56 protein-coding genes, 2 tRNA genes and 1 pseudogene (1 of these 59 only partly in view) are annotated in these 56,736 nt (G+C 61.4%); 20 read left to right on the top strand and 39 right to left on the bottom strand.

The genetic code is table 11. From position 1 onward, the window contains the following. The 5 genes from KQ307_RS10450 to KQ307_RS10430 all read left to right on the top strand — a co-directional run. A protein-coding gene (locus KQ307_RS10450) for a glucose-1-phosphate adenylyltransferase (protein ID WP_259702258.1) crosses the window boundary here: on the top strand, positions 1–914 show its 3' portion. It extends 382 nt beyond the left edge of the window; only the last 914 of its 1,296 coding nucleotides appear in the window; its start codon lies off the left edge, out of view; it ends in the stop codon at positions 912–914. Between the two features lie 87 nt (positions 915–1,001). Next, positions 1,002–2,420, top strand: coding sequence for an NADP-dependent phosphogluconate dehydrogenase (gndA, locus tag KQ307_RS10445; protein WP_259702257.1), 1,419 nt, complete (start codon positions 1,002–1,004; stop codon positions 2,418–2,420). Continuing rightward, the gene (pgl, locus tag KQ307_RS10440) at positions 2,417–3,163 is read left to right on the top strand and encodes a 6-phosphogluconolactonase (protein WP_259727931.1); all 747 of its coding nucleotides are present in this window, start codon (positions 2,417–2,419) and stop codon (positions 3,161–3,163) included. The genes gndA and pgl overlap by 4 nt, the downstream gene beginning before the upstream one ends. Then, positions 3,163–3,726 carry a CIA30 family protein gene (locus KQ307_RS10435; RefSeq protein ID WP_259727930.1) on the top strand — a complete coding sequence of 188 codons (564 nt, stop codon included), beginning with the start codon at positions 3,163–3,165 and terminating at the stop codon, positions 3,724–3,726. Before pgl ends, KQ307_RS10435 begins: the two co-directional genes overlap by 1 nt. Next, positions 3,723–4,142: a hypothetical protein gene (locus tag KQ307_RS10430; protein WP_259727929.1), complete on the top strand. Its 420-nt coding sequence runs from the start codon at positions 3,723–3,725 to the stop codon at positions 4,140–4,142. The genes KQ307_RS10435 and KQ307_RS10430 overlap by 4 nt, the downstream gene beginning before the upstream one ends. Here KQ307_RS10430 and ilvD read toward each other — a convergent pair. From ilvD to KQ307_RS10390, 8 genes are all read right to left on the bottom strand, one after another. Then, positions 4,126–5,796, bottom strand: a complete 1,671-nt coding sequence (gene ilvD / locus KQ307_RS10425) for a dihydroxy-acid dehydratase (RefSeq protein WP_259727987.1) — start codon at positions 5,794–5,796, stop codon at positions 4,126–4,128. The genes KQ307_RS10430 and ilvD overlap by 17 nt on opposite strands. Before the next feature lie 54 nt (positions 5,797–5,850). Beyond that, positions 5,851–6,156 carry a hypothetical protein gene (locus KQ307_RS10420; RefSeq protein WP_259702252.1) on the bottom strand — a complete coding sequence of 102 codons (306 nt, stop codon included), beginning with the start codon at positions 6,154–6,156 and terminating at the stop codon, positions 5,851–5,853. Positions 6,157–6,207: 51 nt separating this feature from the next. Continuing rightward, a complete protein-coding gene (locus KQ307_RS10415; protein WP_259727928.1) occupies positions 6,208–7,713 on the bottom strand; it encodes a GMC oxidoreductase in 1,506 nt (501 codons plus the stop codon). After that, positions 7,710–8,282 carry a heme-copper oxidase subunit III gene (locus KQ307_RS10410; protein ID WP_259727986.1) on the bottom strand — a complete coding sequence of 191 codons (573 nt, stop codon included), beginning with the start codon at positions 8,280–8,282 and terminating at the stop codon, positions 7,710–7,712. Before KQ307_RS10410 ends, KQ307_RS10415 begins: the two co-directional genes overlap by 4 nt. A gap of 63 nt (positions 8,283–8,345) precedes the next feature. Further along, on the bottom strand, positions 8,346–10,034 hold the full coding sequence (gene ctaD, locus KQ307_RS10405; protein WP_259702249.1) for a cytochrome c oxidase subunit I: 1,689 nt from the start codon (positions 10,032–10,034) through the stop codon (positions 8,346–8,348). Positions 10,035–10,055: 21 nt separating this feature from the next. Then, the gene (locus KQ307_RS10400) at positions 10,056–10,982 is read right to left on the bottom strand and encodes a cytochrome c oxidase subunit II (protein WP_259727927.1); all 927 of its coding nucleotides are present in this window, start codon (positions 10,980–10,982) and stop codon (positions 10,056–10,058) included. Continuing rightward, positions 10,979–11,590 (bottom strand): DUF2231 domain-containing protein, encoded by a 612-nt coding sequence (locus tag KQ307_RS10395; protein ID WP_259702247.1) that lies wholly within the window; start codon positions 11,588–11,590, stop codon positions 10,979–10,981. The genes KQ307_RS10400 and KQ307_RS10395 overlap by 4 nt, the downstream gene beginning before the upstream one ends. Beyond that, positions 11,590–12,087 (bottom strand): DUF2231 domain-containing protein, encoded by a 498-nt coding sequence (locus KQ307_RS10390; RefSeq protein WP_259702246.1) that lies wholly within the window; start codon positions 12,085–12,087, stop codon positions 11,590–11,592. Before KQ307_RS10390 ends, KQ307_RS10395 begins: the two co-directional genes overlap by 1 nt. Positions 12,088–12,241: 154 nt before the next feature. On the opposite strand from KQ307_RS10390, the gene KQ307_RS10385 reads away from it, so the two are divergent. Next, positions 12,242–12,760, top strand: coding sequence for an HdeD family acid-resistance protein (locus tag KQ307_RS10385; protein WP_399241997.1), 519 nt, complete (start codon positions 12,242–12,244; stop codon positions 12,758–12,760). An 8-nt stretch (positions 12,761–12,768) separates the two neighbouring features. Here KQ307_RS10385 and KQ307_RS10380 read toward each other — a convergent pair whose 3' ends face one another. Genes KQ307_RS10380 through KQ307_RS10365 form a run of 4 tightly spaced genes read right to left on the bottom strand, consistent with a single transcriptional unit; the run spans position 12,769 to position 18,914 of the window. Beyond that, positions 12,769–12,912 (bottom strand): hypothetical protein, encoded by a 144-nt coding sequence (locus KQ307_RS10380; protein ID WP_259702244.1) that lies wholly within the window; start codon positions 12,910–12,912, stop codon positions 12,769–12,771. Positions 12,913–12,956: 44 nt separating this feature from the next. Further along, positions 12,957–14,753, bottom strand: coding sequence for a gamma-glutamyltransferase (gene ggt / locus KQ307_RS10375; RefSeq protein ID WP_259727926.1), 1,797 nt, complete (start codon positions 14,751–14,753; stop codon positions 12,957–12,959). After that, positions 14,740–18,414: a hydantoinase B/oxoprolinase family protein gene (locus tag KQ307_RS10370; protein ID WP_259727925.1), complete on the bottom strand. Its 3,675-nt coding sequence runs from the start codon at positions 18,412–18,414 to the stop codon at positions 14,740–14,742. The genes ggt and KQ307_RS10370 overlap by 14 nt, the downstream gene beginning before the upstream one ends. Positions 18,415–18,422: 8 nt before the next feature. Beyond that, entirely contained in the window at positions 18,423–18,914 is a 492-nt protein-coding gene (locus KQ307_RS10365; protein WP_259727924.1) for a YajQ family cyclic di-GMP-binding protein, read from the bottom strand. A gap of 60 nt (positions 18,915–18,974) precedes the next feature. Between KQ307_RS10365 and KQ307_RS10360 the strand changes: the two genes are divergently transcribed. Then, complete coding sequence (locus tag KQ307_RS10360; protein ID WP_259727923.1) at positions 18,975–19,451, top strand: MAPEG family protein; 477 nt, start codon at positions 18,975–18,977, stop codon at positions 19,449–19,451. 25 nt (positions 19,452–19,476) lie between these two features. On the opposite strand, the gene KQ307_RS10355 is transcribed toward KQ307_RS10360, so the two are convergent. Continuing rightward, complete coding sequence (locus tag KQ307_RS10355; RefSeq protein ID WP_259702239.1) at positions 19,477–20,391, bottom strand: SPFH domain-containing protein; 915 nt, start codon at positions 20,389–20,391, stop codon at positions 19,477–19,479. 86 nt (positions 20,392–20,477) lie between these two features. Here KQ307_RS10355 and KQ307_RS10350 point away from each other — a divergent pair, with 86 nt between their 5' ends. After that, positions 20,478–20,921, top strand: a complete 444-nt coding sequence (locus KQ307_RS10350) for an NfeD family protein (RefSeq protein ID WP_259727922.1) — start codon at positions 20,478–20,480, stop codon at positions 20,919–20,921. Between the two features lie 23 nt (positions 20,922–20,944). Here KQ307_RS10350 and KQ307_RS10345 read toward each other — a convergent pair whose 3' ends face one another. From KQ307_RS10345 to ebsA, 3 genes are read right to left on the bottom strand one after another with little or no spacing between them, the layout of a single operon-like run. Then, a complete protein-coding gene (locus KQ307_RS10345; RefSeq protein WP_259727921.1) occupies positions 20,945–21,457 on the bottom strand; it encodes a DNA recombination-mediator protein A in 513 nt (170 codons plus the stop codon). Between the two features lie 27 nt (positions 21,458–21,484). Next, complete coding sequence (locus tag KQ307_RS10340) at positions 21,485–22,603, bottom strand: phosphotransacetylase family protein (protein ID WP_259727920.1); 1,119 nt, start codon at positions 22,601–22,603, stop codon at positions 21,485–21,487. A gap of 26 nt (positions 22,604–22,629) precedes the next feature. Continuing rightward, positions 22,630–23,076, bottom strand: a complete 447-nt coding sequence (gene ebsA / locus KQ307_RS10335; protein WP_259727919.1) for a type IV pilus biogenesis protein EbsA — start codon at positions 23,074–23,076, stop codon at positions 22,630–22,632. A gap of 101 nt (positions 23,077–23,177) precedes the next feature. Here ebsA and KQ307_RS10330 point away from each other — a divergent pair, with 101 nt between their 5' ends. Next, complete coding sequence (locus KQ307_RS10330) at positions 23,178–23,897, top strand: short-chain dehydrogenase (protein WP_259727918.1); 720 nt, start codon at positions 23,178–23,180, stop codon at positions 23,895–23,897. On the opposite strand, the gene map is transcribed toward KQ307_RS10330, so the two are convergent. Beyond that, positions 23,894–24,754 (bottom strand): type I methionyl aminopeptidase, encoded by an 861-nt coding sequence (gene map, locus KQ307_RS10325; protein ID WP_259727917.1) that lies wholly within the window; start codon positions 24,752–24,754, stop codon positions 23,894–23,896. The genes KQ307_RS10330 and map overlap by 4 nt on opposite strands. 55 nt (positions 24,755–24,809) lie before the next feature. Between map and KQ307_RS10320 the strand changes: the two genes are divergently transcribed. The 7 genes from KQ307_RS10320 (at position 24,810) to gltX (ending at position 28,285) form a co-directional block, all read left to right on the top strand. Beyond that, complete coding sequence (locus KQ307_RS10320; protein WP_259727916.1) at positions 24,810–25,142, top strand: peptidase; 333 nt, start codon at positions 24,810–24,812, stop codon at positions 25,140–25,142. A 41-nt stretch (positions 25,143–25,183) separates the two neighbouring features. After that, positions 25,184–25,639 (top strand): 50S ribosomal protein L19, encoded by a 456-nt coding sequence (rplS, locus tag KQ307_RS10315; protein ID WP_259702231.1) that lies wholly within the window; start codon positions 25,184–25,186, stop codon positions 25,637–25,639. 63 nt (positions 25,640–25,702) lie between these two features. After that, positions 25,703–25,775 (top strand) — tRNA-Trp (locus KQ307_RS10310). 36 nt (positions 25,776–25,811) lie between these two features. Further along, the gene (locus KQ307_RS10305; protein WP_259702230.1) at positions 25,812–26,000 is read left to right on the top strand and encodes a hypothetical protein; all 189 of its coding nucleotides are present in this window, start codon (positions 25,812–25,814) and stop codon (positions 25,998–26,000) included. 22 nt (positions 26,001–26,022) lie between these two features. Further along, positions 26,023–26,553 carry an NADPH-dependent FMN reductase gene (locus KQ307_RS10300; RefSeq protein ID WP_259727915.1) on the top strand — a complete coding sequence of 177 codons (531 nt, stop codon included), beginning with the start codon at positions 26,023–26,025 and terminating at the stop codon, positions 26,551–26,553. Positions 26,554–26,731: 178 nt separating this feature from the next. Then, positions 26,732–26,805 (top strand) — tRNA-Asp (locus tag KQ307_RS10295). A 40-nt stretch (positions 26,806–26,845) separates the two neighbouring features. Next, positions 26,846–28,285 (top strand): glutamate--tRNA ligase, encoded by a 1,440-nt coding sequence (gene gltX / locus KQ307_RS10290; protein ID WP_259727914.1) that lies wholly within the window; start codon positions 26,846–26,848, stop codon positions 28,283–28,285. Here the strand turns inward: gltX and KQ307_RS10285 are convergent. Together KQ307_RS10285 and KQ307_RS10280 are read right to left on the bottom strand one after the other, a co-directional pair. Continuing rightward, positions 28,256–29,527 (bottom strand): sodium:proton antiporter, encoded by a 1,272-nt coding sequence (locus KQ307_RS10285; protein WP_259702227.1) that lies wholly within the window; start codon positions 29,525–29,527, stop codon positions 28,256–28,258. The two genes, gltX and KQ307_RS10285, sit on opposite strands and share 30 nt — an antisense overlap. Beyond that, positions 29,524–29,763: a hypothetical protein gene (locus KQ307_RS10280; protein WP_259702226.1), complete on the bottom strand. Its 240-nt coding sequence runs from the start codon at positions 29,761–29,763 to the stop codon at positions 29,524–29,526. The genes KQ307_RS10285 and KQ307_RS10280 overlap by 4 nt, the downstream gene beginning before the upstream one ends. Positions 29,764–29,816: 53 nt before the next feature. Here KQ307_RS10280 and polA point away from each other — a divergent pair, with 53 nt between their 5' ends. Next, on the top strand, positions 29,817–32,882 hold the full coding sequence (gene polA, locus KQ307_RS10275) for a DNA polymerase I (RefSeq protein ID WP_259727913.1): 3,066 nt from the start codon (positions 29,817–29,819) through the stop codon (positions 32,880–32,882). Between the two features lie 3 nt (positions 32,883–32,885). Here the strand turns inward: polA and KQ307_RS10270 are convergent, their stop codons facing one another. Beyond that, entirely contained in the window at positions 32,886–33,254 is a 369-nt protein-coding gene (locus tag KQ307_RS10270; protein WP_259727912.1) for a nucleotidyltransferase domain-containing protein, read from the bottom strand. Between the two features lie 136 nt (positions 33,255–33,390). Continuing rightward, positions 33,391–33,609 carry a HEPN domain-containing protein gene (locus tag KQ307_RS10265; RefSeq protein ID WP_259727911.1) on the bottom strand — a complete coding sequence of 73 codons (219 nt, stop codon included), beginning with the start codon at positions 33,607–33,609 and terminating at the stop codon, positions 33,391–33,393. Between the two features lie 101 nt (positions 33,610–33,710). On the opposite strand from KQ307_RS10265, the gene KQ307_RS10260 reads away from it, so the two are divergent. Further along, positions 33,711–34,934, top strand: a complete 1,224-nt coding sequence (locus tag KQ307_RS10260; protein WP_259727910.1) for an aromatic ring-hydroxylating dioxygenase subunit alpha — start codon at positions 33,711–33,713, stop codon at positions 34,932–34,934. An 86-nt stretch (positions 34,935–35,020) separates the two neighbouring features. Continuing rightward, the gene (locus KQ307_RS10255) at positions 35,021–35,482 is read left to right on the top strand and encodes a hypothetical protein (RefSeq protein WP_259727909.1); all 462 of its coding nucleotides are present in this window, start codon (positions 35,021–35,023) and stop codon (positions 35,480–35,482) included. A gap of 15 nt (positions 35,483–35,497) precedes the next feature. On the opposite strand, the gene KQ307_RS10250 is transcribed toward KQ307_RS10255, so the two are convergent. Together KQ307_RS10250 and KQ307_RS10245 are read right to left on the bottom strand one after the other, a co-directional pair. After that, positions 35,498–36,919 (bottom strand): undecaprenyl-phosphate glucose phosphotransferase, encoded by a 1,422-nt coding sequence (locus tag KQ307_RS10250; protein ID WP_259727908.1) that lies wholly within the window; start codon positions 36,917–36,919, stop codon positions 35,498–35,500. Positions 36,920–36,946: 27 nt separating this feature from the next. Beyond that, positions 36,947–38,203, bottom strand: a complete 1,257-nt coding sequence (locus KQ307_RS10245; RefSeq protein ID WP_259727907.1) for a WcaI family glycosyltransferase — start codon at positions 38,201–38,203, stop codon at positions 36,947–36,949. A gap of 524 nt (positions 38,204–38,727) precedes the next feature. Between KQ307_RS10245 and KQ307_RS10240 the strand changes: the two genes are divergently transcribed. Beyond that, complete coding sequence (locus KQ307_RS10240; RefSeq protein ID WP_259727906.1) at positions 38,728–38,889, top strand: hypothetical protein; 162 nt, start codon at positions 38,728–38,730, stop codon at positions 38,887–38,889. Positions 38,890–39,186: 297 nt separating this feature from the next. Here KQ307_RS10240 and KQ307_RS10235 read toward each other — a convergent pair whose 3' ends face one another. From KQ307_RS10235 to KQ307_RS10160, 16 genes and pseudogenes are all read right to left on the bottom strand, one after another. Beyond that, complete coding sequence (locus KQ307_RS10235) at positions 39,187–40,071, bottom strand: FkbM family methyltransferase (RefSeq protein ID WP_259727905.1); 885 nt, start codon at positions 40,069–40,071, stop codon at positions 39,187–39,189. 813 nt (positions 40,072–40,884) lie between these two features. After that, a complete protein-coding gene (locus tag KQ307_RS10230; protein WP_259727904.1) occupies positions 40,885–41,733 on the bottom strand; it encodes a sulfotransferase domain-containing protein in 849 nt (282 codons plus the stop codon). A gap of 305 nt (positions 41,734–42,038) precedes the next feature. Next, positions 42,039–42,905, bottom strand: a complete 867-nt coding sequence (locus KQ307_RS10225) for a glycosyltransferase family 2 protein (RefSeq protein ID WP_259727903.1) — start codon at positions 42,903–42,905, stop codon at positions 42,039–42,041. Continuing rightward, a complete protein-coding gene (locus KQ307_RS10220) occupies positions 42,906–43,520 on the bottom strand; it encodes an FkbM family methyltransferase (protein ID WP_259727902.1) in 615 nt (204 codons plus the stop codon). A gap of 110 nt (positions 43,521–43,630) precedes the next feature. Further along, the gene (locus KQ307_RS10215; protein WP_259727901.1) at positions 43,631–45,196 is read right to left on the bottom strand and encodes a GMC oxidoreductase; all 1,566 of its coding nucleotides are present in this window, start codon (positions 45,194–45,196) and stop codon (positions 43,631–43,633) included. Beyond that, complete coding sequence (locus KQ307_RS10210; protein ID WP_259727900.1) at positions 45,193–45,354, bottom strand: hypothetical protein; 162 nt, start codon at positions 45,352–45,354, stop codon at positions 45,193–45,195. Before KQ307_RS10210 ends, KQ307_RS10215 begins: the two co-directional genes overlap by 4 nt. A 339-nt stretch (positions 45,355–45,693) precedes the next feature. Then, a pseudogene (locus KQ307_RS14905) lies at positions 45,694–46,182 on the bottom strand (aldo/keto reductase); the annotation flags it as partial. Beyond that, positions 46,183–46,746, bottom strand: coding sequence for a putative colanic acid biosynthesis acetyltransferase (locus KQ307_RS14815; RefSeq protein ID WP_311133755.1), 564 nt, complete (start codon positions 46,744–46,746; stop codon positions 46,183–46,185). It abuts the pseudogene before it with no gap. Beyond that, positions 46,743–47,870: a glycosyltransferase gene (locus tag KQ307_RS10195; protein WP_259727985.1), complete on the bottom strand. Its 1,128-nt coding sequence runs from the start codon at positions 47,868–47,870 to the stop codon at positions 46,743–46,745. The genes KQ307_RS14815 and KQ307_RS10195 overlap by 4 nt, the downstream gene beginning before the upstream one ends. Positions 47,871–47,917: 47 nt before the next feature. Further along, positions 47,918–48,646: a bifunctional 2-polyprenyl-6-hydroxyphenol methylase/3-demethylubiquinol 3-O-methyltransferase UbiG gene (locus tag KQ307_RS10190; RefSeq protein WP_259727898.1), complete on the bottom strand. Its 729-nt coding sequence runs from the start codon at positions 48,644–48,646 to the stop codon at positions 47,918–47,920. After that, positions 48,643–50,439 (bottom strand): asparagine synthetase B, encoded by a 1,797-nt coding sequence (locus tag KQ307_RS10185; RefSeq protein WP_259727897.1) that lies wholly within the window; start codon positions 50,437–50,439, stop codon positions 48,643–48,645. The genes KQ307_RS10190 and KQ307_RS10185 overlap by 4 nt, the downstream gene beginning before the upstream one ends. Then, the gene (locus KQ307_RS10180; protein WP_259727896.1) at positions 50,439–51,611 is read right to left on the bottom strand and encodes a glycosyltransferase family 1 protein; all 1,173 of its coding nucleotides are present in this window, start codon (positions 51,609–51,611) and stop codon (positions 50,439–50,441) included. The genes KQ307_RS10185 and KQ307_RS10180 overlap by 1 nt, the downstream gene beginning before the upstream one ends. Before the next feature lie 2 nt (positions 51,612–51,613). Further along, positions 51,614–52,837 carry a glycosyltransferase family 4 protein gene (locus tag KQ307_RS10175; RefSeq protein WP_259727895.1) on the bottom strand — a complete coding sequence of 408 codons (1,224 nt, stop codon included), beginning with the start codon at positions 52,835–52,837 and terminating at the stop codon, positions 51,614–51,616. Further along, on the bottom strand, positions 52,806–53,852 hold the full coding sequence (locus KQ307_RS10170) for a glycosyltransferase (protein ID WP_259727894.1): 1,047 nt from the start codon (positions 53,850–53,852) through the stop codon (positions 52,806–52,808). Before KQ307_RS10170 ends, KQ307_RS10175 begins: the two co-directional genes overlap by 32 nt. A 5-nt stretch (positions 53,853–53,857) precedes the next feature. Then, a complete protein-coding gene (locus KQ307_RS10165) occupies positions 53,858–55,375 on the bottom strand; it encodes a hypothetical protein (RefSeq protein ID WP_259727893.1) in 1,518 nt (505 codons plus the stop codon). Beyond that, complete coding sequence (locus tag KQ307_RS10160; protein WP_259727892.1) at positions 55,372–56,508, bottom strand: glycosyltransferase family 4 protein; 1,137 nt, start codon at positions 56,506–56,508, stop codon at positions 55,372–55,374. Before KQ307_RS10160 ends, KQ307_RS10165 begins: the two co-directional genes overlap by 4 nt. Between the last annotated feature and the right edge of the window lie 228 nt (positions 56,509–56,736).

Below are 56,736 nucleotides of genomic sequence, written 5' to 3'. Positions count from 1 at the left end.
TCTACCGGATGGACTACAGCCGTTTCGTGAAGCACCACATCGAAACCGGTGCAGACCTCAGCGTCGGTGCGCTGCCAGTGGATGAAGCGCAGGCCGAAGGCTTCGGTCTGATGCGCGCCGACGACGATGGACGGATCCGGGAATTCAGCGAAAAACCGAAGGGCGCGGCGCTGGCGGCCATGAAGATGAATACGGCCAAACTCGGTCTGGCGGAAGCGGAGGCGGCCCGTCGTCCCTATCTCGCCTCGATGGGGATCTATGTGTTCAGCCGCCACACCCTCTTCGACCTGCTGAGCAGCAACCCAGGCGCCACCGATTTCGGCAAGGAGATCATCCCTCTGGCCCTGGGCCGCGGCGACAACCTGCAGAGTTTCCTCTTCGATGACTACTGGGAGGACATCGGCACGATCGGGGCCTTCTACGAAGCCAACCTGGCCCTCACCGATCAACCTAGGCCTGCCTTCTCCTTCTATGACGAGAAGTTCCCGATCTACACACGGCCTCGTTACCTGCCCCCCAGCAAACTGCTCGACACCCAGGTCACCCAGTCGATCATCGGGGAAGGATCCCTTCTGCAGGCCTGCAGCATCCACCATTGCGTGCTCGGTGTGCGCTCCAGGATCGAGGGGGAAGTGGTGCTGCAGGACACCCTGGTGATGGGCGCCGATTATTACGAATCCGCCGAGGAGCGCGCCGTTCTGCGGGAGCGGGGCGGCATCCCGCTGGGGGTGGGCCATGGCACCACCGTGCGGCGCGCCATCCTTGACAAGAACGTGCGGATCGGCCGCAACGTCACGATCGTGAACAAGGATCACATCGAAGAAGCCGACCGCCCCGAGCTGGGCTTCTACATCCGCAACGGCATCGTGGTGGTGGAGAAGAACGCCACGGTGGCCGATGGCACGGTGATCTGAGCGGTTGCTGACACAGCCACGCCCGCGACGGCGTCGGGCCTGGCCCACGGGCACACTGGCACCGAAAGGTTTGCAAGCCCTCCTGACATGAGCAAAGCGCACTTCGGCCTGATCGGCCTGGGCGTGATGGGCGAGAACCTTGTCCTCAACGCCGAGCGCAACGGCTTCTCCAGCGTCGTCTACAACCGCACCTGGGCCAAGACGGAAGAGTTCCTCAACGGTCGCGGCGCCGGCCTCCAGATCATCGGCGCCCATACCCTTGAGGAGTTCGTCGCCAGCCTGGAGCGCCCCCGCCGCATCCTGATGATGATCAAGGCGGGCCAGCCGATCGACGACACCATCGCCGCGATCTCACCCTTCCTGGAGGAGGACGATCTGCTGATCGACGGTGGCAACTCCCTCTACACCGACACCGAGCGGCGGGTGAAGGAGCTGGAGAGCAAGAGCTTCGGCTACATCGGCATGGGCGTCTCCGGCGGCGCCAAAGGGGCCCTGGAGGGGCCGAGCATGATGCCGGGCGGCACCAAGGCGGCCTACGACGCGATTGAGAGCCTGGTGACCAAGATGGCCGCCCAGGTGGAGGACGGCCCCTGCGTCACCTACATCGGCCCCGGTGGCGCCGGCCATTTCGTGAAAACGGTGCACAACGGCATCGAATACGGGATCGAGCAGATCCTGGTGGAGGCCTACGACCTGATGAAGCGGGGCGCTGGCCTCGAAGGCATCGCCATGGCCGATGTGTTCGACGGCTGGAACCAGCTCGAAGAGCTTTCCTCCTATCTGGTCGAGATCACCGAGGTGTGCCTGCGCACCCGCGATCCCGAGGATGGCGGCGACCTGGTCGAGAAAATCCTCGATGTGGCCGGCCAGAAAGGCACCGGCCTCTGGACCGTGATCAGTGCTCTGGAGATGGGGGTGCCCGTGCCCACCATCTACGCCTCGCTCAATGGCCGGGTGATGAGCTCGATGAAAACGGAACGGGTGGCCGCCGAAGCGGTGCTGCCGGGCCCGGCGCCCCACCCCGTCGACCTGGGCGCGGCGGCCGATGGCCTGCCGCCACTGCGCGATGCGGTGATTCTTGCCTGCATTGCCAGCTACGCCCAGGGCATGGCCCTGCTGGTGGAAGCCTCCAAGCTGCACGACTACAAGCTGCAGCTCTCCTCGATCGCCCAGATCTGGAAGGGGGGATGCATCATCCGCGCCCGCCTGCTGCAGCGCATCCAGGACGCCTACGACGCCAACCCGGGTCTGGCGAACCTGATGGTGGACCCCTGGTTCGCCGAGCAGATCAACCGACGTCTTCCCGGCCTGCGCCAGGTGGTGGCGGATGCCGCCTTGGCCGGCATTCCCGTGCCGTGCCTGAGCAGCACCCTCGATTACATCGACAGCTACCGCACCGCCCGCCTGCCCCAGAACCTCCTGCAGGCCATGCGTGACTGCTTCGGCGCCCACACCTACGGGCGCGTGGACCGCGACGGTGCCTTCCACACCGAGTGGCTCGGATGAGCGGGTCTGCCCCCGTCACCTACCGGCTCGAAAAAGCTGCTGATCGCCAGGCCCTGGCTCGCCTGGCGGCTGAAACGATCGCCACCACGATCGACCTGGCCCTGGCGGAGCGGAATCGTGCCCAGATCGCCCTGGCCGGCGGCACCACCCCGGAAGTCGCCTACCGGCTGCTGGGTGAGCAGCACCTGCCCTGGGAGCGGGTCGATGTTCTGCTCGGTGATGAGCGCTTCGTTCCGGCTGATGATCCCTCGAGCAATGCTCTGATGCTGCGGCGATCCCTGCTGGCGGCAGGTCCTGGCTCGATGGCCTGTTTCCATCCGGTCCCCACGGATCAAGCCAGTCCAGGCGAGTCCGCTCTCGCCTACGCCGAGCTGTTGGGCCGGCTTTGCCCCGGCGACCCACCGGTGTTTGATCTGGTTCTGCTCGGCCTGGGCGACGATGGACACACCGCCTCTCTCTTTCCCGGCACCGCCGCCACCGGCGTCACCGATCGCAGCGTCACCGTGAGCGAAGGCAAAGGGCTGCCGCGCGTCACCCTCACGGCGCCGGTGCTCAGTGCGGCGCGGCGGGTGATCTTTCTGGTGAGCGGGGAGGGGAAACAGCAGGCCCTGCAACGGCTGGTCGATCCCAACGAGCCCGCCAGCCGCACCCCGGCCCGATTGGTGCGCCCACGCACACCCGTGCTGATCCTGGCCGATCCAGCTGCTGCGGCAGGCTGGGTGATCGAATCGCAATCGCCTTGATGAGGTCGCCGATGCTGCTGGTGAGCGGAGATGGCTTCAGTGGCTGGCTGGCGCTCAACGACACGATCATGGGTGGGAGCAGCAGCGGTGCCTGCCGTGTCGGTCCGGAGGGTCTGGTCCTGGAGGCCGAAGTGGTCGAGCAGGGTGGTGGATTTGTCAGCTGCAGGTCTCCGCTGTTCTCTCCCCCCCTCGACCTGGGCGCCTACCGGTCCCTGCAGCTTGAAGTGCGCGGCGATGGCCGGCGCTACAAGCTCGCCGTGGCCTGCGCCGACGGGTTGGCCGGACTGACCGAACTGATTCCAGGCGGCCTGCGCTGGGTGGCGGAGTTCGACACCTCCGTCCTCTCCCCGGATCAGCCAGCCCAGCTGGTTGAGATCGGCTTCGATCAGTTGCGGGCCTCGGTGCGGGCCCGCCCCCTCAATCTGCCACTGCGCTTCGATGCCTGCCGGGTCACCCGGTTGCAGATCCTGCATTCGAAGTTTGGGGACGATGGTCAGCTCAATGCCGGCTTCCGGGCCGGGCCCTTGCAGTTCTCCCTGCTGGCAGTGCGGGCCCTGCCGTGACGGTGCCGGAAGAGCTGAGCCGGCGAATCGCCGCCGCCGCCGATCTCTGCCTCAAGCCCCACCGCCATGCGGTGGTAGGTGAGATGGTCGGGGAGGCGCTGCCTGCCAAGCTGGGCAGCGAGCCCGGCCCACCGCTCGAGGATCCCGTGGACCAGTGCCTGCGAATCCAACCGCGCCGCGCCGATGGTGAACGACTGCCGGAGCTGGACATCGAGCTGGAGCTTTACCGCAGCGGCGACGAGCTTCACCTGATGCTCAGCTGGCCGGAGCAACCGGCATTGCCGATGCTCTGGCATGGCCAGCATCCCGTCTGGATGGACGCGGAGACCGGGCTGCGCACCGAACGCCCGAGCCAAGGGGCACCCCTGGAGGCCCTGGCCCGGCGCCTGCGGGCCTTGCTCAGCCCTGATCGGTGACCGCCCCCAGGCTGCTGCTGCTCACCAGGCGGGCGTACTTGCCCAGCACGCCGGTGCGGTAGCGGGGCTGGGGTTTCACCCAGGCAGCCCGGCGGCGCTGCAGTTCAGCCGGATCCACATTGAGCTGAATCAGCAGTTGGTGGGCATCCACGGTGATGCTGTCGCCCTCTTCCACCAGGGCGATGGTGCCGCCCACGGCGGCCTCAGGGGCCACATGGCCCACCACCAGGCCGTAGGAGCCGCCGCTGAAGCGCCCATCGGTGATCAGCGCCACTGATTCCCCCAGCCCCTGGCCCACGATCGCGGCGGTGGGGGAGAGCATCTCGCGCATTCCGGGGCCACCCACGGGGCCCTCGTAACGCACCACCACCACATCACCGGCGCCCACCGATCCAGCCAGGATCGCCTCCAGGGCACTTTCCTCACTCTCGAACACGCGGGCTGGGCCGGTGATCACGGGGGTCTTCACGCCGCTGATCTTGGCCACCGCCCCCTCTTCCGCCAGATTGCCCTTGAGGATGGCCAGGTGCCCCTTGGCATAGAGCGGATTGGACAGGGGCCGGATCACGTCCTGATCGGCCGGGGGCTCGCTTGGCACATCGGCGAGCACCTCGCGCAGGGTGCGCCCCTCGATCGTGCCGCAATCGCCGTGCAGCAGGCCGGCATCGAGCAGCAGCTTCATCACCTGGGGAATGCCGCCGGCATTGTGCAGATCCACGGTCACGTAGCGGCCGCTGGGCTTGAGATCGCAGATCACCGGCACCCGCTGGCGGATGGTTTCGAAGTCGTCGATGGTGAGCGGCACCTCGGCGGTGCGGGCGATCGCCAGCAGGTGCAGCACCGAATTGGTGGAGCCGCCGACGGCCATGATCACGCTGATCGCATTCTCGATCGCCTCGCGGGTGATCAGATCGCGGGGGCAGATGTTCGCCGCAATCGCCCGCACCAGCACCTCGGCAGAGCGGGCAGCGCTTTCGGCCTTCTCCGGATCTTCCGCCGCCATGGTGGAGCTGCCCGGCAGGCTCAGGCCCATCGCTTCAAAGGCCGAGCTCATCGTGTTGGCGGTGAACATGCCGCCACAGCTGCCGGCACCGGGGCAGGCGTTCTTCTCGATCGCCAGCAGTTCGGCTGCGTCGATGCGGCCACCGGAGAACTGACCCACCGCCTCGAAGGCACTCACCACGGTGAGATCGCAGGGGCCGAGCCGACCGGGCTTGATCGTGCCGCCGTACACAAAGATCGCCGGGATGTTCATGCGGGCCATGGCGAGCATGGCGCCGGGCATGTTCTTGTCGCAGCCGCCGATCGCCAGCAGGCCGTCCATGCTCTGGGCGTTGCAGGCGGTTTCGATCGAATCGGCGATCACCTCCCGGCTCACCAGCGAATATTTCATGCCCTCGGTGCCCATCGAGATGCCGTCGCTGACGGTGATGGTGCCGAAGGTCTGCGGCATCGCCCCCGCCGACTGGGCCGCTGCCACGGCCCGCTCGGTGAGGTCGTTCAGCCCCAGGTTGCAGGGAGTGATCGTGCTGTAGCCATTGGCGATGCCGATGATCGGCTTGTCGAAGTCAGCGTCGCCAAAACCGACGGCCCGCAGCATGGCGCGATTGGGGGACCGCTGGATGCCTGCGGTGATGGCGGCAGAGCGGAGCATGGGCAAGGGGAGCAGCTCAAGCAAGTTAACGATCCGGCCGGAGCGGGCCTCGCCTCAGTCTTCGGGGCTGAGGCACTCCAGCTGGCGGCGCACATCCTCGATGGCCCGGTTCAGCTCCTTGACCTTGTGCTGCAATTCACTGTCCAGCAGGGGGCGGTGTTCACCGAGTTCCCCATCGCGTGAGCCCTCCTGCAGCCGTGAAAGGCTGAGGCTGCGGCGCTGACGCAGGGCCTGGCGCCGCCGCTCCGCCTCCGAGAGCAACCACCAGCCCAGACCGGCTGCACCGACCAGGGCACCGCCGATGGCGCTGGCCAACAGGCCGGTGCTCCTGGGCTGATTGCGTTCTCTGAGCTCGCCCATCGACCTTCTCCTTTCCCGATCCCAGGTGTGATCCAGACTAAGGGCGGCTGATCAGGCCAGATGTTCGGCAAGCCGCAGGGCGTTGGCGATGATCGTCAGACCTGGCGAGAGGCCGGGGCAGCTGGGGAAAACGCTGGCATCGGCAATGGTGAGGTTGCCGATGCCATGGCAGCGACCCTGCAGATCCACCACCGAGCTCGATGGGTCGCTGCCCATGCGGCAGGTTCCGCAGGCGTAGCCCATCACCGCCAGGGGGGCCTCGCCCCGGGGGTGAATCCAGGACCGGTTGACCACGGTCACGAGGGGGTCGGCCTCCACGGCCTGGAGGGTGTCGAGCCAGCGATAAACAAGCCGGTCGTGGGCTTCGAGGTTGTTGGGCAGGTAATGGATCCTGATCCGATCGTTGCGCAGGGTGATGCGGTTATCGGGGTCGGGCAGCACGGCGCTGGTGGCCCACCAGCACACCGAGCGGGCCGCCAACCGCTCCAGGCCAGCCTTCGGAAGCAGCCGGCTGACCAGGGACAGCACCGGCGGTGACTCGGCGAAGAGGGGATCCTGCAGCACACCACCGCCACTTTCGATGTGGCCGAGAGGAAAGCTGACATTCTTGTCGCCCCAGTAGTAGTCGTTGATGCCGAGGCTGCGGGGATACCGGCCGGAGTTGGGCTCGCTGGCTCTCTGCAGAATCGCGCTGAGCTGCAGTTTCATCAGATGACGCCCCACCAGCCCGGAGCCGTTAGCCAGCCCATCCGGGTGGGGATCGCTGGCTGAGGCCAGCAGGATGGCGGGGGTGTTGATCGCGCCGGCGGCGAGAACCACCTGATCAGCACGAAACAACCAGCGCTGACCCTTGATTTCAGCTTCGACCCCCCGGACCTCGGTGCCACTGGGATTGACATGCAGGCGCCGGACCCTGGCCTGGGTGCGCAGGCGGGTGGCGCTCTGCCCCAGGGCGGGTATGACGCCGAACAACTCGGCATCGCCGGTGGGATCGGCCAGGTCCTCCGACCAGGTGAGCGGCAGATCGTAGGGGCGACAGCCCTGGCGCTCCAAGCCGGAGCGCAGCGGCTCCAGGAATGGCTCGATCGGCCGGGGCTGGTGGGGGTAGGCCCCCGTTCGCTCCGGCTCGGTTGGATCGATGCCGGCTGCGCCGTGCACCCGGTAAAGCGCCTCGGCCCGGTCATACCAGGGGGCGAAATCGGCGTAATCGAGACCCCAGGCCGGCGCCCGGCCGGTCTGCATGGCCAGACCGTCGAATTCCGCAGCCCGCATCCGCTCCAGAACAGCGCCCCAGATCTTGGTGTTGCCACCGAGGGCGTAGATCGCCTGGGGGTTGAACGGATCGCCATCGGTGCCGAACCACTGCTCGGCGGGGTGATAGCGATCCTTGCGGAACAGGTCGATGTCAGCGACGTTCTGATCCTCCTGGGGAAGGCTGCCTCCCCGCTCCAGAATCAACACCGAGCGTCCCATAGCCGCCAGCGCCGCGGCCACGGTGCCACCGGCAGCGCCGCTGCCGATCACGATCACGTCGTAGTGGTCATCATCGATGATCATGCTGGCCAGATATAAAGAAGCAAGAAGAGAAGCACCCAGATCACATCAACGAAATGCCAGAACAGTGAGGCTGCCACGACCCCCTGCTCCCCGCCCTCGTAATTGCCAGGCAAGAAAGAGCGGATCAGCATCAGCCCCATCAACAACACACCCGTGGCGACATGGAGGCCATGGAAACCGGTGAGCAGATAGAAGCAGCCGCCAAACGTCCCGGAGGTGAAGCCGAAGCCGAGCCCACTCCACTCGATCGCCTGGCCATAGAGAAACAGCGAACCCATCGCCATGCTGAGCAACCAGAAGGCGCGAAAGCCCCATAAACGGCCTCGTTTCAGACACCATTCAGCAACAGCGATCGTGCCGCTGCTGGAAACCAGCACGGCTGTGTAAGCCAGTGGTGTGCGCCATTCCAATCCCTCCACACCTGGCGGCAGCCACTTGAGAGCGGAGAGCTTCAGCACGGCGTACCCCGTGAAGAAAGCCAGGAAAATGACGCTCTCGGAGCAGAGAAAGATGATGAATCCGGTCAACGTGTGGTTGGCATGGCCACCGTGGCTCCCGTGGCTGGAGATCTGGCCGGTGGACGGCTGGAGGCCGGGGGTTGGCTCTGGGCTGGCGGGGGTGACGATCACTGGTCAGACCTGCTGCAGGGAGCGTTCATAGGCCTCCTGGTTTTCCACCAGGGGCAGGCCGGTGCCGTAGCCATAGGGACCGCTGATCACGGTGGGGACATGATCTTCGAAATTCTCGGTGGGTGGCGGCGAAGGCAACAACCACTCAAGGCCGATCGCATTCCAGGGATTGGCCGGCGCTCGCTCGCCCCGGACCAGGGAGCTGACCAGGTTGAGCAGAAAAGGAATGATCGAGACGCCGAGCAAGAAGGCACCCAGGCTGGCGATCACATTCCAGAAGGCGAATTCCGGGTCGTAGGAAGACACGCGCCGAGGCATTCCCATCAGGCCAAGAGGATGCATGGGAAAGAAGTTGAGATTGGTACCGATGAACGTGAGGAGGAAATGAAGCTTTCCCAATCCCTCGTAGTACATCCGGCCAGTGAACTTGGGAAACCAGTGGTAGATCGCGGCATACACACCCATGGTGGCAGCCCCATAGATCACGTAGTGGAAATGTCCCACCACAAAATAAGTGTTGTTGACGTGGATGTCCACCGGTACGGTGGCCAGCATGATGCCGGTGACCCCTGCGAACACGAAGTTGAACAGCCCACCGAGAGCAAACAGCATCGGGGTATTGAGCCTGATCTTCCCACCCCAGAGTGTGGCCAGCCAGGCGAACACTTTGATGCCGGTTGGCACGGCAATCAGCATGGTTGTCACCATGAACAGATCACGCATCCACTGGGGCACGCCACTGGGGAACATGTGATGCACCCAGACCACCAGGCTCAGTCCAACGATCACCAGCGAAGCCGCTGCAACAAACTTGTAACCGAACAGCGGCTTTCTGGCATACACGGGGAACAGTTCCGAAAACACACCGAACACCGGCAGAATGATCACATAGACGGCCGGATGTGAATAGAACCAGAAGAAATGCTGATAAAGAACCGGGTCACCGCCCCCCTCAGGCCGGTAGAATGAAGTCCCCACCACCAGATCAAACAACAGCATCACCGCCCCACCGGTGAGAGCCGGCAGGCCGATCAACTGAATCACCTGGGCCGACAGGGCTGTCCAGCAGAAGATCGGCATGCGGAACAGAGTCATGCCGGGGGCCCGCATCCTCAGGATCGTGGTAACGAAGTTCAGAGCCCCCATGATCGAAGACACGCCTGAAAGAGCCACCGCCACGATCCAGAGGGCCTCACCGTTGATCAGGTGGCCCAGCGGGTTCTGAAGGCTCACCGGCGGATAGGACCACCAGCCGGAAGCGGCCGGCCCGCCTGGCACCAGGAAGCTGGCCATCAGGATCACCCCGAACACCGGAACCAGCCAGAAAGCCGCGGCGTTCAGCCGCGGAAACGCCATGTCGGGGGCACCGATCATGCAGGGAATCAAGAGGTTATTAAGCCCATTGAGCACCGGAAACATAAACAGGAACAGCATGATCGTGCCATGCATCGTGTAGAGGCCGTTGTAAACGGTGCGATCAACCAGATCCGCCTCCGGGGTGATCAACTCACCACGCATGATCATCGCCAGCAGGCCACCCACCAGCAGAAAAATCAAGGCGGTGGCGATGTATTGAATGCCAATCACCTTGGCATCCGTATTGAAGCTGAAGTAACGCTTCCAGCCGTTGGGTGCCTGGGGCTGGGGGCTCGGAAGCTCACCGATGCCGGGGTCAAAAGGTGTGATGGTCATGGCGTGAAGGTCATGGCGTGATCAGCCGTCGTGGGGAAGGGTGTTGGAGCCGGGCACATTGACCATCGGTGGTGGGGCTGGGACCACGGTGGCGTAGCCGCTGCTGGTGCTGCGTCCCTGCTGGAGGGCGTACTCCCTGGAGGCGTCACTCAGACCCGGTTGCAGGGGGAGTTTGGCGGCACGGCGCAGCCAGCTCTGGTAGTCGTCCTCGCTCTGGACAACCACATCAACCTGGTTGGCGGCGAACCAGGTGCCGCTGTATTCAGAGTCGCGCAGTCGGTAGCGGCCCAGCCGGGTTGGGGTGATGAAAAAAGGAATCACCCGACCGGGAATCACCTGCTGCTTGAGCCGGAAGGCCGGAACATAGAACCCATGAATCACATCTTCACTGCGAAGCTGCAGCCCGACCCGACGATCGAGCGGCAGATGCAGTTCCGTGCTGGTCACACCGGCGGCTGGATAGCGGAACTCCCAGGACCACTGGCGGGAGATCACCTCGATCTCGAAGGCGGGCGACGACCCATCGGCAGCGGCAGTCTCCGGGCCACCGTGCACGTGCTCCATCGGACCGATCAGGCCGATCTGGCGGTTCACATCGATCGTGTAGGCGGCGATCGCCATCACCAGCACCAGGGGGATCACCGTCCAGATGATCTCCAGACGAAGGTTGCCTTCGATCGGCGCCGCATCGCTGACGTCGTACTTGGCCGCCCGGTTGAACAGGATCACCCAGGCCATCACGGACACCACCCCGGAAAAAACAAAGGTGGCAACAGCGGTTTCAAAGCTGAACAGGCCATCGACGAGGGGAGCCGCGCTGGAGGCCTGAACCGGCAGCCAGCGATAGGACTGACGTCCCATCCAGAAGCTGAACCAGACCAGCAGACCCAGCCAGACCGCCAGACCGCTCAACGCAGTCAGGCCGGGGCGGGAAGGGGTGGTGGTCATGGCAGGGCCTCGTGCAGATCAGCTCCACCCGCCAGGAGCTGATCTGCCGTGACGTGCACGCCGAATTCAACCGCCAGCTGGGCTCCGAGGGTGCCGTGCCAGGCCATCATCCCCAGCAACAGCACCCCGGCCAGCAGGTAGGTCCACTGCACCTGACGGCCCATTTCCCGACGCCAGGCAAAGCGCTGCACACCTCGCCAGAGGGTCATCACCACGATCGCGAACAGCAGGGCGACTCCGCCGGCGCCGTGCCAGAGCATGGTGGCGGTGCTGCTGAGGCCGAAGCTGCTGGTGATCCCTGGCAGAGGCACGGCCAGCTGCATTTCCACAAAGCCGGCGGCCACCGTGAAAAAGCTGATCAGACAGCAGGCCACCAGGTTGTACCAGCCCACATCATGGAAACCGGCGCGGCTGACCGGCAGGGCCAGAAAACGGAACAGCCTTTTCTCAAGCGGGAACACGGCACCAGCCACATCGAAGGCGATCGCGATCACGAACAGGCCGATGCTCAGATGCACCAGGTTGGGATGGATCGGCAACCGGTAAGGCAGATCGTTGGCCCCGAGTTCGAGAAGGGGCATCGAGAGGATGGCGGAGGCCAGAGCCATCACACCAGCCCCGCCCGCATGGCTTCGACCACCTTGACGGTGTGGAGGCCGTAGACCCAGATCAGCTGATTGCCCAGAATCACCTGCACGACCACCAGCAGGCTGAGCAGGGACCCTGCCCCGAGGAAAACAAGCGGCAACTGAAGCGGATTGCGGCTGCGGATCACGTAGCGCCAGCCGGTCAGCAGGGAAAGGACTCCGGCGAGAGCCCAGCCGAGGGTGCTGTGCAGGTTGAGGATGTCGCGGGAGGCGCCGTAGGGGTTGGCCAGACCCGCCTCCACCTGGCCGAAGATGATCGCCACGAAGATCGCGGCGGTGGCAAAGAGCAGGTTCCAGAAGGAAACCTCATACAACGCAGGCTTTCGGGCCAGCACGCCGATCAGATCGAAGACAAAGGCGATCAGGGCCATCGCGATCACAAAATGCACCACGATCGGATGGATCGTGTCCATCCAGGGCAGGTTGCGATCGTTGAGCTGAGGCAACAGCTCCAGCATGACCCGGTGCCTGGATGAACACCCTTCAAGCTTGGGCGGGTCCCTGGCTCGACCGCGGCTTTGTCATCGAATCCGCTCCAAGCCACCTGGGCTGGCGCGACCTGCACCTCCTGAACCCCTTGAGTGGGTCCACCTAGGCTGACTTTTTGTGGTGATGGCCGTGACGGCACCTGCCTCCCGATCGATGCGCTGGCTCACGGCAGGGCTTCTGTTCGCGGCAGCCGGTCTCTCGGTTGCCTTGCCGTTCGTCTCGGCCACCCTGCTCACCCTTGGCCTTGGCGGTGTGGCGGTGGCCACCGGGGTGGCCCAACTGCTGCGGGTCCGGGGAGGGGATGGCCGCACCATCGCCTTCCGGGCCCTGTCCGGGCTCCTCTACCTGGTGAGCGGGATCTGGATCCTGCTGTTTCCCCTGGGCAGCGAAGTGAGCCTCACCTTGTTCGTGGGGGTGCTGCTGGCCTTCGAGGGGGTGATGGAGCTCGCCGCCGCCGCCGCCAGTGAAGGGCCGGCCCGAGCCCTGGTGATCACCGATGGTGTCGTCACGGCGATCCTCGGCGGGCTGCTGATCGCCGAATGGCCCAGCGACAGCCTCTGGGCGATCGGCACCCTGTTCGGCGTGGGCCTTGCCCTCTCCGCTGTCAATCTGCTCAGCAGCCCGGCTTCGGCCGCGGCCTGAGCGGGGCTTCAGTCGCGCCGCCGCGCCACCAGCCAGGCGGCACCCAGCAAGGCGGCAGACAGGACAGCCAGCTCAATCAGTCCGCCGCTCCACATCCACTCCTGCTGGGTGAGTGCAAGCAGGGGCTGGAAGCTGGCAACGGCAAAACCCACAACGATCCACACAAATCCGCCGGATCCAGTCTGCGCCAAGACCCTCACTCCCCGATCGCCAGGGCCTCGCCGCGACGGGAATCGGCCACTCCGAGGCTGCCGCCCCCGGGCAGGGCCTCCACCGAATGGGCTGAGCCCATCGCCGCCACCCGCAGCAGCCTGTGACCCATGGCCTGCAGCAGCCGCAGGGTATCGGGGCTCAGGCCCTCCTCGTGGCTGAGCTGGTCAGGCCAGAGCTGGCTGTGGACGCGGCTGGCGGCGACGGCAGAGGCCAGGTTGAGGCCGTGCTCCAGCCGGTTGAGCAGCACCTGCAGCACGGTGGTGATGATGCGACTGCCGCCGGGACTGCCGGTGGCCAGCAAGGGACCACCCTCCCTGCTCAGCACCAGGGTGGGGGCCATCGAGGAGAGCGGCTGCTTGCCGGGCGCGATGGCGTTGGCCTCCCCCTGGACCAGCCCGAAGGCGTTGGCCTCCCCGGGCCTGATCGAGAAGTCGTCCATTTCATTGTTGAGCAGAAAGCCGGCGCCTGGCACGCTGATCCCGTTGCCGTAGGCGAAGTTGAGCGTGGTGGTGGTGGCCACCATCGACCCTTCGCGATCGATCACCGAGAGGTGGGTGGTGTTGCCGCCCTCCGCCGCCCTTGCTGGCGGCGGCGCCAACAGGGCCGCCGGGGTGTGGCGCCCCAGCTGGATGCGTTGCCGTTTGGCGATGGCGTCGGCCGGGCTGAGCAGACGCTCCAGCGGCAGGGCAACGAAGCGGGGATCACCGAGCTGGCTGTTTCGATCGAGATACGCCAGGTTCATCGCCTCCACCATCACGTGGATGGCGGCGGCGCTGTTGAGCCCCATCGCCGCCAGGTCGAACCCCTCAAGCACATTGAGAAGCTGAATCAAGGTGACGCCACCGGAACTGGGCGGCGGCATGGCGATCACCGCATGGCCGCGCCAGCTGCCGAGCAGCGGCGTCAGGGGCCTGGCCCGGTAACCACTGAGATCGGCGGCGGTGATCAGCCCGCCCCGGCGGCGCATCAGCTCCAGCAGTTGCGCAGCCACCGGCCCGGCGTAGAACCCAGCCTCCCCCTGCCGGGCGATCCGGCGCAGGGTGGTGGCCAGCTGGGGCTGACGCAGCCGCTCGCCTGGCCGGTAGAGCCCACCATCAGGCTTGAAGAACAGGCGGCTCGAGCCCGGGTCGGCCTTGAGCAGTGCCGCCGCCGCCCCCAGGGAGTCGGCGAGCTCCCGACTGACGATCACCCCGTCCTCGGCCAGCCGGATCGAAGGGGCCACCACCACCGCCAGGGGCAGCCGGCCATAGCGGCGCTGGGCCAGCACCAGACCCGCCACCGTGCCGGGCACCGCCGTGCTCAGCAGACTGCGGGTGGCCCTGCTTCGATCCACCGCCCCGGCGGCATCCAGGAACAGATCAGCCCGGGAAGCCAGTGGGGCGCTCTCACGGAAATTGATCGTCACGGCCCGGCCCCGGCCCACCCGCCGCTCACCTGGCAGCAGGGGGGTGGAAGCCCGCTGCGCCGTGCCGGGCGGCTCCGGCCGCCACAACACCAGAAAACCACCTCCACCGAGGTTGCCGGCCTGGGGCAGGGTGACGGCCAGGGCAAAGGAAGCTGCCACCGCCGCATCCACGGCGTTGCCACCCTGGCGCAGCACGTCGCGGCCCACCCGGGAGGCTTCGGCTTCCTGGCTGGCCACCATGCCGCCAGCGGACCAGACCGGTGCAAACCGCTGACCCTGCTCCTGCAGCACGTTGGCCCCGGCGGCTGGAGCCAGCGCCAGGCCGAGCAGCAGGCCGGCCAACAGACGTGTGGTTGGGCGATCAGGCCTGGCCATAGCCGCCGCCTCCCGGAGTTTCAATCACGAGCCGATCGCCTGGGTTCACCAGCAGCTGGGCCGAACCGCCCAGCTGCTGCTCCCCGCCGGCCTGCCGCACCAGCCGGTTGCGCCCCACCGCTCCAGGCCCCCCGCCGGCCAGACCGAAGGGCGCCACCTGGCGGGAGCCGGAGAGGATCGCCACCGTCATCGGCTCAAGGAAGCACAACTGGCGCACCACGCCATCGCCACCCGCCCAGCGGCCCTGCCCGCCACTGCCGGTGCGCACCGCGAAGGACTCCAGCCGCACCGGAAAACGCTGCTCGAGGATCTCCGGATCGGTGAGCCGGGAGTTGGTCATGTGGCTCTGGACCGCCGCGGCCCCGCCAAAGCCCGTGCCGTCGGCCAGGATACCGGCGCCGGTTCCGCCGCAGATCGTTTCGTAGTACTGGCAGCTGTCGTTGCCGAAGCTGAGGTTGTTCATCGTGCCCTGGGCCGCCGCCAGCACGCCGAGCGCACCGAACAGGGCGTTGGCGATCGCCTGGGATGTTTCCACATTCCCGGCCACCACCGCCGCCGGTGGCCGGGGGTGGAGCAGGCAGCCCTCGGGCACAACCAGCTCCAGCGGCCGGAAACAACCGGCATTGAGCGGGATCGCCTCGCCGACCAGACAACGGACCACGTAGAGCACCACCGCCTTGGTGATCGCCAGGGGGGCGTTGCGGTTACCGGCGTCCTGGGGCGATGTGCCACTGAAATCAATCCGGGCCCGCCGCCGCTGCCGGTCGATCTCCACCTCCAGCTGGATCACCAGACCACCATCGAGGGGCAAGCAGAAGCGGCCGCCAACGAGCCGATCGATCAGGCGCCGCACCGCCTCGGCACCATTGTCCTGGACGTGAGCCATGAAGGCCCGTACCCTTGCCCCTCCCTCCCGTTCCGAAAGCGCCAGCAGGAGCTCGGCCCCCAGCTGGTTGGCGGCCACCTGGGCCCGCAGATCGGCAAGCAGCTGGTCAGGGTTGCGCACCGGCTGGTTCCCCGCCATCAGCCGCTGGCGCCACTCGGCTTCAAGCAGAACACCACCACGCAGCAGCGGGATGTTGTCGAGCAGAAGGCCCTCCTCACTGAGCTGGCGACTGAAGGGGGGCATCGAACCCGGGGTGAGGCCGCCCACATCGGCGTGGTGGCCACGGCAGGCCACGAACAGGGGTTCGCCCCCGCAGAACACCGGGGTGATCGCGGTGAGGTCGGGAAGGTGGGTGCCGCCGTTGTAGGGGTTGTTCGACACCACCACATCACCGGGACCCAGGGGGAGACGCTCACCGCGGCGAATGGCGGCCAGCAGGCTGGCCACGCTGTCGCCCATCGAGCCCAGATGGACGGGGATGTGGGGCGCATTGGCGACCAGGCCCCCCTCGCCATCAAAAACGGCGCAGGAAAAATCGAGCCGCTCGCGAATGTTCACCGAACGGGCGCTCTGCTGCAGCCGCACCCCCATCTGCTCGGCGATGGCGGCGAAACGGTGGTGGAACAGCTCAAGCGACACCGGGTCCACGCCGTTCTGCGGTCCTGACGGATGGGTGGAGGCTGGAGCGGCAGCAGCGGTGTGGCTGAAGAGCAGCTCGCCACCTGGCAGGAGATCTGCCTGCCAGCCCTCAGCCAGCAGGTTGGTGCCGGTGGCCTCCACGATCAGCGCCGGCCCGCTGAGCCGGGCTCCAGCTGCCAGCTGGTGGCGCTCCCACAGCGGCACCGTCTGCCAGCGACCCTCCAGAAACAGCGCAACAACGGCGGATTCGGCCCGGGAGCCGCTGCCCGTCGGAGCCCCAGCCACCACCGGAGTGTCATTGGCCTCCACCTGCTCCACGAGCAGCCGCTCGACCACCAGGGCCAGCGGCTCGCCGGCCGTGGCCACAGGCAAGTAGCCATAGCGGCGGCGATGGCTGGTCTGGAACGCCTCACCGATCGCCTCCAGGCTGGCGAAGGGCACCGACAGGCACACCTCACTGCCGCCGAAGCGGAGTTCGAGGCTGATCCGCACGATCGAGCCGGACCCCGGGACGGCCAGCTCCGCCGCCATCGCCGCGAGCCTGGGCAGCAAGGCCGCATCCAGCGGTTCCCGCACCACGCGCTCCCGCAGCAACCTCCGGTCGGCCAGGCCGATTCCATAGGCCGAGAGCACACCGGCGAGGGGATGGAGCAGCAGCCTGGAGATGCCGAGCTGGGCCGCCACGGCGCAGGCGTGCTGGCCGCCGGCTCCGCCGAAGCAGACAAGCGTGGAGTTGCGGATGTCGTGACCCCGCTGGATCGAGATGCGCCGGATCGCCTCAGCCATGCGATCAACCGCGATCGCCAGCGCACCTTCCGCCAGCCGTTCCGAGACCTGGGGCAGGCCCGTGGCGGCATGGATCCTGGCCGCCAGCAACTCGAACTCCTGCCGCACCACCGCAACGTCAAGGCACTGGTTGCGGCCTGGGCCGAACAGGGCCGGGAAGCAGGCAGGCTGAAGACGACCCAGCAGCAGATTGGCATCGGTGACCGTGAGCGGCCCGCCCAGCCGATAGCAGGCGGGGCCGGGATCCGCCCCGGCCGAAGCAGGCCCCACCTGCAGCCTCAGTCCATCGAACTGAATCTTCGACCCGCCACCAGCCGCGACGGTATGGATCGGCAGCATCGGCGCCTGCAGGCTCACCCCGTTGATCTCGGTCTCAACGCAACGCTCCCAGCCCCCATCGGGACCAGCCGGATCGAAATGAAAAACATCGGTGGAGGTCCCACCCATGTCGAAGCCGACAATCGCTTCAGCCGCAGCCGGCCTGCCCCCGACCGCTGGCGAGCATCCCACTGCCGCTGCCGCTGCCGCAGCCGCCACCCGCACCGCGCCGACCATGCCGCCGGCCGGCCCGGAGAGGATGGTGTCCTTGGCCCTGAGCCGATCGGGGCTGATCAGTCCACCGCTCGACTGCATCACCTCCAGCCGGCAGCCTTCGCCGAGGGCTGAGCGGAGCTGGGCCAGGTAGGTCCCCAGGGCTGGCCCGACGAAGGCCTCCACCACGGTGGTCTGACCACGGGGTACCAACCGGCTCTGGGCGGCAACGGCGTGGGAAAGGCTCAGCTGCTCGAACCCGAACCGAGCCAGCCAGCTGCCGAGGGCCAGCTCGTGGCGGGGGTGACGGGCCGCATGCAGCAACACCACCGCGCAACTGCGCAGGCCCCGCTCCAGGGCCTGATGGAGTCCCAGCTCCAGGTCGGCGTCCAGCCGCAACGGCTCCAGCTCCTTGCCATCGGCGGCCAGCCGTCCGCCCACTTCAATCACCTGGCTGAAGAGCGGGGCCACGGTCTGGATCCGCAGCGCGAACAGATCGGGGCGATGCTGATCGCCGATCCGCAGGGCATCGGCAAATCCGGCCGTGATCAGCAACAGGGTGGGGCTGCCTCGCCGCTCCAGCAGGGCATTGGTGGCCACGGTGGTCCCCAGCCGCACCGCCTCGATCGCCCCGGCGGGGATCGGGGCATCGCCCGCCAGGCCCAGCACCTGACGCATGGCCACCACGGCTGGGTCAGCCAGGCGACCCGGTTGCTCGGAGAGCACCTTGCGTACCACCTGTTCCCCGCCCGGACCCTGGCCCACCAGGTCGGTGAAGGTGCCGCCCCGATCGATCCAGAAGCGCCAACCGCCTGCCACGGCTCCGCCTAGCGGTAGTTCTCGAACTGCAGCGGCAGCTCCAGATCTTCAGCGCGCAGCAACTGGATCACCTGCTGCAGGTCGTCCTTGTTCTTGCCGGTGACCCGCAGGCTCTCGCCCTGGATGGCCACCGTCACCTTCTTGATCTGATCGCGCACCAGCTTGCTGAGCTGCTTGGCCAGCTCCTGGCTGAGCCCCTTGCGCAGCTTCACCACCTGCTGCACCCGGTTGCCGCCCACCGGCTCCGCCGGCTGGAAATCGAAGATCTTGAGTGAGAGCTCTCGCTTGACCGCCTTCTGTCGCAGCACATCGGTCACCGCGTCGAGGGTCATATCGCTGGCAGTGGTGATCGTGAGGCTGGTGTCCTCCAGATCAATCTCCGTTTTGGAATCCTTGAGGTCGTAGCGCTGGCCCACCTCTCGGCGCACCTGATCAAGCGCGTTCACCAGCTCCTGCCGATCGAAATCCGACACCACGTCGAAGGAGTAGGTGTCGGCCATGGCGGAAAGCACGAAGCGAGCGGAGATCAGCTTAGAAAAGGACGGCCCAGCCATTCCCCCATGCTCGCCCTCCTTGCTGTCGCCATCCCGTCGGGCAACTCGGCGGCGCCCTTCGCCTGGTCGCTGGTGCTCTCCGGGGCCGTGGTGGTGCTCAGCCTGGTGCCCCTGGCGGCCGGCCGCTCCAAGGCCGATTTCACACCCGGCGATCTGGCCGCCCCCCGGGCGATGTTCGAGCGGCTGCCGGCCTGGGGGAAGCGGGCCAGCTGGGCCCACCAGAACAGTTTCGAGGCCTTCACGCTGCACGCCCCCGCCTGCCTGCTCTGCCTGCTGGCGGCTCCGGCCGTGCTGGCGGCCTCACCCCTGGCAGCCTCACCCATGGCAGCCGTGGCCGCCTGGCTCCACCCGGCCCTGCGACTCGCCTACATCGGTGCCTATGTGGCCAACATTCCGCCCCTGCGCAGCCTCTGCTGGATCGGCGCGCTGCTGAGCACGGGCCTGCTCTACAGCGAAGGGCTCAAGGCGCTGCTGCGCAGCTGAACGGAGGAACTTCCCCGGAGGGATCTCAGCTGCCGCCCTTCTCCTGCAGCCCCTTGAGAGCGGCAAGCAGGGAAGCCGGACTCTGGGGATCCACCATCAGCACAGATCCCCCCTTGCTTGCTGCCATCGCCTGGCCCATCGCCATCCAGTCTTTGGCCAGCAGCAGGCGCAGGCCCTCGGCGGCCGCCGGCTGGGAATCAATCACGGCGGCCAGCTCGGTGGCGGCCTGGGCCCTGGCCTTGGCGAGCAGAAGTTGCTGTTTGGCCTGGGCGTCGGCGTCGAGCAACACCGCCTCCTGCTTGGCCTTGGCATCGAGCACCAGGGCTTCTGCCCGCCCCTTGGCGGCATTCACCTGGGCTTCCCGCTCGCCCTCGGAGCGGAGGATCGCCGCCCGCTTCTCCCGCTCAGCGGTCATCTGCTGCTCCATCGCCTGCTGCACCCCCTGGGAGGGCTGGATGTCGCGCAGCTCTACCCGGGTCACCTTCACCCCCCAGGGGTCAGTGGCCTGATCCAGCTCGTTGAGCAGGGTCTCGTTCACCTCCTGGCGGGTGGTGAAGGTCTGATCGAGGTCGAGCTTGCCCATCTCGGCGCGGATCTGGGTGAGCACCAGGTTCACCATCGCGGCCTGCAGATTGTCGACGCCGTAATAAGCGCGGGCATGCTCAAGCAACTGCCAATACACCACCGCATCCACCACGATCGAAACGTTGTCGCGGGTGATGCACTGCTGCGGCGGGATATCAAGCACCCGTTCCTTGAGTGATTCATGGCTCACCACCCGCTCCATTCCCGGAATCACCAGGGAGAGGCCAGGCCGCAGCTCCCGGTCGTACTTGCCCAGACGTTCCACCAGCATCGAGCGGCTGCTGCTGGTGACCTTGATGCCGCTGATGCCCAGGCCAGCCAGCACCGCCAGAACCGGAAGAAGCAGAAATTCCATCCAGAGACCATCGCTGGGACCACGGTAGGCAGGATGGTGTCAGCGGATGGCGACCGGTACCCGCTTTCCCCGTCTTCCCCTCCCCTGTGAATCCCATCCTCTGGTTCGCCCTGGCGGCGGCGGTGCTGACCCTGGAGCTGGCCGGAGCCGACGGTGACGGCCTGTTGCTGATCGCCGGGCTGGCCGGCCTGCTGCTGACCCTCCTGAGCGCCCTGCTTCCGGCCGTGCCGGCGGGGGCGCAACTGGTGCTGTTCCTGGCGCTGGTGGCGGCTGGTTACGTCGCATTGCGGCGATGGTCGGCGGGCCGGCAGGCGCGGACGATCCCACCCTCGGCCCGGGCCGAGCTGGCCGAGGTGATCAGCCGCTTCGAGGCCAATGGCGAAGGGAGGGTGCGCTGGCAGGGCCAGAGCTGGGCCGCCATCAACCTGGCCCCCGGCGAGCCGCTCTCCCCAGGCGCCCAGGTGAATGTGATGGGCCGGGAGGGAACCTGCCTCCAGGTCCTGCCCCGCCACGACTCCCTGCCTGGTTGATCCCGAACTGGAAAAACGCCGGGCTAATCGAAGAACAGCAGGCTCACAACCTTGCCCATGTCTTCGGCGCTGCGGCAGCTTGAAAGCAGGGTTTCGCTGTCGTGGAAGGCAAAGCAGATCAGCTGATCGGAACGGCCGATGATCTCCTGGTTGCAGAGAATGCTGGCCATCGGCAGGGGCAGGTCGTCGTGTTCCGGCTTTTCGACGAGATGGAGCACCTGCTCGAGTTGCTCGCGGGATTCACCGGGCTGGCGATCCAGGCTCTGGGGAAGCAGCACGGTGAGCCGGGCGGGGTCGATGCCGAGCACACCGCGGATCACCGCCGCATTCACACCCTGGGATCCTGAGGTGACCAGGTTGTGGCCTTCCTGGGCCAGCGAACGGGAGACCAGCTCGACGAGATGGATCGATACCACCGGCACATGGCGGCTGCCGAGAATGGCGATGCGGCGTTTGCCCGTGTCCTGAAGCAGGGCCAGTTCCTGGGCGAGGGTGTCAATCCGGTCGAGAGAAGGAAGATCGAGGGACCGGGTCACCGAGGTCGCGCAGCCAGCCGGATGAAACTAGCAGCGCCCTTGCGGGGCAAGCCCACTCCCCAGCTGAAGCCGCTCGAACAGGCGATCAAAACGGCAGTGCTCCTCCACCAGGCGAATGGCGTAGCTGGCCTTCACCGATTCATGCAGCCGCACGTGGCCGAAGGCCCGCTCAATCACCTCCACGGTGGTGAGGGTGTCGTGATCAACCTTGAGCACGGGGACGTCGAGTTCCTCCGCACGGTTGATCAGCTGGGGGAGCGGATCCCCCGCCCCGGTGAGGATCAGGCACTGGGTGGAGGCCTCCAGGGCCGCCAGCTGGATGTCGGTGCGATCAGCACCGGTGACCACGGCCATGTTGCGGCGGCGGCGGAAAAACTCCATGGCTGAGTTCACGTTCATCGCCCCGATCGAAAGGGTTTCAACCAGGAGATCAAGGCGCTCGGGGCAGCAGAGCACGCTGGCGCCGAGTCGCTCGACCAGCTCTTCCACGGTGACGCTGCGCAACAGGGGGCTGCGGGGCATCACCCCGAACACCGGCAGACCGACCTGTTCGATCGCCGGCACCAGCTCGGCCCGCAGCGATTCCACATCTTCAGGATTGACGGCATTGAGCACAACACCGGCCAGCTGGTCACCGAGCTGCAGGCGCGCCTGCAGCAGGGGCTCGATGCTGCGGCTGTCCTCCCAGAGATGGACCAGCACAACCGGCGCCTCGAGCCCCCTGGCCAACTGCGGCAAGCTGAGGCCGTAAAGCAGGCCTTCATTGAGACTGCCGGCGGCTTCGAGCAGGTTCACCCCGTCGGGGTAAGCCGCCAGTTGCTGCTGCAGCCGCGTGAACCCATCCCCTGGCGCCAACCGCCCGGCCAGGAGGCGATCCCTGGCGGTTTCAGCCGCCTGGAGTGCGAGGGAGGCGATCAGGCACTCCGGGGCGAGGCCCAGGGTGCTGCCAACGAAGGCGACGTCTGCGTCGATCAGCGCAGCGGGGGGTGAGGCGGGAGACATCCGGCCCTGGCGCAGGCTGGTGGCGAGCGGCTTGCCGAAGCGAATCTGCACTCCCTGCCGAGTCAGCAAACGGGCCAGTCCGAGCGACAGGGCTGACTTGCCGCTGAAGGGATCGCAGGACCCGATCAGCAGGGTGCTGCTCATGAACGATCTCGATCAGGATGACCAATCTAGGTGGCGGGCGAGCCGGGACTCTCGCCTAGCAATAGCCAGCGCCAGAACGTTTCGGGAAGGTCGTCCTCGCCGCGGGTGGCCTGGGCCTCCAGCAGATCCATCAGCCAGAGCACCAGCTGATGGCTGGGCAGGGTGAAGTTGTAGACCAGCCCCTGACTGGCCGGGAAGGTGAGAACACAGGCCACAGGTTCCTGGGGTGCCGCCACCGGCTGCCAGCGCAGCTCGAACGGATGGACGCCTGCCGGCCGCAGCTGTCGGCGTCCACTCACCTGACGGGCCTCGAGCAGATCGAGGGCAAGTTCAAGCCAGGACTCCCGCTCAACCCCACCGCAATAGGGAGCAAACAGGGCGGAAATGGCTGGATCAACGTCCAGGGCGGCGGGAATGGCCTCGAAGCTGTCCACGGTCGATGGGGGCGAGGCGAAGGGGGGGGGGCGTGCCAAGGATGACGCGTTTGACCAGGATGGCTTCATTCCCGCTGACTGTCGCCCCGATCAACGAACCCCGCCACCGCCCAAACTGAGCGGGCCTGCATCACCCTCCCGTGCTGCTCCCCCTCAGCGATCGAACCGTGGCGGTCAGTGGTGCCAGCGGCGCCCTCGGCATGGCCCTGCTGCTGCAGCTTCACCGCCAGGGGGCATGGCCGATCGCCCTGACCACCAAGCCCCGGACCCTGATGCTCGACGACGGCGCCGGTGGGACAATTCCCCTGCGCAGCGTCTGCTGGAGCTGTGGGAGCGAGGCGGCCCTCGCCGAACTGCTCAGGGAGGTGGACATCCTGGTGATCAACCACGGCATCAACACCTTCGGGGATCGAGACCCAGGCGCAGTGCAGCGGAGCCTGGAGGTGAATGCCCTCAGCGCCTGGCGGCTGATCGAGCTGTTCCTGTCACTGCCGGAGCGCCCGGCCGGCCAGCCGGGCCGGGAGCTCTGGGTGAACACCTCCGAAGCGGAGATCCTGCCGGCGATCAGCCCCCTCTATGAGATCAGCAAGCGCCTGCTGGGCCAGCTGCTCAGCCTGCGGGCGCTCGACCGTCGCGGCGACAACCCCTGCCGCATCCGTCGTCTGGTGCTGGGACCGTTCCGATCCGGGCTCAACCCCTATGGAGTGATGGGGGCTGATTTCGTGGCTGGGCAGGTGATCGCCCAGGCCAGGCGCCACTGCGCACTGATCATCGTGTCGCCGAATCCGCTCACCTATGTGCTCACTCCTCTGGCCATGGCCCTGCGCCACGGCTATTTCCGCTTGACGAGCAGGACCTAGAAATCCCGGTCGGTGAGAATCTCGCAGCCGTCGCTGGTCACCACGATCGTGTGCTCCCACTGGGCTGAGAGGCTGCCGTCGCTGGTGACGACCGTCCAGCGATCGGCGAGGGTGCGGCAGCCCTTACCGCCGGCATTGAGAATCGGCTCCACCGCCAGGGTCATGCCGGCCCGCAGGGTGAGGTTGGGGAGGTCCCGGGTGCGGAAGTTGAACACCGAGGGCTCCTCATGCAGGTTCCGGCCGACGCCGTGGCCGGTGTAGTCCTCGACAACACTGAAACCGTGGGCCTCGACGTGGTCCTGGACCGCGCCGGCGATATCGAGCAGGGTGTTTCCAGCCTTGATCCTGGCCAGGCCCTTCATCAGCGATTCCTGGGCCACCCGACTGAGCAGTCGGCTCTGCTCGGAGGCCTCACCGACACAGAGGGTGACGCAGCTGTCGCCGTGGTAGCCCTCGAAGTAGGCGCCGGTGTCCACCTTCAGGAGGTCGCCAGAGCGGATCACCCGCTTTTGACTGGGGATGCCGTGAACCACCTCGTTGTTGATGCTGGCGCAGATGCTGGCCGGAAAGCCGTGGTAGCCCTTGAAGCTTGGCGTGGCGCCCATGGCGAGGATCCGCTTCTCGGCATGGCGATCGAGATCGGCGGTGGTCATGCCGGGGGCGGCCAGATCGATGATTTCGCGCAAAACAGTGGCCACGATGCGGCTGGCCTGACGCATGATCGCGATTTCCCGCGCTGATTTGATCTCGACACCACGGCGTCCTTTCTGGATGCGGGGGCCGGTCTGCACCGCTGTTGCCGGGGAAGCCTTCCTGGCCGCGGTGCTGGAGGCGAGCAGATCAGCGAACAGGTTCATCAGCGGGCGCCTGGACACTTCAGACTCTCAACCTATCAACTTTCCCAAGCCGACCATGCAAGCCCTGGCGAAACTGCGGCGCTGGCACGGCCTGCTGGCCCCGGTCGTCCTGGCCCCCCTGCTGGTCACCGTGGCCAGCGGCATGAGCTACCGCCTGCTGCGGGACTGGGCCGGCTTCAGCCGTGATCAGGCCCACCTGCTGATGGTGCTTCACGAAGGGGAATGGCTGGGCAGTCAGGGCGAAACCATCTACGTGGCCCTCAACGGCCTGGGGCTGCTCTGGATGCTGGCCACCGGAGCGGGCCTGCTCATCCAGAAATGGAGTCGTCGAGCCGTGGCCGGTCGCAAGGCGGAATCCCCCACTGCTCAAACCGAACCCGAAAGCTGAGGCGGTACACTTGTTGTTTGGCCAGAAACCTCGGAACTGGGATGGCAGCGGAACTCAACGACACCGATTCAGCGGCCACAGCCGAAACAGGATCCCCGGGCGGAACCACAGCAGTGGCTGAGAAGCCTGTGGCTGCAAAGCTCTGCGCCTACGACCTGATCAAGGCCTTTGAAGCCGAGCAGCTCAAGCCCGAACTTCCCGAGATCTACGTCGGGGACACCGTGCGGGTGGGGGTGCGAATCAGCGAAGGAAACAAGGAGCGGGTGCAGCCCTACGAAGGTGTGGTGATCGCCAAGCGTCATGGCGGCCTCAACGAAACCATCACGGTGCGGCGTATTTTTCAAGGCATCGGGGTGGAGCGGGTCTTCATGCTTCACAGCCCTCAGGTTGCCACCATTCAGGTGGAGCGTCGCGGTAAAGTCCGTCGTGCCAAGCTGTTCTACCTGCGCGATCGGGTCGGCAAGGCCACCAGGGTGAAGCAGCGCTTCGACCGCTGAATCCTGGCTTTTCACCACTCGTTCGGGTGCCGATTTCGGCACCGGACCAAAGGGCATCTTCTTGCGCCGTTAGTTCAGTTGGTAGAACGCAGGTCTCCAAAACCTGATGTCGGGGGTTCAAGTCCTCCACGGCGCGCTCGTTGCCCTTCCCTGCCCTTTCCTGGTTCCGGATATGGAGTTGGATCTACAACCCGGTGATGTGGTCAAGGTGCTCGAGTCCGCCGCCCTTGGCTGGGTTCGGGCCCGGGTGATCCGGGTCAAATCCGGTGGACGCGTCGTGGTTCAGAGCGACCAGGGCAGCGAGTTCACGGCCCGGGGCAACCAGGTGAGGTTGATCGAGCCAGCCGGATTCCGCCCCTGATGCACGTCACGGCCTTCCCCTGATGCTCGTTCTCGCGGCCAGCAACGGCAAGAATCTGGAATTGGCCAGGCAGATCTTGCTCTGTGCCGAATCCAACTCAGAAGCCAACGCCGCAGCTGGCTCAGGCGCCGCAGAGCTGATTGATCTGGTGGCACTGAACCTTCCCCTGTTCACGCCGGTGCAGCAACCCCAGGGTGCCGGACCCGGCCTTGAACAGCTGGCCTCCGCCCTGCGCCGGCATCGGCGACTCTGGGTCTGCGCACCCGAGTACAACGGCAGCCTGCCGCCAACCCTGGTCAATGCGGTGGCCTGGCTCTCCACCAGCACGGCCGATTTCCGCAACCTGTTCCAGGGCATCCCGGTGGCGCTGGCCAGCCACAGTGGAGGCAGCTCCCAGAAAGTCCTCAGCGGCATGCGCCTGCAGTTCTCCCACCTCGGTGCGGTGGTTATCGGCCGCGAGCTGCACAGCAACAGCCAGAAGGGTGCCAATCCCGAGAGCATCGCAGCCATGCTGGCGGAACTGCAACGGCTGGAAGCTCCTCCCCTGGCCTGAAGCCTGTTCAGCGGCAGGAGGCGGGTGAACTGCTCCGCTCAGGCGACTTGCCCCGGGAGCTTTCGTTAGAGGCTTTCAGTAGAGAGCTTCAGTTGACGGGTTCAGTTGACGGCGGGACCCGTGATCGCAGATACTCTTAGGGTTGCACGGGCAACACAGGACGGTCAGAAGCCGCTCTGGGACTGTAGTTCAACCGGTTAGAGCACCGCCCTGTCACGGCGGAAGTTGCGGGTTCGAATCCCGTCAGTCCCGTCTGGCCTCATCAGCCACCTTTTTTCAGGAGATCGATCCAGTGACGGTGCGGGTACGCCTGGCTCCCAGCCCCACCGGCACACTTCACATCGGCACGGCCCGCACAGCCGTTTTCAACTGGCTGTTCGCCCGCCACCATGGCGGCGCATTTCTGCTCCGAATCGAAGACACGGACCGGGAACGTTCCAGCCCGGCCTTCACCGCCAACATCCTCGACGGCCTCGCCTGGCTCGGCCTCAGCTGGGACGGCGAGCCGGTGATCCAGAGCGAGCGGCTCGAGGCCCATCACGCCGCCATCAGCCAACTGCTCGCCAGCGGCCATGCCTATCGCTGCTACATGAGCGACGCGGAGCTGGAGAGCATGCGGGCGGATCAGAAAGCCGCCCACGCCGCACCACGCCACAACAACGCCCACCGCGACCTCAGTGCGGCCCAGCAGCAGGCCTTCGAGGCCGAAGGCCGTGAGGCGGTGATCCGCTTTCGCATCGACGCTGACGCCAGCATCGACTGGAACGATCTGGTCAGGGGGGCCATGCATTGGAGCGGCGCCGATCTCGGCGGCGACATGGTGATCGCCCGCCGTGCTCCGGCCACCGCCATCGGCGATCCGCTCTACAACCTTGTCGTCGTCGTTGACGATGCGGCCATGGCGATCAGCCATGTGATCCGCGGCGAAGACCACATCGCCAACACCGCCAAGCAACTGCTGCTCTACGCAGCGCTGGGCCTGCCGGAGCCGGTGTTCGCCCACACGCCCCTGATCCTCAACGCCGAGGGCCGCAAACTCTCGAAGCGTGATGGGGTCACATCCGTCGCCGATTTCCGCGACCTGGGCTATACCGCCGAAGCCCTGGTCAACTACATGACCCTGCTGGGCTGGTCGCCTCCAGACGAGATGGGCGAGCGCTTCTCCCTCGCCGAAGCGGCGGCGGTGTTCGGCTTCGAGCGGGTCAACCGGGCCGGAGCACGCTTCGACTGGGACAAACTCAACTGGCTGAACGGACAGGTGCTGCATGAACGCAGCCCGGCCGATCTGTGCCACGACCTGATCCCCCTCTGGCAGGCGGAGGGCTGGTGGAGGGCCAGCGAAAATCCCGAATGGGCGGAAGAACTGGCAGCCCTACTCGGTCCATCCCTGGTCACCCTCCAGGACGGCATCGAGCAGGCCAGGCCTTTCTTCCTCTGGCCCGGCTGTGATGCGGCCGCCACCACCCAACTGGCGATACCCGAAGTCCAGGCGGCCCTCTCAGCCCTGCTGGAGCACCTGCCGGGCTCCGAGCAACCACTCACCGCCGCCGCCGCCCAGGAGCTGCTGGCCGCTGCAGCCAAGGCGGCCGGAGTGAAGAAGGGGGTGGTGATGAAAAGCCTGCGGGCCGCCCTGCTCGGCAGTCTTCAGGGTCCCGATCTGATCACCACCTGGCGGCTGCTGCACAGCCGAGGCAGCGACCGCTCACGACTCGAGAACAGCCTCACGGCCTGAACGATCGTCACTCGGCTGGGCTGTTGCCTCCTCCGGCCGCACCAGGCCCAGCACCCGGGCCAGGGGCGTGGCCGTGAGTCCCTGGATGCCCACCGTCATCAGGATGGTGAGAAACACCAGACCCTTCAACTGGGCGGCGCCCGGCACACCAGCCAGCTCCAAGCGCAGGGCGAACAGGCTGGCCACCGCAGCGGTGACGATTCCACGTGGCGCCAGCCAGGCCAGGAGCACCTTCTGGGGCACGCTGAGCGGCAATCCGGCCGTGGCGAGCAGCATCGACACGGGCCGCACGGCCAGCATCAGCGCCAGAACGCAAGCCACCCCACCCAGGCCCAGGGGGCTGAGATCGCCCCAGGACAGATCGGCGGCCAGCAGGGGAAACAGGATGCTGATCGCCAGCTGGGCCAACTGGCGGATCAACCCATCGAGCTGGGCCGATCCGGCCGCGTCGCGACGGCCCACCATCCAGCCGGCCGCCACCGCCGCTGGCAGCCCCGACTCGGGCAGCAGCAGGTCACAACCGGTCACCATCAGAAACAGGATGCCGAGGCTGAGCTGGAGTCGCAGACCACTGCCTGGGTCCACCGGCAGGCGAGCCAGCAGGGCGTTGAGGAGAAGGCCCGCCATGCTGCCGATCAGCACGCCACCGCCGAGCCGCAACACCAGATCAAGGCCCAGCGCCCGCCAGCCCGACAGTCCGCCCAGCACCAGCTCCAGCAGCAACAGGGCGAGCACGGCCCCGAACGGCTCCAGCACCAGCCCTTCCCCCTCCAGCACCTCCCCGAGGGGTGGGGCCAACCGCATCTGCTGAACCAGCGGCGTCACCACGGTGGGGCCGGTACCCAGCACGATCGCGCTGAACACCGCCGCCAGGGGCCAGCTCAGGCCCGCCAGCCAGTGGGCGGCGACCATCGCCGCCGGCAAGGCCAGGGCCAGGCGCACCAGCACGATGCGCAGCACCGCCAGTCGCGACACGTCCCCGGGCAGGCTGAGCTTGAGGCCGCCATCAAAGAGCACCAGGCTGACCAGAAGAGCCACCACGGTTTCGAGTCCGCTGCCCAGCTGGAGCGGATTGACCAGGCCGAGGCCGGAGCGGCCGATCACCAGACCGGCGGCCAGCAGCAGCACCACCGCGGGCAGGCCGGTGACAACCGCCACCAACTGGGCCAGCGCGCCGGAGAAGAGGGTGATGCCCCAGAGCAGCTGGAGCCGCTCAGGAGCGTCGGTGACAGGCAGGGTCAATCTTCAATCGCGCCGTACTGGGGTTCGATCCGGATCGCGCTGACGGCACTGGGGCGAAGCACGAGGTATTCGCCGTCGAGATCGCCGATCGGCACGTTCACGAAGGCGTCGGCCGCTCCGGCGTTCAGGACGCCGTACCAGGCCTGGAAAGCATCGAGGCTGGCGAAGTGCACCAGCTCATGATGGCCTCCGACCAGGAGCAGATGGATGGCGTAGCGGCGGGGTTGACGTGCCATGGCGGCGGTTGCGGCCAGCCCACAATGGCCCCGCTGGTGGCAGGCTGGCGCGAATGAAGCCAGCCTCCACTGTTTCATCTCCTTCTTCCACCGCTTCGGGCGGTGGCCAGCCCCTGCTGCTGCTGGTGGATGGCCACTCCCTGGCCTTTCGCAGTTTCTATGCGTTCGCCAAGGGAGGTGAGGGAGGACTGGCCACCCAGGCGGGCGTTCCGACCAGCGTCACCTACGGCTTTCTCAAGGCGCTGCTGGAGAACGTCCGCGGGATGACCCCTCAGGGTGTGGTGATCGCCTTTGACACCGCTGGACCCACCTTCCGCCACGACGCCGATGCCACCTACAAGGCCCACCGCGACGAGGCTCCCGAGCACTTCTTCACCGACCTGGCCAACCTTCAGGAGATCCTCTCCGAAGCCATGGATCTGCCTCTCTGCATGGCGCCTGGCTACGAAGCCGACGACGTGCTCGGCACCCTGGCCAACCGGGCGGCGGACGCCGGCTGGCGGGTGCGCATCCTCTCGGGAGACCGCGACCTCTTCCAGCTGGTTGACGACGAGCGCGACATCGCCGTGCTCTACATGGGAGGCGGCCCCTACGCCAGGAATTCCGGGCCGTCGATGATTCGCCGGGAAGGGGTGATCGCCAAGCTGGGGGTCAGCCCCGAGGAGGTCGTCGACCTCAAGGCGCTCACCGGGGATTCCAGCGACAACATACCGGGCGTGAAAGGGGTGGGGCCCAAGACCGCGATCAGCCTGCTGCAGGCCCATGGCGATCTCGATGGCATCTACTCAGCCCTTGATCAGCAGAAGGGAGCTCTGAGGACCAGGCTGGAAACCGACCGGGAGAAGGCTTACCACTCACGGATGCTGGCCGAAATCCTGATCGACATTCCGCTGCCGAGTGAACCGCGGCTGACCCTCGGCTCGGTGAACGGAGCCGACCTGGAACGTCGGCTGCAGGACCTGGAGCTGCACAGCCTGGCGCGCCAGCTGGCGGCCTTCGAGAAGGCATTTTCGGCCGTCAGCAAGCCCAAGGACACTGAGCTCAAAGAAACCGGGCTCAAAGAAACCGGGCTCAAAAAATGCGAGCTCAACAACACTGAGCCCAACAACACTGAGCCCAACAGCACAGAGCCCGAAAGCCCCGAGCCGGCCTCGGCCGCCGCCGCCAGCCCGTCTCCAGCACCGGGAGCGCACTCAGAGCCGCCGCCGGGCCGGTTGCCTGCCCTCAACCCGGAAATCCTCTCCACCTCCTCCCAGCTGGAGGCCTTGGTGGCACGGCTCTGGGCCAACACCGATCCGGCGCAGCCTGTGGCGCTCGACACCGAAACCACCGCCCTCAACCCGTTCAAGGCCGAGCTGGTGGGGCTCGGCTTCTGCTGGGGAGAAGGGATGGCCGATCTGGCCTACATCCCGATCGGCCACCAGCCCCCGGCGGCCGCTGATCTGCTCAGTGCGCCGGCGGCGGCACCAGGGCAGTTGCCGCTGGAAGCGGTGCTCACGGCCCTGGCCCCCTGGCTGGCCAGCGACGCCCACCCCAAGGCGCTCCAGAACGCCAAGTACGACAGGCTGATCCTGCTGCGCCATGGCCTGAGCCTGGGCGGCGTGGTGATGGACACCCTGCTGGCGGATTACCTGCGGGACGCCAATGCCAGGCACGGCCTGGAGGCGATGGCGGAGCGGGAATTCGGCTTCGTGCCAACCGCCTTCGGCGAGCTGGTGGCCAAGGGCCAAAGCTTCGCCGCGGTGCCGATCGAGGCGGCGGCCCTCTACTGCGGCATGGATGTGCATCTCACCCGCAGGCTCTCGACGCTGCTGGCGAGGCAACTGGCGGCAATGGGTCCCCAGCTGAGTGCGCTGCTCAGGGAGGTGGAGCTGCCGCTGGAGCCTGTGCTGGCCTTGATGGAGGCCACCGGCATCCGCATCGACACGGCCTATCTGGGAGAGCTGAGCCTGGAGCTGGGCGACCAGCTGCAGCGGCTGGATCAGCAGGCCAAGGCGGCCGCCGGAGTGGAGTTCAACCTGGCCTCACCGAAGCAGCTGGGCGAGCTGCTGTTCGACACCCTGGGGCTGGACCGGAAGAAATCCAGGAAAACCAAAACCGGCTGGAGCACCGATGCCGCCGTGCTCGAGAAGCTGGAAGACGACCACGCGGTGGTGCCGCTGGTGCTGGAGCACCGCACCCTGAGCAAGCTCAAAAGCACCTACGTGGATGCGCTGCCATTGCTGGTGGAACCTGAGACGGGCCGGGTGCACACCGATTTCAACCAGGCGGTGACCGCCACAGGGCGATTGAGCAGCAGCCATCCAAATCTACAGAACATCCCGATCCGCACGGTGTTCAGCCGGCGGATCCGCAAGGCGTTTCTGCCCCAGGAAGGCTGGAACCTGATCAGCGCCGACTACTCCCAGATCGAGCTGCGCATCCTCACTCACCTCAGTGGCGAGGAGGTGCTGGTGCAGGCCTACAACGACGGCGACGACGTGCACGCCCTCACGGCCAGGCTGCTGCTCGACAAGGACGTGGTGAGCCCGGAAGAGCGGCGCCTCGGCAAAACGATCAACTTCGGGGTGATCTACGGCATGGGCGCCCAGCGCCTGGCCCGCGAAACCGAGCTGAGCGTCGCCCAGGCGAAGGACTTCCTCAGCCGATACAAGCAGCGCTACCCGAAGGTGTTCGCCTTCCTCGAGCTGCAGGAGCGCCTGGCACTCAGCCGCGGCTACGTGGAGACGATCCTGGGTCGGCGGCGCCCGTTCCCCTTCGACCCGGGCGGCCTCGGGCGGCTGCTGGGCACCGATCCACTGGCGATCGAGCTGGAGGTGGCCCGGCGGGCCGGCATGGAGGCCCAGCAGTTGCGGGCGGCCGCCAACGCACCGATCCAGGGCTCCTCCGCCGACATCATCAAGCTGGCGATGGTGAGGCTGCACCACGAACTGGCCGCGGAGGGACTGCCGGCGCGGCTGCTGCTTCAGGTGCACGACGAACTGGTGCTCGAAACCGCCCCGGAGGCCACCGAGGCGGTGCGCGCCCGGGTGAAGGAGGTGATGGAGAGCGCTGTTCAGCTCAGCGTGCCGCTGCTGGTTGAAACGGGGGTGGGACCGAACTGGATGGAAGCGAAATGAGGGCTACGCCTGACGGCGCCAGATCCAGCGGGCATCGCGCTGGAGTTCCTGGGCCATCCGCTGACCAGAGGCCATCAGGATGTCCAGTTCGCCGGGGGTCAGCACCAGTGCATCACAACTGAGCGGCAGTTGTTCCAGGGGCCAGTCCAGCAACCTGGCTTGCTGGCCTCCCTCAGCGGCGGAATCGATCAGCAACAGATCCAGATCACTGCCCACTCCGGCGGTGCCGCGTCCGTAGCTGCCGAAGACACCCACCCGTTGCAGGGATGGGTGAACCTGACCCTGGTCCTCGGCCCAATCGGAAAGCTCACGCAGCACCAGGTCCGCATCAGGCCAGCGCAGCACGGATTGCGTCAACAAGCGAACGGGCATGGCGAAAGGCGTCCTCGCTCTGCAAACGGCCGAAATGATCGGTCGAGGCACCATCAGGAAGGCTATCGGGGTAACGGGTGGGGATAAAGAGCATCAAGAATCCGCAGGCGATCTTCCAGATCGGTAACGGCCAGGGTCAGGGCCTCTTGATCCGGAGCGGGCAGATCACGGAAGGCCCGGCCGAGGCCATGGCCCCAGTCTGCTGACCACGCTGCAAATACAAAGCCTTGAGCGCCTTTTCCACAGCCTGATGGCAAGCAAAGCAGGCCCATTCATGGTGGCCGGCTTCGGCACCGACCGTTGCCAGTTCAAGGTCGGCGAGGGCCTGATGCAACCAGTCGGCGGAGCGGTTCATTCAGACGGGCCAGGAGCCGAAAGCCGAGAATGGCACCGGTTCAGGGCAGGCACCAGCCAGGCTTGCCGCCGTAGGGTGCTTGCAAGCGCAATGCCTGCAGCATGGATGAGCGGCAGCGTTCCGATTGGGCACGCTCCCTGCGGGAACCCGAGGCCTTTGCCAACGAACAGGCCTGTTTTCGCCCGATCTGGACCCTGCTCGGACTCACCACCGACATCCCCAGCGACAACGACTGGATCCGTTGCAACCTTGCTGGAAGCTCCGTTTTTGTGCAGCGTTTCGGCACGACGATCCGTGGATTCGAGAACATCTGCCGGCATCGTTTCCACCCGATTCGCACCAAAGCGAAGGGGAGCGGAATGGTGCGCTGCGACTTTCACCATTGGGTCTACAACCAGGCAGGGGAAGCCGTCGGCATTCCTCAGTGCAAGAAGCTGTTCGGGGGTACACCCAGGGATTTGGGGGTGCGGTTGCGGCCGGTGGAGATCGCCACCTGCGGGTTCCTGATCTTCGGGCGCTTTTCCGAGCAACCGGCCACCGCACCAGGCTCAGCCGAGCCCACCGAACGGGAGCAATCGGCAACCAGTGGGGCTGAATCGCTGCAGGAGTACCTGGCAGAAGCCTGGCCGATCCTGGCGGCGATCTGCCAGGTGAACAACCCGCCTCACACCGCCTGCAGCTCCGTGAAAGCGAACTGGAAGCTTCTCTATGAGCTCACACTGGAGGAATACCATCTGTTCGCTGTGCATCCATCCACCTTTCGGATGCTTTTCTCCGTTGATCCAGCCCATTTCGGCACAACCGGCTATCTCAAACCTGAGCACGCCCACTACCCACGCTTCGGGCGCCACAGTGCCTTCTTCTTCAAGGGAAAGCCTGGCAATCTGACGGCAATGGCCGGGGATTGCCGGGATGGCAGCTATCGCCCGAGTGGCTACCGGATTCTGCAGATCTTTCCGAATCTTCTGATCAATCACTACCAGGTGTTGCAGAGCTGGTATGTATCGATCACCCAATATGTTCCAGAAGCTCACGATCGCACCAGCGTGCGCAGCTGGTTTTTTCAGGCCCCGTTTCCGATCGAAGACAGATCCTGGTTTCACAGCCTGCTGCGGCGGATCACGGAACCTTGGTTGCCGTTCTTCGTGGGCCCCAACCTGCGCCGGCTCACCGGGGAAGACCATGCGGTCTGCGAAACGCTCCAACCGATCGCCGGCCAGATCACCGCTTCGCCTCTGCTCGGCGGCGAGGAACAACGGATCGGCTGGTTCCGGCAGGCCTATGGCGCTGTGCTGGGCGGGGAAGACCCCCTGAGCGGCAGGTGAGCGATCCGGGATCGACCAAAGACCGAAGGGCGCCGCAAAAGCCAGAACCTGCGCAAGGATTGCCTAAGCACGAGACACGGCGCAGCATGCAGGCAGGCAATGGCGAAACCGGGCAGAACATCGCCAGCGAGCGGAAGCCACGTCAGCGCAGCCGCCGCCGGGAACTGCTCTGCCCGGCCCACCCCGAGCAGAAGCTGGTGGGGAACGGCAAGAAGTACTTCCTGCACCTGCTTAGCCCAGAGCAGCTCAAACAGCGGGGCATGCCGGATGGCAAGGCCCGGCTGGTGATCAATGCCTTCCCGGTGCTGGTGCTGAGCAACGAGTGGATCGAGGAACTGTTCTGCGCGGAATGTGGGGCGTGCCACTGGTGCCATGTGATGCGGCTGGATTCGGTGCAGCACACAGTCCGCTGGGCGCCCCGCGACCTCTGGCAGCAGGTGGCCCATGTGGATCCAATCGGCGGCAACCCGAGCGTGAGCCAGTTCACCGCCAGGCAGGCTCGCCGTCACAGCCGCAAACGCAGCGACGGCAAAGCCTGGTTTGGCTGAAAAAGGCAGGTTCGGCTAATAGGCGTTGGGGGACGACAAGCCGAACACAGTTCGCAGCAGAATCTTCACGTCCAGACGCAACGACCAGTCCCGCTGGTAGCGGAGGTCGGCCTCGATCCGGCTGGCCATCGATTGAAGCGTGGCCGTTTCGCCGCGCCAACCCTCCACCTGGGCCAGCCCGGTCATGCCCGGCTTGAACTGGTGCCGCTGCATGAAGGCGGTGATCTGAGTGCGGTAAAGCTCGTTGTGATCAACGGCATGGGGCCTTGGACCCACCAGGCTCATTTCACCTTTGAGAACATTGATCAACTGGGGCAGTTCATCAAGAGACCAACGGCGCAGATAGGCCCCGAGGGGGGTGATGCGCGGGTCGTGGCGAGTGGCTTGAACCAGCCCGGCCTGATCGCCAGCCTCCATCACCGTCATGGTGCGGAATTTGAGAATGCGAAACCGTTTTCCCTTGAACCCATAGCGCTCCTGAGAAAACAGAATCGGCCCCGGGCTGGTGAGCGGAATCAGGACGGCGATCAGGATCAGCAGAGGGGAGAGAGCCACCAACAACACCAGCGAGCCAACCAGATCGATCACCCGTTTGGCCTGGCGATCGAGGTTGGCCTCAGGAGGCACCCAGAGGCCGAACACCAACTGGCTGCCCAGCCGCTCTACGTTGAAGCGCATGCCTTCCTGGGCCCAGTGGGGCACGTAATAAACCGGCAGGCAGGTATCTCCGAAGAAGCGGATCACCTCAGCCATCGAAAGGTGACTGGAGCGTCGATCGGGCGAATAGCTGAAGTAGATCTGATCAGCCGTGTTGAATTCCAGCCAGCGTCGCAGCTCCGAAAGCCCTCCCATCGAAGCAGGCATGCTTTTCGGGAGAAGGGTGGTTTCCGCCGAGGGAGACTCAAACCAGGCCACCAACCTCAGACCCAGGTGGGGCTGGGCAAGCAACTGGGCATGGAAGCTGCAGGCTGTAGCCGCAGGCCCCCAGTAGATCACGTTACGGCTGTTACCACCTTTGGCACGGTGTTTGCGCAACAGGTGGCGACCCCACAGATGGCAGAAAAGCAACCAGCCAAGGCTGAACAGCGACCAGACGCTGACCGTGAGGCGAGAGAAGTTCTCGCTGGTTTTGGTGAGAAAAGCGATCAGCAACAGGATGGTGATCATCGCCACCCAGCTCAGCAGCAGGCGACGGAGCAACAGCAACAGGCTCTGCTGCCGGTAGCTCTGATAGATGTTTCCCTGGCTGAGAACGATGAACGAAACAACCAGAATGAGGATTCCAGCCTGGTGATCCAATCCTCCCTGGCGGATCTCGAACTGACTGTTCCACCAGGACAGCAGCAGGAAAGACTCGCCGATCACCAGAGGATCCAGCCATCGCTGAATGCGGTTGAGATCCTTGCTGTACAGACGCAGCAGCCCACTGGACTTCATCAAAACCTCAGCTCAAGATTGAAAATATCAGAGATTTATCAAATTATCTTCGAATTTGCTCAACACCGCATCCCGATCCCAGTCGCGCAAGGCCCGCTGTCGGGCTGCGCCCCCCATCAAAGAACGCAGGGCAGGGTTGTCAGCCAGCTCACGAGCGGCCACTGCCAGCGAATTGGCATCTCCAGGAGGGGTCACCATTCCACAGGGGCTGGCTCCGGTGATGACGGCAGCAAGGCCGGTCTGCCGTTCGGCTGTGGCCAGCACGGGCCGACCACTGGCCAGCATGGCCAATAACTTGGAGGGCATCACCACATCAGCGGCCCCGGCCTGCTGTGGAAGCAGGTGGATGTCGGCGAGCTGGAGCAGGGCGCTGAAGCACTCAGCAGGCTGCAACGGCAGAAAACGTACGCGGGGCAGGGAACCGCAGGCGGCTTCGAAGGCGGCTCGGGTGGGACCTTCACCACAGAAAATCCAATGCAAGCGGGGATGATCAGCCAGCTGCAGGGCGGTATCGGCAAGCACCTCCAGACCCTGCTTGCAGTTCATGCTGCCGGAGTAAAGAGCCACCACGGCATCAGCGGGTATGGCCAGTTCTTGGCGCCAGGCCAGTTGGGCGGGTGAGGCAAGCGGCTCAATCGCCGCGCAATCAACCCAGTTGGGAAAAAGCCAGATCCTGCGGGAAGCGACGCCCTTGAGCGCAAGCCGGGCGCACATCGCCGGCGAAATCGTTGAAACAGCCGTGAATCCCTGCAGAAAAACCCGCTCGATCGCTTCGGCGCAGGTGCGGACGGGCCCACCAGCCAAGAATCCGAGCTCGAATGCAGCATCGAGTTCAAAATCCTGAATGTGCAGAACGGCAGGCACCGGACGCCCGCGCAACCGGGCCAAGGCAGTGAACAACAGGGCCGGAACGGTGCAGCAAAAGGCCGGAGCGATCACTAGCAGCTTATCGGGGGGATGGCGAAGCTGGCCCAACAACGGAAAGGCGGATGAGAAAGCGAAGGAAGCGAGATGAACCAGCCGTTTGATGGTGCTGGGGAGGTGGGGCACCCAGAGCGGGCAACGGCGAATCAACAGGCTGCCCTGGCCGAATTCTCCGGTGTGCTCAACGGCGTAGCGGTTGCGAAACGGAGGTTGGAGTTGCCACTGAGGGTAGTAGGGAGGCGCGGTGATCACCTGCAATTGATGCCCACGAGCTGCCAGCCAGCTGGCCAGTTCGCCGGTGTAGCGACCGATGCCGACGGGCTCAGGAGCGTAGTTGAGGCCGAGAATCAGCAGACGCATCGGGGAAGGCTAGAGAAGAGAGGGGGGTGGAGGCTTAGCCAAGGGCCACAGGATCAGGCGTACCAGTCTCGGTAGAATAAAAAAATGCTGCGGGAATAAAGCAGCGTTACCAGGGTTTGATCAGCAAGAGTCAAACGCTCAGCAAGCGGTTCGTCAGCGCAACAGACTTCCACCGAGCGTTGGTCCTCCAGCAGAATTCAGCAGAGCTAAGCGCCATTGAAGCGATATAGTTGGATCCAGCAACTTTTTGATCTTGTAATTTTAAGGCGTACAAGCTTCTCGTGCCATGAACCTAGAGGGGGGCAGGCCAACTTCAAAACAAAATCCAGGCAGAGCGAAGAAAAGCTAATGTGCTGCTTCGGCTTGAGTGCATCTCAGCGCTGTGACTGCAGCAGCGAGGCATCCGGGCTGAGAAAAGAACCAAAGGGCAAACAAAAATTACTAGAAATGTCAGAAAAGTTTCAACGAGACTTCGCTCAGACGCCTAAGACTTCCTGAGCAAGGGTAAGGAGAAAGAGATTTCGTTGACTCGTATCACCACCGATGAGAATCATGGCCAGAAAGGGCTATCGGCACAGACTTTCGATGAAGGCATCCGAATTGACTTTGCACAACTCTTCATACTACTCGGGAGTCAGGAGCAACAGCAAGGGAAGTTGGAGCAAGGCAAGGATGTGGAGCAATGAAAACAGAACGAGAGTTCCAAAGAGAGAAATCCATATAAAAGAAATCGAGCTAAACAGCATACACTGCGCTAATCAGGCTGAGCAAATAGTTGATTAGAAGGCACTGTTGACAATGCCTTTGCAAACATAGCCAACAGGATTAATTGACCGCTCCTCAACTCAGTAACAAGCAATAAGACTGATGGGGTAGTTCTCGTCAATCAAACAATCTTCATGGTCTGAAGGGAACATTCAAAAGAGTACTGACAAGCCCTGAAATCTGGGCTTGTCTACAGGAGGAGAAAAAACATTAAGCTATCATAGAGTAATGTTACCAATCCTGACTCTTGGGGCCGTGCTGCAACGATCTTGCACGAATGCAAGGTCACGGATCCAAAGCTGATTGTGGGATTCCTGGGGCATGGAATTCGCACTCGCTGGCTCCAGTGAACGGTCAAAGAGGTCGTAATTGAAGCGTGAAAAGCCAGCATCATGCATCGTTCGCTGCAAAGACGGAGTATCAGCCTCAAGGAGCACAGCCTTGAGCTCAGGGTTGCGCAAGGCACTGGTCGCTCCACGCAGCACTTCTGGCTCGAAACCTTCCACATCCACTTTCCATAAAATCGGCGGAGAATGATGGCTCAATAGCTCGTCAACTACAGCTACGGGAACTTCTAGGGTTGGCTCGTCGGTTGCGGCCGTGAGCAGGCTCACAGCCTTGTTTGTGGTATCGCGGCTCGAGGTGAAACGCAGGCTGCCAGCCTCAGCGCCAACCGCCAAGCAACGGGCATCCACTCGGGAATAAAGATCATTCAAGCGAAGGTTGCGCTCAAGACGGGCAAACGTGGCAGGGATTGGCTCTAGTGCGATGGTGTAAGCCTGTATGACACCGCTAGCAAGAATTGTGTATGTGCCCACGTTCGCACCAATATCAAAAAAGACATCTCCAGGCCTCAAGAAGTGAAGTACGAAGGCCATGTCGATGGCTTCATGGAGACCGCAGTACACATTCATTGTGGCTCCTGTCATACCCTTTTCAATCACCAGCACTGTCTCGCCTACCCAGGAGAACACCACAGGCATGCGAAGCATTCTCGTACTAATTTGCCAGCGGAGAAAGCGAGACACAGTACCCTGCATATCCTTGCTGGCCAGGGGATGCCGCTGCCAGTAATGAAAAAGAGAAAGAAGAGGATGTTTCATGAATGGGATCAGGGGTGTGGTTGAACGAGCAAAGTCTGCATGGCCACAATGGACTGACAGGCGCAACCAGCAGTCATCATTTTAATGACAATTTAGCTGCATGAGGTGAAGATATTTTTACAATGTGGAGACCACTCAATCCTAAAATTGCCTGGCATACCAGGATGCCTGGCATCTTCATTGCAATCGTAAAATATACCACTAAAAACAGATGTCCTGGCGATGTTGAGCCAGGGTCTGAAGAACTTAGATTTCTGCATATCTAATTATAGTGGCAAAATTCATTGCGGTAACTAGGATCAGGGCAGTTTATTGAGCGTCCGTGGAGAAGACCGTCACTGATCTACTAGCAACTGACCCCTGTTAATATGTTGAAAATTGTGGGGAAAGCCGCTGGCCTTCGCGAATTGTGCGCTGAGGCGAGCCACTGATTTGGTGATGCTGAGACTCTGAAATTTCGAGCAAATTCTGATCGACTGAATACAGTACGCCCTATCCGAATTTGCCAGGCTGCTACCCCTCATCCCGTTGACGCCACAGCAGATATTGTTGTGTTCGGGTATAACAGAACAGCATGAACAACAATATCTGTAAAATCCTTGAAAAGGCCAATCGCTGATCTACGCACAACACGCTCCTAGGTGCTGGACTGAAACAGATTGCGGAATGGCTTGAGATTGGCAAATAGGAGCCGATGCGTAGAGTTCAAGCTCATGGTCACGACCAAAGAAAATCAGTAGAGGACTATCTGACTGAATTTGGATCCAATGATGTTCTAGTTTTGCAGCTTCTAAATAAATCAAGGATAGAGCGTTAATCAGGCACAGTAGGACGGTCGAAGTTCCAGTAAGATTCGTCCTTGCCCCATTCAACAAGAAACTCCAAGCTGCCAGAGTATAATGAATCCAAAGTTTTAGCATACGCCAACGAACCCCATACAGTTGGAGAACGAAGAGCAGCAATATCACTGGATTTGCGACCAAAGAGGGAAAACGTCAAGGATTGAAAACCGGATGGAATGATACTCCTAATTGGATAGGCCAAGTTCTTAATTTTTACAATAGAACTGGGTAGGGCTACAGTCTTATCACTAACGCCATGAGGGGAGAGATCCCAGCAAGAATGAGGACTAATCCGAAGAAAGCTACAACAATCTTCGAGTACGCATAGAGGCCTTGCCATTAAGTCCTCAGAAAACAAAACCATGATATGATTTTTGGGGAATATCTTTAAAAAATGAGAAATCTGAGTAGAGTAGTCACTAGTTAGAATATAGTCAGGATTATGTAGAACTGAATCAGAGAAGGAAGGGATAGACAAATAGTTTAAAACTCTATATCGCCATTCCGAAACAATACGATCCAATGGATTTCGCGCAATATAAATAATTCTGACATCACCCAAGCCAGCAGCGATCTGACTGGCAACATGTGGGTAGAGATGACATTTTGAGTAGTTAACGCTGGCCTCACCCCTGGCAGAACAAGTAGCAGAATCAGCAAATAGTGACTCATACCAAGCCCATCCACGATGAAAGTTTTCAGAGAAAAAACCAGGCTCCTTTGGATTCGAAACATAAACTTGAGGATGCTGAGAAAGAAATGCAGCAAGACTTGTGGTCCCGCACTTTCCAGCTCCGATAATAAGAAAGTTTGGACGCATTAAACCAGCCTTAAGGTGAAAATAATTAAAACAAGTAAAATCATACCTGACGAAAATCTAACGTTAGAGTAGGAGCCAGAAATGCAAAACCAAGAGCTATTTAGCCTATCAATATTGCACTTTACAAATGAATTAAAACCGGAATACAAAATGAAGGATGAATGGATCAAAATATGCAGTATACTTCGTGTTTCGTGCTGGTTCCATGAAGCCACTCTAGAGTCAGAAAAATTATCGCCAAAATAGAAATAATTGTAAGTGGGGTGAGTATTAAGGTCGTATTGATAACTCAGAGGCAATGTGAATCAGGTTCTCGGTGAACTGCTGTCTCGCTCCAACTCCTGCACCTTGAGAACAATCATAGCTTCATAGATGCTCTGCAACAGGGCATAGGTAAAACCAGGGCGGCCATCAAGGAAACCGCCTTTGAACAAGTAGAGCAACACAAACTTGATCAGCGGCCGGGCTGGCAAGCGGTAGAAGAGTTCCTTTTGGTGAAAGCGGCGGCGGTTAAAGTCATGCTCAAAGAAGACCGACCGCAGACTGAAAGCCTCCCCGGAGGTGCGGTTCTGGAGAATCTGCTGAGCTTCATAGCTACTGTAGGAGTTGTGGCGAGCAATCCAGTGACTAAGGCCTTTGGAGAAAGGATAGTGATCGAGGGGATACGCTAAATCACCGATCGGACCATTAACCAGCGTTACAGTATTCACCAACCGTTCGTAGTGCACGAACTCGGGCCGAAAAAAACGGATATACCAAGGAGAAGTTTGCACGTGCTTAAGGTGACGATCTTGGAAGAAATCGCGACGACGAATGCGGTAGGCAACGTACAGGGAATCAGAGCTGCAGGCAATGGCTTGAAGTTCAGCGGCAGCAGCAGGTGTGAGGCGCTCGTCGGCGTCAATTACAAACAGCCAGGGGTAGCGGTAAGAAATCTCGTGGATGCCCCAAGTTCTATGAAGACCTTCATCACCCCCAAATGCAAGAGATGGGTCTTGGCCAGGCCGAACAATAAATCGCGCACCCGCATGTAAAGCGATTTGCTTTGTGAAATCTGTACTAAATGAGTCGTAGACAACGACGTCATCTGAGATGTCGACCGAACAGAGACAACCAGGTAAGTCAATTTCTTCATTCCTGACAAGGATCAATACCGAGAACCCTGCAGACATCTATACTCTGTGTGCGTGGATATGACTGAAATCAGTGAAGACAACCTGAAAGCCTGATTCAATCAAGTGCCTTTGAATCTCGGCAGGCGCATTAGGTAGTCCCCGCCGCTCAAGAAGACTGAAATGAACCTCAACAAAAACATGACGCAGGGCAGGATCCGTAAGTGTCATGCACCCTCCCTTGATCACATGCAACTCATAACCTTCTACGTCAATCTTTATAGCAGCAGGCAAGCCTACTTTTGTGGCCATCGAATCGATCGTTTCCACAGAGGTAATTAACACCGCCTCTGCAGCCTCTGCCTTGCCAATCATAACTTTATTGGTAGGTGAAGTAGAATCGGCTCCCACCTCCATCACCAGCTCACCAGGTTCATCTGCAATAGCACATTGATGAACATAAATCCACGGCCGAGTAGGAACTAGCTCACTAATCATCGCAGCAGAAGCGGGTACAGGCTCAAAAGCGTGCACACTTCCAGTCGGACCAACTCGGTCTGCAAATTTTTTGGTGTAGTACCCAACATTGGCGCCGATGTCGAACACACACTGACCAGGCTCAAGGCTATCCATCATCGCAGCATCAAAGCGTGATTCGTAGCCTTGGTTGATCATTCGATATAAGGGACTTGTCTGGATGGCACGCAAAATGCCGACTCGTCGTAGCGCATTCCGAAGACTAATCAGTTTAGGATTGGAGTACATTAGAAAGAAGTTTGTTTGGGTTAAAAACGGCGCAGCTGCTTCGCCAATCGAAGAGAAAGCTGCATTAAGGTTAGCGTGGGGTTGGAACTACCACCGGTGGGAAACACAGAACAGCTTGCCACAAACAGGTTCTCGATGCCATGCACACGCAACTTCGCATTGACCACTCCACTTCTGGGATCTGCTGCCATACGGGTACCTCCCATCAGATGGTAGATATCGCTCACATTAGCTTCCCATCCGCTTCCGGGCTCAAAGCTCTGGTGCCAGTCGATCGCACCAAGGTTCCAGGATTGCCACTGGCGATCGAAGAGCTGCTGATAGCAGGCAAAAGAGTAGCGTTCTTTGTCGCCCCAACGCCAATCTACAATGGCTTTTGGCATACCCAGCGCGTCAAGGTGTGGAGAGATGCGAATGCGACTCTCGGGGTTGGGCTGCTGCTCGGTGTCGATGTAGAGGGTGATGGCCGCTCCGGCCGGGCACCAACGCCGACGGCGCACTGTCGCTTTCCAGGCTAGATAAAGCAGATCCAGGCTTTCGGCGGGGAGCTTCTCAATGTAAGGCGCAGGCACGGCTGGGGGCTGTACTTCTCGCCTCTGGCGAGCTTGAAGCTGCTGACGAAGCCAGGCAAAGCCAGAGGTGTCTGGCGCCTCAAACACCAGATGGCCCATCACATTGAGGCATCCCTGCCGGGCCTGCCATTCGGCCGTGGATTCCAGCTTGAGCGTGTGGCGCGTCGCACCGATGAACCAAGGCGCAAAGCGCTGAAGCAGCGCTTTGCGCGGCTGAGGGTGGAGGGTGGCGGCCTGGATCGAGAGGTGATCGTGAAACCAGCGCCCCAACTGATCGCTATCGTTGCCGATACCGGAGACCAGCAGCAGGCGGGTGGTTTCTATCGTGCCGGCAGCGATCACCACTTGGCGGGCGGTGAAGCGAAACTGCCTCCCTGCCAGGGTGCGTACCTCCAGGGCGTGAATGTTGCGGCCATCGCCATCAAGCCTGAGACCTGTAACGGCAGCATGCAGGAACACCCGAGTATGTGGATCGTCCTCGCAGCGGCGGCCGAGGGTGACCGCCACATTGCGGCTGGAGAAGGGAGCCCACTTGGAAAAGCGCGGCTGTAGATCGGGATCGCTGGGCTGGGGGCCCGGGTTAGGCAGCTGGTCAATCAGCTCCGAGTCGAATGGAGCATGGTTGGTGCCTAGAAGGGATTCGCAGGTGTGCAGGTAAGGACTGAGCTCAGCGGGATCCAGCGGCCAGCCGCTGCCTGGCACGTGGGCCCGTATCTTGAAATCATTCGTTGCCAGAGGCAGCAGCTGACCACCCCAGCGGGTGGAGGAGCCGCCATACACCCGGAAACGGCCCTGCGTGGTGCCGAGATGGGGAACTCCTGCCATCTCGGCGGCATAGAGAACTTGGCTTTCGGATTCATCCTCAGCACCACCAGCCTCCAGAAGATCGACGCGGCGGCCGCTGCCGCGCAGGGCATCGGCCAGAACCAAACCAGCAATCCCGCCACCAACAATGCAGAGATCGCTCTGAAACTCCTGCTCAGAGGAAAACGTGTGCAGATCGATGCGGCTCATGGGCTGAAGGAAATGGCAGCAGGGGGGCGCCAGAAAGCCTCAAAAGCGATCGCTTCTGAGGCATTCCAGGGGGGATCGTTGAGCAGGGCCAGGGTGCGGGCGAGGCGCACAGGATCGGTGGTGGAATAAAGAAGCAAAGCCTCTGGATCACTGGCCATGGATGCGCCGAGAAGGGCGGCACCAAGGACCACATCCTCAGCAAGGGAGCAATTGAGCCGCTCACTCCAATGGCGTTGGAGCTGGGGTACGGCTGCCAGGTACTGGCGGATGGTGTGCAACGAACAACGAATGCGCCCGAAGCGGCCATACCGAGCAGGCTGGCCTGAGTGAAGCGGGGCGAATGGGGGTGCGGGATTCAGAAGATCGTCCTCCCATTGCAGCCAGCCACCGGCAAGGCAAGGACGCGTCGCAAGCAGATTTAAGCAATCGGACCAGTCCCCAGAGAGTCCGTAGCTGCCGATCAGCCCTTGGCGCTGCAATTCCTGGAGCGTATCTCCTAGCTCGGCAGGGATCAGGTCAGCGGGAGATGGCTCATGGAGCAGAAAAAGATCCACCGCCTCCAGGCCCAGCTGGCTGAGGCTGGTATGAAGGCTTTGGCGGCAGTGGTCTGTACTGAAATTTCGCGCCAGGAGATGGCTACGATGGATTTGTTTAGCCAACGATCTCAGGGCTGGGACCAGAATCAGCAGCCGACGCAGCCCACCTTGACGCTGAGCAGCACCTGATGGGGGGCCAGCCTCACCGAGACCGAATTTTGTAGCCACCGAGAGAGCACCTGGATGGCGGCGCAGCAAGCAAGAGAGTTCTCCTTCGGCTAAGCCAAGCCCATACAGGCGAGCCACATCCAAGTGGCGGATGCCGTGATCTACAGCTATGTCGAGCAGGCGTTGGCGATCGACTGGATCGGGCAAGCGCAACAAGCTGGCACAACCAAAGCCGAGGGTTGTGGTGATGCGCCCGTTTGGAAGGGTGAGAGTTGGCAGCATTCAGGCTCGTGCGTAGCTGGGCGGGATACGTGGCTTCAAGGGGCGGCACGGATTGCCTGCACACACCATCCAGGCAGGCTGGTCACGGGTCGCCACGGCCCGGGCGCCGATCACGGAACCATCCCCGATCGAAACACCAGGGCCAAGGAAAGCTTCAGCGCAAATCCAGGCATCGGCACCGATGGTGATGGGCTGTGCGTAGAGCTGGAAGTTTTCGGATTGATGGTCGTGGCTGCCGGTACAGAGATGCACACCCTGGGACACCACGGCGCGCACGCCAAGGCAAATTGGTGCCATAGAGTAGACGATCACGCGCCTGCCCAGGGTGGAGTAATCGGCCATCACCAGATTCCAGGGCGCCCAGATTTCCACGTCGTTATAGACATAGCAGGGTGAACCGATACGCGCCCCGAAACGACGCAGTAGCCAGCAGCGCCAGGCATGGAAGGATGGTGGCGTTGGACGGAAAAGCAGCACACATACCAACTGCCAGGCAAGGCGGGCCAAGCGATTACGGCCACTGAAGCTGGCGCCTTCAAAGGGGTTGGTCTTGGCGAGGATCACAGAGAGTGGCGGGAGGACTGGAATTCGAGAGCGGATTCGAGCACCGGCAAAAGAATTCTGGCCACCGAAGCGAAGTCAAAGCGGTCACGGAACAGCTCAACCCCCCGCTGCCCCATCTGCTGCTTCTCAACAGCATCCAGCGCCAACCACTGCCGCAAGACCTCAGTGGTGCCGGCCACAGTGTCCTCATGAACCAGTCCGGCGCCAGAGTCAGCCACATCGGCGGAGATGTTCACCGGCTGAGCAATAGCCACTGGCAGGCCATTAGCGAGGGCTTCTGCCACCACGATGCCAAAGTTTTCCTGATGAGAAGGGAGACAAAAAAGCTCGGCGGCGCGGAAAGCGCCCCACTTAAGGTCGCCGCTGAGCATGCCCGGCCAGGTGATCCGATTAGCGATGCCAAGAGCGGCGGCGCGCTGCTGAAGCTGGTCCTGCCAGCCCACCTGGTCGGGGCCGGCGATCACCAGCTCCAGGCGAGGGTCAAGGTCGGCCACCGCTGCAAAGGCATCGATCAAGAGATCGATGCCTTTCTTGGGATGAATGCGACTCAGAAACAGCAAGATTCGCTTGCCGCGCAATTGGGGGAAGCGGGCAAGAAACAGCTCAAGCTGTTGGACAGCATCGCCGGGAGGCGCCGAGGTGCCCAAGCCCACCACGCTCTCCTTGGCTTGGTACAGCCAAAACGACTGGCGAGCTAGCAACCGCTCCTGTTCGGTAGTGAACAGCACGCCGGAGGCATCGCGCAGCACCCGGTAATCGGCCCAAGGCCAGTAGGCCCACTTCTTGAGATGTTTGAGTGGATAGGTGCGCTTGAACCAGGGATCAAGCATTCCGTGTGTATATACGAAGTAAGGAATATCCGTGTCATGCAGGGCTCGCCAAGTGGCGTAAGCGTGATATTGCCAGGTGCCCTCAATGATCACGGCATCGTGCTGCTGCGCGAGAGCGCGGATACGGGTAGGCAAGCCGCGTCGATACCCGTAGTTTGAAGCTACGGGACCCAGGCCAACCGTGGAAAACGATTGGTGCTGCAACCAGGTAGCCCCTGGTGGATCAAGGCTTGCCACAGTAGTAACCACCCCGAGGGCCGCCAGGTGTGGGGTGATCTGGCACACACCTTCCATGGGACCGCCGCCGGAAGGATTCAGAGAGCGGATCAGGCGGAGGAGCCTCAAGGCCGCTCACGCTCCGCCACGAAGAGGAAGGTGCGACTCCATGGCCATGAAAAAGTGCTGCTACCGGTTTCCACCGTGCTGACAGTCGCCAGACAGGACCTCACAACGCGCCACGCCAGGCTGCGTAAGCGGCCTTTAACTCCGTTAGAGGCCCCGATATTCTCGTAAGCACCGATCCACTGCAGGCCACTGGACCGGCAGAACACCTGCACGCTCTCCGGCACTGGACACCATAGATGGGTGAGGTCGCCCCAGTACACGGAACCGCAGAAGGGGGAGAGGCCATTGGGAACGTGGCCAATCAGCCGGCCGCCGGGCCTCAGCACCCGCCGGATCTGCGCAAACCAAGAGTCACAGACCTCATGGGGGAGATGCTCAAACACATCGAAGCAGGTGATCAGATCCAGGCTCTGATCAGGCAAGCGTTGCAAGGAATCAAAGCCATCCCCCTGGCAAACTGAATGAAAGGAATGGGATAGAGCTTGTTGCACTTGGGAGGCGCTCAATTCCACCCCTGTTGCTTCTGAGCAACCAAGCAACTGAAGAGCGACCACGAGTTCCCCCTGGCCTGCCCCCAGATCCAAGGCGCGATTGCATGGCATGGGCAAATGGGGGAACAGCAGTCGCTGTAGGCGCCTGATCGAGGCGGCGCGCGAGGATACGGACTTCTGTTTGGCCTGAAGGATTGCGTAGTCACTCCTCAGCCGAGCTTTCAGTTCACTCATGAATGCTGCTCCCGGAGAGCCCACTCCCCCAGCACCACCAGGCTCCAGGCACGAGGCCAAGGCAGTTTTCTACCATAAAAAGCCTGCCATTGTTGAGTGATCCAGTCTGGATCCAGCCAGCCACTGGACTGGAGAGCCTCTAGCCGGAGGCTGCAGAGATTCAGCAGGGGACCAAGCATCCAGGGACGCATCGGAAGAGAAAAAGCCTGCCTGGGGCTGTCAAGATAGCCCACTGGAAACAGATCCTGGCAGGAGGCCCGCAACAGCCCATTCCCAGGGCGTTGAAACCGTTGTGGCATTCGCAAGGCGATTTCAACCAGACGATGGTCGAAAAATGGCACGCGCAGTTCAAGACCTGTGGCCATGCTGTACCCATTGATATCGCGAAGCAGCCTCGGCACGCTGGTGCCGAAGAGCTCCGCCCAACTGATCTGGCCCCAGCCCTGGCTGATCCTCTCCGGAGGCGGGGAGGACCACTTCAGCGCTTCCACGCCAGCAGCCACCAGATCGCCATCACTGGCCCAGCGACGCAGTGCAACTGCCAGATGCCAACGATCCCAAGTCGGCAGGCCTTCGATCTTGGTTGCGAGGCGCCCACTGCCGGCCTGCAGCAGTCCGCTGCGCAGCCCTGCAGGAAGGCTGCGCATGAGAAACAACCAAGGGACGATTCGATGGGAGGGATAGCCACCAAACAGCTCGTCGGCGCCGAGCCCACCAACAGCCACTTTGGTTCCCTGCTCGGCCACAGCCCGGCAGATGAGGTTGCTCTTCAAACCATGGGCGCTGGGAATGTCCAGGGACTGCAAGCCCGCCTCCATCCAGCCCAAGGCCTGATCTTCATCGACGAGTATTAAGTGATGATCACTTCCGCAGTGGCGGGAAAGCTTCAGGGCCCGATCGCTCTCATCCACATGTGTACCTGGCAAACCAACCGTGAGGCTGGAAATCCTGCCGGGCATCAGGCGACAAGCCAAGGCCGTGAGAATGCCAGCATTGATGCCGCTGGAGAGTAAAAAAGCCCCTGGCCTATCGGCCAGAAGATGTTGCTGAACGACGACCTCCAACTGCTGACGCAAAAAGCGACGCGCCCAGCGAGCGTCATGGATCGGAAGGGGCGTCCAATCGGGACGGGGCTGAGGGGGCCAGTAACGTATTGGAAGGTGAGGTCGATCTCGATTAACTCGCACCACCACACCTGGAGGGAGGCTATGGCAGCCGCCGGATTCAGGACCACAGAAATCCGAAGGTGTCAGCAGGTGACCAAAAGCCAACATCTGGCTGATCTCCTGTGCCGCCAACCGATGGTTAACGCCAATGGCGCGGCGTTCGGAGCCAAACCGAAGGCCCGCATCCAGCCACTGCATGTAAAGGGGCTTGATGCCCAGTCGATCGCGGCCGAGCAGCAATTGCTGCTTGTCCCTGTCGTAGGCCGCAAAGGAAAACATCCCGCGCAGCTCTAGCAGCAAAGCAGGACCGCGCTGGGCTAAACCTTCCACCAAGGTTTCACTGTCGGTGTGGCCACGCCACAGCTGGAAACGCAGCCCGCCACGCACTGCCTTGTGGTTGTAGATCTCCCCGTTGAACACCAACGTGATGCGACCGCAGTGACTGCTGATCGGCTGGGCACCAGCCTCGGTTAGATCCTGAATAGGAAGGGGGGTGTGACCGAGCCAGCAATGTCCATCGTGGCTCATCCAGGTACCTTCCGCATCAGCCCCGCGACGGTGCAAGGGCAGCAGTGGTAGGGACTGGGCAGTTGGCTTCCAGCAGAATTCGCCGATCAAGGCTCCCATCACTGTGACTCCTGAAGGTACAGAGCGCGCTGGTAGAGATCTTCCAACTGGTCCAGCCAGTGGGAATGGGAGAAGCGGCTGGCCTGAAGTAAACCAAGCTGGCGGGCACGTTGTCGCTCAGCCGGTGTTCGCTGCAACACGGCCTGGACGCGCCAGGAGGCATCAACAGCCCATGCCTCCTGAGCATCCGGCTGAGTTGGGTAGGGAGGAATAAGAGTGGCCGCATCGCCGGCCACTTCACTCATGGGCGGGCAATCGGTGGTGATCACGGGACAACCGCAGGCCATGGCCTCTAAAATCGGCCAGCCAAATCCTTCAGCGTGAGAAGGGAAGAGCATTGCCTCTGCACGGCTGTAAAGAGCTACCACGAGCGCGTCGGTTGCATGATCTAAAACGTGCAGCTTCGGCAGCAACAAAGGGCGCTGCTCAACCCAATCAGCAAGGCTGGAATTGAGCGAGCCCACCAACACCAAATCAACGAGAAAGCCTTGTTTACAGAGTTGCTCCCAGATAGAGAGCACACCTAGCCGATTCTTGTACCAGGTCCTGCCGATGTGGAAGAGGAAAGGACTGGGCAGTAGGTTTGGAAGTGATTGACTCACTTCTACAGACGCCGCATCAGCTGGAAGAGCAACAAAATGACTGAGAAGAGGGTTGTAGACCACCTCAGACAGAAGTGCTGGACGGACTAGTTGTTCTGCCAGTGCGTGACGAGTGGCCATCGAAACAGATAGGAAACATCGCGCCGAGCGAAAGCCATGACGAATCCAACGCTGATAGAGGCGGCCGCTTCCACTTAGAACATGAAAAGGTTGGCGGCCTAGGGCTCCCTCCAGCGAAAGCAGGTCATGAACATGAACCAGGTGTGGGCGAGCCTTGATGAAAGGGATCCAGGGGCCGAGGGCTTGGTCGACAACCACATACAAGCTGCTGGGAGGATGGACATACGCGCGCAGGAAAATTATGGGGATGAACAGAACAAACTGATCCAGATACCCCAGCCATTTGCGCAGCAAGGAGTTTTCACCAGCCAACCTGGCAAGGAGTATGGGCGGGGTCAACTCTTGAACCTGGTAGCCGCGGGCCCGCAGCCCTGACGCAATCAAATCGGCGAAAGAGTGCATGCTGGGTCCTTCGGTGAGCCGATAATGACGTAATAGGATGATGTTCATCGCTAAGACAGCTCGTCGATAGCAGCAGCGAAAGCATGGGCAACGGAGTCAATGCTGTAGTTCTCAAGGCCGGTTGCGGCCCAGGTGAAGCTGCGCGGATAGTGGGCCAGATCAAGCAAGGCCTCGGCCAGATGTTGAGCCGATCCAATGGGAATCGTCCGAAAACGTTCCCAACCGCAAAAATCAGCAGCACATCCCACTGCCTCCGACACCACAACGGAACATCCGGCCTGCATCGCTTCGTTCACAACCAGCCCCCAGGTTTCACCGGCCTGCCTGGAAGGGAGTACCACCACATCGGCTGCCAGATACCAATCCACCAAGGCCTTCTGATTTACAAATCCAGGAAAGTGCACAGAAACACCATCTCGATGATGAAGAGAGGTTGCCTGCTGCTGCAGATCCTGCTGTAGCTCCCCACTACCCACATACATCAGAGCAAACTGGCTGCGCTGCTCGGCAGGAAGATAAGGGATAGAAGCAAGTAGCAGGGCCGGATCCTTCTTTGGAATCAGCTTTCCAAAAAAGGCCACCAATATGTGATCCTGATGCAAGCCAAGCTGATCGCGAATAGATTGGCGGCGAGCATTGCGCTCACGAAGTGAGAGAAGAGCGGTGCGATCAGGCGTGCAGTAATGTGCATCTCTTAGCTGGTGAAGCGAAACACCATGTCGCAGCCAATGCCGACGATTCAAGGAACCGATGGGAAAGGCCATACTGACCCCGGTATAAAAAAGCCGATAGTAAAAAGAACGAAGAAAACTTTTTAGCGGTGAACGCGGAAAAGCTTGATCCTGGGTTTCACAGCGCATCCAGATCGAGATGTGGCGAAAACGAGCTATGGCATAAGCCACATGATCGTAGCGATAAGTAAACGAATTGAGGAGGATGGCCTTTGGATTCAACTCATTGATCAAGGCAGGCAAACCCCGTCCCTTTAAGCCATTCCAACCATGCGGGACATGGCTCAAAGTCGAGTCAAGAATCGTAAAAGAATAACCAGCCAACAGATCGGTATCCCAGGAAATATTTGCAGAAAACCCTGGATCCCGTGCACCACGTATAGAGTGGTCACTGGCATAAACCACATGCACAGCACCTGGACGAAGCTGCTCGAGTCGGGCGTAGATAGGTGCCCGATACTGGATTGGGTGAGTTTCCACAATCAACAGAGGCAGGGTATGTGTTTTCATCTCAAATCGCTGCCAGGATTTGGCGGCAGACATCCTCGTTGCCTACACCAAGGTTGAACACGTGTTGCCGGCCTGCATGTCGGATGACTGAATTAAGTTGAGGATCATTGAGGAGATTACGGCATCGACGAATGCACTCCTCAGAAGAGTTCCAGAAGACAGCCTCTACACCATCCTCAAACAACAAACAATGCTCAGAAGTACGCTCAGCACAAAGCAAACCACCACAGGCTGGAATTTCGAAAGAACGTGTAGTTACTAAATCTCGGTTCAAGTGGGATAGGAGTCCCAGTGAAACCGCAGCGCTCCCGAGGGCCCGAACATAGGCCTGGCCAAACAGTGCAGACCCCCGATAAATTGTGGAAAGCAAAGGCCACATCCGACTGCGTTGCCAACCATTACCAATGAGACTTAGGGACAAGCCAACCTTGAGAAACTCAACCAGGAAACGGTCACGCTGTTCACCTGGAATCAAAGTACCAACAAAAGAGACGACTTGTTCAATATTAGGCAAACCATCAACACTTGCAGAACGATGGAAAACCTCATCATAAGACATCCACACCCTCAACACCCTACTAGCCCCACAGGCAAGAACTTCAAGCTCAGTTTCAGGGCGTACAAGCACACAGAGATCATAAAGTGGTAGAGAGCTAAGTAAACTCAAAAAGCGCCTGGAATCTCTCGCACCGGTCGGGTCATCATTCTGATACAAGATAATTGGGCAATTGAACTTATGCCGCAGCCATTTTAAAATGGTAGGCCCAAGTAATTGGCCGCCATTCACCCAGATCAAGTCTGGTACATAGTGTGTTATTTTATCATCTGCTTGCAGAGCCTTATAGAGCTCACCTTGAAGGAAACGAAAGCCAGTTCGATAATCAAGAAAATGCTTCCAGCGGCTACGTGAACTTAATAGAGCATAAGGATCAGCGACAAGGACACCACAACCAATCCTCAATAATGCTTCAGCTCGTTGACACGAAGTAGAAGAAGCATTGCTATCTCCAAAATACAAAATATGTTGATATACAGAATAATCAGTCACAAGTTTCAAAAGCTGTCGACAGGACGTGCTCGTGAAAGCCTAGAACTACTTGATTTCAAAAAAGCAAAGAGCAAGGTAGCAAATGCAACAGAACCAGGAACAATAAAGCGACGCAAAAGTCCGGTCGTTGGAAGTTCGCCGTAAGAAACAATAGACAAACTAATCAGGGCTGAGGAGCTGGCAATGCTGGTAGGCAGCCAAAAACTGAGCATGCTTGTAAATACGATAAAATTAAGGAAAAGAGAGTAAATTAGGCAGATCACAAGAGGGTAGATGAATGATCCAACAATCCCAAAAGATGCAAAGGAGTAAAGATAGGGAGAATCAGCAGTGTCTACACTAGCAAAAGGAAAATGATGATACAGGAGTTGCTCTTGGAGCAAAAGGGTAGATTTGAATGGGTAAATAAATCTTGGCAGAGAATTCAAAGCAGAGTTAATAAGTTCATCGAAATATAAATAACCAGAATGGCCACCATTGATGGTCATACCAATCGTTGCCGCTAAGGGCCAAAGGATAAGAGGTCTTGCAGTAAGGTTCTCAGCTGATCGCTCGATAGCAGTCGTTACAGTAGAGGGAGAAGCAACAAAATCAACGAAAGAAGCAATCAACACGAAGGGATCTGTATAGAGACCACGATTAGAGCGGATTACGTTGATAAAGGCAAAAAAGAAGTTGACAAAGGGGAGAAGCGCAAGAATAGTCACTGCAATAATAGAAAGAAATGTAAGCTGTCTAGAGTTGAAACGAAGCAATGGTGATTGAATAGCAACCCAGCAAAATGGAATGAGAAGAATAAAAGACAACAGCGCAAAACGCCCGGTAAGAGAATTATAATACAAACCTACAATAAAACCAAAGAAAAGAGTGAAGCAAGGAAAAGAAAAGAATGACCGCAATTTAGCTGCTACCTGAGAGACAAGAAGTGGGAGCAACCCAATAAAAAACACAATCAACACATACCACCATGGAAGAATTCCTTGATCAGATAAGTACTCCTCCCCTAGCCCGCGGATAGAGAAAAGCCCCAAGAATGCAATCATGAATAAGGACAAAGATGATAAAAAGAGCAAAGTTGTCCACAGCTTTAAGGAAACAGAGCGCAGCCTGACAATGACATGCCGGTCAAATTGCCTTTCTGCATGCCTCACAAATGAAAGCCGCGACAAAAGGGCAGTAAAAAATATGAACAAAAACAGATAGGCTGATGCCAAAGCATAAAGGCTGACATCAATAACAATAGAAGAAGCGCGAAAAAGACCAATGAAATCAAGCCGGCTTTGGCCAAGTAGATTCCAGGCACTCTGCAAAAAACCGCCGGTAATCCAAGCTCCACAAGAAAGAGAGGAGAACAAGAAAAAACGGGTGGCTTGGCCATTGGCTATTAACCGAAAAATCAAAAAAATAGAAATTCCAAAGCAGATTACATTCGAAAATACCAAGAAATGGTAATTGTTGATCAAAGCTGCCAGGAGCATAATTGCAATGGCAAGGAGCAAAATCAATTCCCTTGATCCTTTCATGGCTCTGATTCAAATGAATTGGCCTTGAATGTCAAGAAATCATTCCAGGCGTCTCCATAGGCATCCCATCCACCCAACTGTTGAACACGCTTCAGTGATGCCTGACCCATCGCAATGAGAAGATCGGGTTCGTCGGCAAGTTGCTGAAGCCGATCCGCAATGATGGTTGGTGATCTGATCGGCACAATGAATCCTTCAATGCCATCAGTGATCAGCTCCGATGCACCGGTATTTGTAGTGGAAATCACAGGACAGCCGCAGGCCATCGCTTCACCTATTACCATTCCAGATCCCTCCTCTATGCTGGGAAGAAGAAAAACCGAAGCCTGGTTGTAATAGTTAATAAGCTGAGAATTCGCGACAGGGCCAACGATTGTGATCTGGCTCTGATCAACTTGAGCCAACAAATGCTGAGCCTCTGGAGCCAAACTACCAATCAAGATTAACTCCTTTCTGGGATGACTGAACTGCTGAAACGCCGCCAAAAGATCAAGAATTCCCTTACGGAGGCCAGCAGCACCAACAAACAAAACGCGAAAGGCAGAATCTGCAGATCTAGATGGAAGGATTGGATGGAAGCGCTCAAGTCGAGATCCATAGGGAATCTTAACGAGTTTCTGGGAAGGAATTCCTTGGGCGATGAAGCTGTCGAAACAGAACTGGCTGGGAACGGAAATCCAGTTGGCCTGTTGGTATTCAGCTTCTTCCTTGGCTATGGAGCGTGGATCGATCCCAGTCCAACAAGAGCCATAGCGCAAAAATTCATCCTTCAGCAGCGCCTCCTGAACTCTGATGTGAGAAGAACCCCGATCACAGATGTGAATGCCACCAAGAAGTTGGGACTTACGTCCAGAATGCAAACCTGAACCCGACAGTGCAATCAATGCAGTGGGCTGCTCGAGCTGAGTTTCAACATAACGATCAAGAGTTTCATGTGCCCACCAAGCCCATTCCCGGTCAAGCCAGGCAGATCGATTGAGCCCAATTTTGCTACGGGCCATGAAAGAAGCTTGAAGCCATGGGAAGGTATGAATTTTTTGTGGAGAAATTCCAGCTTCATCTGTGAGCTTGAAGCGGGGATAACCAGTATAGATGCGACTGAGAAGATGATGCCTTTCAAGCTGCCGAGCCAAGTGAAAATGATGGAATCGGCCAATTGAAATCTGAGTTGCTAACATTAGAATTTATGGATTAGCTCTTTAAAAGAAAAGCCATACGAGCACTTGATTAGGTAGCAAGATCCGCCGCCTGCTGCCTGTCGCCTAGACTGATACACATGTACCAGCTCTGATTGCCATGGCTATGAATCGGATCCAGTTCCAGTCGGGTCTGTCTCTGCCCAAGTTTATCGAGCTCTACGG

Origin of the sequence: Synechococcus sp. CS-1326 (genome assembly GCF_025128115.1) — a bacterium.
Classification (GTDB): Bacteria; Cyanobacteriota; Cyanobacteriia; order PCC-6307; family Cyanobiaceae; genus Regnicoccus.
This window is presented reverse-complemented; position numbering and strand designations above follow the sequence as displayed.

Bases quoted from the DNA above. Each gene is read 5' to 3' on its own strand.
- gndA (WP_259702257.1), top strand. From the start codon at position 1,002: ATGAGCAAAGCGCACTTCGGCCTGATCGGCCTGGGCGTGATGGGCGAG.
- pgl (WP_259727931.1), top strand. From the start codon at position 2,417: ATGAGCGGGTCTGCCCCCGTCACCTACCGGCTCGAAAAAGCTGCTGAT.
- KQ307_RS10435 (WP_259727930.1), top strand. From the start codon at position 3,163: ATGAGGTCGCCGATGCTGCTGGTGAGCGGAGATGGCTTCAGTGGCTGG.
- ilvD (WP_259727987.1), bottom strand. From the start codon at position 5,796: ATGCTCCGCTCTGCCGCCATCACCGCAGGCATCCAGCGGTCCCCCAAT.
- KQ307_RS10420 (WP_259702252.1), bottom strand. From the start codon at position 6,156: ATGGGCGAGCTCAGAGAACGCAATCAGCCCAGGAGCACCGGCCTGTTG.
- KQ307_RS10415 (WP_259727928.1), bottom strand. From the start codon at position 7,713: ATGATCATCGATGATGACCACTACGACGTGATCGTGATCGGCAGCGGC.
- ctaD (WP_259702249.1), bottom strand. From the start codon at position 10,034: ATGACCATCACACCTTTTGACCCCGGCATCGGTGAGCTTCCGAGCCCC.
- KQ307_RS10400 (WP_259727927.1), bottom strand. From the start codon at position 10,982: ATGACCACCACCCCTTCCCGCCCCGGCCTGACTGCGTTGAGCGGTCTG.
- KQ307_RS10395 (WP_259702247.1), bottom strand. From the start codon at position 11,590: ATGGCTCTGGCCTCCGCCATCCTCTCGATGCCCCTTCTCGAACTCGGG.
- KQ307_RS10390 (WP_259702246.1), bottom strand. From the start codon at position 12,087: ATGCTGGAGCTGTTGCCTCAGCTCAACGATCGCAACCTGCCCTGGATG.
- KQ307_RS10385 (WP_399241997.1), top strand. From the start codon at position 12,242: ATGGCCGTGACGGCACCTGCCTCCCGATCGATGCGCTGGCTCACGGCA.
- ggt (WP_259727926.1), bottom strand. From the start codon at position 14,753: ATGGCCAGGCCTGATCGCCCAACCACACGTCTGTTGGCCGGCCTGCTG.
- KQ307_RS10365 (WP_259727924.1), bottom strand. From the start codon at position 18,914: ATGGCCGACACCTACTCCTTCGACGTGGTGTCGGATTTCGATCGGCAG.
- KQ307_RS10360 (WP_259727923.1), top strand. From the start codon at position 18,975: ATGCTCGCCCTCCTTGCTGTCGCCATCCCGTCGGGCAACTCGGCGGCG.
- KQ307_RS10355 (WP_259702239.1), bottom strand. From the start codon at position 20,391: ATGGAATTTCTGCTTCTTCCGGTTCTGGCGGTGCTGGCTGGCCTGGGC.
- KQ307_RS10340 (WP_259727920.1), bottom strand. From the start codon at position 22,603: ATGAGCAGCACCCTGCTGATCGGGTCCTGCGATCCCTTCAGCGGCAAG.
- map (WP_259727917.1), bottom strand. From the start codon at position 24,754: ATGAACCTGTTCGCTGATCTGCTCGCCTCCAGCACCGCGGCCAGGAAG.
- KQ307_RS10320 (WP_259727916.1), top strand. From the start codon at position 24,810: ATGCAAGCCCTGGCGAAACTGCGGCGCTGGCACGGCCTGCTGGCCCCG.
- rplS (WP_259702231.1), top strand. From the start codon at position 25,184: ATGGCAGCGGAACTCAACGACACCGATTCAGCGGCCACAGCCGAAACA.
- KQ307_RS10305 (WP_259702230.1), top strand. From the start codon at position 25,812: ATGGAGTTGGATCTACAACCCGGTGATGTGGTCAAGGTGCTCGAGTCC.
- KQ307_RS10300 (WP_259727915.1), top strand. From the start codon at position 26,023: ATGCTCGTTCTCGCGGCCAGCAACGGCAAGAATCTGGAATTGGCCAGG.
- KQ307_RS10280 (WP_259702226.1), bottom strand. From the start codon at position 29,763: ATGGCACGTCAACCCCGCCGCTACGCCATCCATCTGCTCCTGGTCGGA.
- polA (WP_259727913.1), top strand. From the start codon at position 29,817: ATGAAGCCAGCCTCCACTGTTTCATCTCCTTCTTCCACCGCTTCGGGC.
- KQ307_RS10270 (WP_259727912.1), bottom strand. From the start codon at position 33,254: ATGCCCGTTCGCTTGTTGACGCAATCCGTGCTGCGCTGGCCTGATGCG.
- KQ307_RS10265 (WP_259727911.1), bottom strand. From the start codon at position 33,609: ATGAACCGCTCCGCCGACTGGTTGCATCAGGCCCTCGCCGACCTTGAA.
- KQ307_RS10260 (WP_259727910.1), top strand. From the start codon at position 33,711: ATGGATGAGCGGCAGCGTTCCGATTGGGCACGCTCCCTGCGGGAACCC.
- KQ307_RS10255 (WP_259727909.1), top strand. From the start codon at position 35,021: ATGCAGGCAGGCAATGGCGAAACCGGGCAGAACATCGCCAGCGAGCGG.
- KQ307_RS10250 (WP_259727908.1), bottom strand. From the start codon at position 36,919: ATGAAGTCCAGTGGGCTGCTGCGTCTGTACAGCAAGGATCTCAACCGC.
- KQ307_RS10245 (WP_259727907.1), bottom strand. From the start codon at position 38,203: ATGCGTCTGCTGATTCTCGGCCTCAACTACGCTCCTGAGCCCGTCGGC.
- KQ307_RS10235 (WP_259727905.1), bottom strand. From the start codon at position 40,071: ATGAAACATCCTCTTCTTTCTCTTTTTCATTACTGGCAGCGGCATCCC.
- KQ307_RS10230 (WP_259727904.1), bottom strand. From the start codon at position 41,733: ATGCGTCCAAACTTTCTTATTATCGGAGCTGGAAAGTGCGGGACCACA.
- KQ307_RS10225 (WP_259727903.1), bottom strand. From the start codon at position 42,905: ATGTCTGCAGGGTTCTCGGTATTGATCCTTGTCAGGAATGAAGAAATT.
- KQ307_RS10220 (WP_259727902.1), bottom strand. From the start codon at position 43,520: ATGATCAACCAAGGCTACGAATCACGCTTTGATGCTGCGATGATGGAT.
- KQ307_RS10215 (WP_259727901.1), bottom strand. From the start codon at position 45,196: ATGAGCCGCATCGATCTGCACACGTTTTCCTCTGAGCAGGAGTTTCAG.
- KQ307_RS10210 (WP_259727900.1), bottom strand. From the start codon at position 45,354: ATGGCCAGTGATCCAGAGGCTTTGCTTCTTTATTCCACCACCGATCCT.
- KQ307_RS10195 (WP_259727985.1), bottom strand. From the start codon at position 47,870: ATGGAAGGTGTGTGCCAGATCACCCCACACCTGGCGGCCCTCGGGGTG.
- KQ307_RS10190 (WP_259727898.1), bottom strand. From the start codon at position 48,646: ATGAGTGAACTGAAAGCTCGGCTGAGGAGTGACTACGCAATCCTTCAG.
- KQ307_RS10185 (WP_259727897.1), bottom strand. From the start codon at position 50,439: ATGGGAGCCTTGATCGGCGAATTCTGCTGGAAGCCAACTGCCCAGTCC.
- KQ307_RS10180 (WP_259727896.1), bottom strand. From the start codon at position 51,611: ATGAACATCATCCTATTACGTCATTATCGGCTCACCGAAGGACCCAGC.
- KQ307_RS10175 (WP_259727895.1), bottom strand. From the start codon at position 52,837: ATGTCTGCCGCCAAATCCTGGCAGCGATTTGAGATGAAAACACATACC.
- KQ307_RS10165 (WP_259727893.1), bottom strand. From the start codon at position 55,375: ATGAAAGGATCAAGGGAATTGATTTTGCTCCTTGCCATTGCAATTATG.